Annotated in this window: 43 protein-coding genes (1 of these 43 running past the window's edge); 5 read left to right on the top strand and 38 right to left on the bottom strand. The window is 52.7% G+C overall.

All coding sequences use genetic code 11. From position 1 onward, the window contains the following. Positions 1 to 203, bottom strand: a 203-nt coding sequence (locus tag ACO0LM_RS24365; RefSeq protein WP_423040792.1) for a hypothetical protein, incomplete at its 3' end; no start/stop codon positions are given. 294 nt (positions 204 to 497) lie between these two features. Between ACO0LM_RS24365 and ACO0LM_RS24360 the strand changes: the two genes are divergently transcribed. Next, positions 498 to 1718: a urate hydroxylase PuuD gene (locus ACO0LM_RS24360; RefSeq protein WP_423040790.1), complete on the top strand. Its 1221-nt coding sequence runs from the start codon at positions 498 to 500 to the stop codon at positions 1716 to 1718. Between the two features lie 38 nt (positions 1719 to 1756). Further along, the gene (locus ACO0LM_RS24355) at positions 1757 to 2980 is read left to right on the top strand and encodes a M20 family metallopeptidase (protein WP_423040788.1); all 1224 of its coding nucleotides are present in this window, start codon (positions 1757 to 1759) and stop codon (positions 2978 to 2980) included. An 853-nt stretch (positions 2981 to 3833) separates the two neighbouring features. Here the strand turns inward: ACO0LM_RS24355 and ACO0LM_RS24350 are convergent. The 7 genes from ACO0LM_RS24350 to ACO0LM_RS24320 all read right to left on the bottom strand — a co-directional run bounded on the left by ACO0LM_RS24350 (position 3834) and on the right by ACO0LM_RS24320 (position 13005). Then, a complete protein-coding gene (locus ACO0LM_RS24350) occupies positions 3834 to 4250 on the bottom strand; it encodes a hypothetical protein (protein ID WP_423040786.1) in 417 nt (138 codons plus the stop codon). 97 nt (positions 4251 to 4347) lie between these two features. Beyond that, a complete protein-coding gene (locus tag ACO0LM_RS24345) occupies positions 4348 to 4536 on the bottom strand; it encodes a 4-oxalocrotonate tautomerase (protein ID WP_423040784.1) in 189 nt (62 codons plus the stop codon). A gap of 75 nt (positions 4537 to 4611) precedes the next feature. Beyond that, positions 4612 to 5943, bottom strand: a complete 1332-nt coding sequence (gene guaD, locus ACO0LM_RS24340) for a guanine deaminase (RefSeq protein WP_423040782.1) — start codon at positions 5941 to 5943, stop codon at positions 4612 to 4614. Between the two features lie 93 nt (positions 5944 to 6036). Further along, complete coding sequence (gene xdhC / locus ACO0LM_RS24335) at positions 6037 to 7125, bottom strand: xanthine dehydrogenase accessory protein XdhC (RefSeq protein ID WP_423040780.1); 1089 nt, start codon at positions 7123 to 7125, stop codon at positions 6037 to 6039. 201 nt (positions 7126 to 7326) lie between these two features. Next, positions 7327 to 9708 carry a xanthine dehydrogenase molybdopterin binding subunit gene (gene xdhB, locus ACO0LM_RS24330; protein ID WP_423040778.1) on the bottom strand — a complete coding sequence of 794 codons (2382 nt, stop codon included), beginning with the start codon at positions 9706 to 9708 and terminating at the stop codon, positions 7327 to 7329. 14 nt (positions 9709 to 9722) lie between these two features. Then, positions 9723 to 11198 (bottom strand): xanthine dehydrogenase small subunit, encoded by a 1476-nt coding sequence (xdhA, locus tag ACO0LM_RS24325; protein ID WP_423040776.1) that lies wholly within the window; start codon positions 11196 to 11198, stop codon positions 9723 to 9725. A 253-nt stretch (positions 11199 to 11451) separates the two neighbouring features. Continuing rightward, positions 11452 to 13005: a S41 family peptidase gene (locus ACO0LM_RS24320; protein WP_423040774.1), complete on the bottom strand. Its 1554-nt coding sequence runs from the start codon at positions 13003 to 13005 to the stop codon at positions 11452 to 11454. 144 nt (positions 13006 to 13149) lie between these two features. On the opposite strand from ACO0LM_RS24320, the gene ACO0LM_RS24315 reads away from it, so the two are divergent. Then, on the top strand, positions 13150 to 13908 hold the full coding sequence (locus ACO0LM_RS24315) for a helix-turn-helix transcriptional regulator (RefSeq protein ID WP_423040772.1): 759 nt from the start codon (positions 13150 to 13152) through the stop codon (positions 13906 to 13908). A 43-nt stretch (positions 13909 to 13951) separates the two neighbouring features. Here the strand turns inward: ACO0LM_RS24315 and ACO0LM_RS24310 are convergent, their stop codons facing one another. From ACO0LM_RS24310 to ACO0LM_RS24250, 13 genes are all read right to left on the bottom strand, one after another. Beyond that, complete coding sequence (locus ACO0LM_RS24310; protein WP_423040770.1) at positions 13952 to 14350, bottom strand: hypothetical protein; 399 nt, start codon at positions 14348 to 14350, stop codon at positions 13952 to 13954. A 12-nt stretch (positions 14351 to 14362) separates the two neighbouring features. Then, positions 14363 to 16834 carry a protein kinase domain-containing protein gene (locus tag ACO0LM_RS24305; protein WP_423040768.1) on the bottom strand — a complete coding sequence of 824 codons (2472 nt, stop codon included), beginning with the start codon at positions 16832 to 16834 and terminating at the stop codon, positions 14363 to 14365. Continuing rightward, the gene (locus tag ACO0LM_RS24300; RefSeq protein WP_423040766.1) at positions 16835 to 17491 is read right to left on the bottom strand and encodes a 4Fe-4S single cluster domain-containing protein; all 657 of its coding nucleotides are present in this window, start codon (positions 17489 to 17491) and stop codon (positions 16835 to 16837) included. After that, on the bottom strand, positions 17488 to 19416 hold the full coding sequence (locus ACO0LM_RS24295; protein ID WP_423040764.1) for an AAA family ATPase: 1929 nt from the start codon (positions 19414 to 19416) through the stop codon (positions 17488 to 17490). The genes ACO0LM_RS24300 and ACO0LM_RS24295 overlap by 4 nt, the downstream gene beginning before the upstream one ends. After that, entirely contained in the window at positions 19413 to 20483 is a 1071-nt protein-coding gene (locus ACO0LM_RS24290; protein WP_423040762.1) for a hypothetical protein, read from the bottom strand. Before ACO0LM_RS24290 ends, ACO0LM_RS24295 begins: the two co-directional genes overlap by 4 nt. An 81-nt stretch (positions 20484 to 20564) precedes the next feature. After that, positions 20565 to 21146, bottom strand: a complete 582-nt coding sequence (locus ACO0LM_RS24285) for a hypothetical protein (protein ID WP_423040760.1) — start codon at positions 21144 to 21146, stop codon at positions 20565 to 20567. Next, complete coding sequence (locus ACO0LM_RS24280) at positions 21143 to 21850, bottom strand: HAD-IA family hydrolase (protein WP_423040758.1); 708 nt, start codon at positions 21848 to 21850, stop codon at positions 21143 to 21145. The genes ACO0LM_RS24285 and ACO0LM_RS24280 overlap by 4 nt, the downstream gene beginning before the upstream one ends. Continuing rightward, positions 21811 to 22155, bottom strand: a complete 345-nt coding sequence (locus tag ACO0LM_RS24275) for an antibiotic biosynthesis monooxygenase family protein (protein ID WP_423040798.1) — start codon at positions 22153 to 22155, stop codon at positions 21811 to 21813. The genes ACO0LM_RS24280 and ACO0LM_RS24275 overlap by 40 nt, the downstream gene beginning before the upstream one ends. 110 nt (positions 22156 to 22265) lie before the next feature. Then, positions 22266 to 22604, bottom strand: a complete 339-nt coding sequence (locus ACO0LM_RS24270; protein WP_423040756.1) for a YkvA family protein — start codon at positions 22602 to 22604, stop codon at positions 22266 to 22268. A gap of 60 nt (positions 22605 to 22664) precedes the next feature. Then, positions 22665 to 23318 (bottom strand): LysE family translocator, encoded by a 654-nt coding sequence (locus tag ACO0LM_RS24265; RefSeq protein WP_423040754.1) that lies wholly within the window; start codon positions 23316 to 23318, stop codon positions 22665 to 22667. Between the two features lie 92 nt (positions 23319 to 23410). Continuing rightward, a complete protein-coding gene (locus tag ACO0LM_RS24260; protein WP_423040752.1) occupies positions 23411 to 24295 on the bottom strand; it encodes a L,D-transpeptidase in 885 nt (294 codons plus the stop codon). 317 nt (positions 24296 to 24612) lie between these two features. Next, the gene (locus ACO0LM_RS24255; protein WP_423040750.1) at positions 24613 to 25569 is read right to left on the bottom strand and encodes a DUF1566 domain-containing protein; all 957 of its coding nucleotides are present in this window, start codon (positions 25567 to 25569) and stop codon (positions 24613 to 24615) included. Then, positions 25566 to 26300, bottom strand: a complete 735-nt coding sequence (locus ACO0LM_RS24250) for a hypothetical protein (RefSeq protein WP_423040748.1) — start codon at positions 26298 to 26300, stop codon at positions 25566 to 25568. Before ACO0LM_RS24250 ends, ACO0LM_RS24255 begins: the two co-directional genes overlap by 4 nt. Positions 26301 to 26544: 244 nt before the next feature. On the opposite strand from ACO0LM_RS24250, the gene ACO0LM_RS24245 reads away from it, so the two are divergent. Next, positions 26545 to 27054: a site-specific integrase gene (locus tag ACO0LM_RS24245; protein WP_423040746.1), complete on the top strand. Its 510-nt coding sequence runs from the start codon at positions 26545 to 26547 to the stop codon at positions 27052 to 27054. A gap of 63 nt (positions 27055 to 27117) precedes the next feature. Here the strand turns inward: ACO0LM_RS24245 and ACO0LM_RS24240 are convergent, their stop codons facing one another. The 5 genes from ACO0LM_RS24240 to ACO0LM_RS24220 form a co-directional block, all read right to left on the bottom strand. Then, complete coding sequence (locus ACO0LM_RS24240; protein ID WP_423040744.1) at positions 27118 to 27567, bottom strand: GNAT family N-acetyltransferase; 450 nt, start codon at positions 27565 to 27567, stop codon at positions 27118 to 27120. A gap of 78 nt (positions 27568 to 27645) precedes the next feature. Next, the gene (locus ACO0LM_RS24235; RefSeq protein ID WP_423040742.1) at positions 27646 to 28188 is read right to left on the bottom strand and encodes a gamma carbonic anhydrase family protein; all 543 of its coding nucleotides are present in this window, start codon (positions 28186 to 28188) and stop codon (positions 27646 to 27648) included. 25 nt (positions 28189 to 28213) lie between these two features. Next, positions 28214 to 30274: a primosomal protein N' gene (locus ACO0LM_RS24230; RefSeq protein WP_423040740.1), complete on the bottom strand. Its 2061-nt coding sequence runs from the start codon at positions 30272 to 30274 to the stop codon at positions 28214 to 28216. Positions 30275 to 30748: 474 nt separating this feature from the next. Further along, positions 30749 to 31837 carry a uroporphyrinogen decarboxylase gene (hemE, locus tag ACO0LM_RS24225; protein WP_423040738.1) on the bottom strand — a complete coding sequence of 363 codons (1089 nt, stop codon included), beginning with the start codon at positions 31835 to 31837 and terminating at the stop codon, positions 30749 to 30751. Positions 31838 to 32448: 611 nt separating this feature from the next. Further along, positions 32449 to 33273, bottom strand: a complete 825-nt coding sequence (locus tag ACO0LM_RS24220) for a PPK2 family polyphosphate kinase (RefSeq protein WP_423040736.1) — start codon at positions 33271 to 33273, stop codon at positions 32449 to 32451. A gap of 349 nt (positions 33274 to 33622) precedes the next feature. Between ACO0LM_RS24220 and ACO0LM_RS24215 the strand changes: the two genes are divergently transcribed. After that, positions 33623 to 34324: a tetratricopeptide repeat protein gene (locus tag ACO0LM_RS24215; RefSeq protein ID WP_423040735.1), complete on the top strand. Its 702-nt coding sequence runs from the start codon at positions 33623 to 33625 to the stop codon at positions 34322 to 34324. On the opposite strand, the gene ACO0LM_RS24210 is transcribed toward ACO0LM_RS24215, so the two are convergent. From ACO0LM_RS24210 to ACO0LM_RS24155, 12 genes are all read right to left on the bottom strand, one after another. Beyond that, complete coding sequence (locus ACO0LM_RS24210; RefSeq protein WP_423040733.1) at positions 34312 to 34728, bottom strand: CoA-binding protein; 417 nt, start codon at positions 34726 to 34728, stop codon at positions 34312 to 34314. The two genes, ACO0LM_RS24215 and ACO0LM_RS24210, sit on opposite strands and share 13 nt — an antisense overlap. 97 nt (positions 34729 to 34825) lie before the next feature. Next, positions 34826 to 35248 (bottom strand): F0F1 ATP synthase subunit epsilon, encoded by a 423-nt coding sequence (locus ACO0LM_RS24205; protein WP_422990107.1) that lies wholly within the window; start codon positions 35246 to 35248, stop codon positions 34826 to 34828. 76 nt (positions 35249 to 35324) lie between these two features. Further along, on the bottom strand, positions 35325 to 36731 hold the full coding sequence (atpD, locus tag ACO0LM_RS24200; protein ID WP_422951669.1) for a F0F1 ATP synthase subunit beta: 1407 nt from the start codon (positions 36729 to 36731) through the stop codon (positions 35325 to 35327). Between the two features lie 29 nt (positions 36732 to 36760). Further along, positions 36761 to 37630 (bottom strand): F0F1 ATP synthase subunit gamma, encoded by an 870-nt coding sequence (gene atpG, locus ACO0LM_RS24195; RefSeq protein ID WP_422990105.1) that lies wholly within the window; start codon positions 37628 to 37630, stop codon positions 36761 to 36763. Between the two features lie 29 nt (positions 37631 to 37659). Continuing rightward, positions 37660 to 39201: a F0F1 ATP synthase subunit alpha gene (gene atpA / locus ACO0LM_RS24190; protein WP_162044016.1), complete on the bottom strand. Its 1542-nt coding sequence runs from the start codon at positions 39199 to 39201 to the stop codon at positions 37660 to 37662. A 26-nt stretch (positions 39202 to 39227) separates the two neighbouring features. Further along, positions 39228 to 39761, bottom strand: coding sequence for a F0F1 ATP synthase subunit delta (locus tag ACO0LM_RS24185; RefSeq protein ID WP_423040731.1), 534 nt, complete (start codon positions 39759 to 39761; stop codon positions 39228 to 39230). A 2-nt stretch (positions 39762 to 39763) separates the two neighbouring features. Beyond that, complete coding sequence (locus ACO0LM_RS24180; protein WP_423040729.1) at positions 39764 to 40234, bottom strand: F0F1 ATP synthase subunit B; 471 nt, start codon at positions 40232 to 40234, stop codon at positions 39764 to 39766. Positions 40235 to 40299: 65 nt separating this feature from the next. Continuing rightward, positions 40300 to 40542 (bottom strand): F0F1 ATP synthase subunit C, encoded by a 243-nt coding sequence (atpE, locus tag ACO0LM_RS24175; RefSeq protein ID WP_110254369.1) that lies wholly within the window; start codon positions 40540 to 40542, stop codon positions 40300 to 40302. A 71-nt stretch (positions 40543 to 40613) separates the two neighbouring features. Continuing rightward, a complete protein-coding gene (gene atpB, locus ACO0LM_RS24170) occupies positions 40614 to 41444 on the bottom strand; it encodes a F0F1 ATP synthase subunit A (RefSeq protein WP_423040727.1) in 831 nt (276 codons plus the stop codon). Positions 41445 to 41446: 2 nt separating this feature from the next. Then, complete coding sequence (locus ACO0LM_RS24165; RefSeq protein WP_186945792.1) at positions 41447 to 41785, bottom strand: ATP synthase subunit I; 339 nt, start codon at positions 41783 to 41785, stop codon at positions 41447 to 41449. Positions 41786 to 42084: 299 nt separating this feature from the next. Then, positions 42085 to 42645: an RBBP9/YdeN family alpha/beta hydrolase gene (locus tag ACO0LM_RS24160; protein WP_423040725.1), complete on the bottom strand. Its 561-nt coding sequence runs from the start codon at positions 42643 to 42645 to the stop codon at positions 42085 to 42087. A 14-nt stretch (positions 42646 to 42659) separates the two neighbouring features. After that, on the bottom strand, positions 42660 to 42953 hold the 3' portion of the coding sequence (locus ACO0LM_RS24155; protein WP_423040723.1) for a ParB/RepB/Spo0J family partition protein. 600 nt of this gene lie beyond the right edge of the window; the window shows 294 of its 894 coding nt (coding positions 601–894); its start codon lies off the right edge, out of view; the stop codon is at positions 42660 to 42662.

The raw sequence follows: 42953 nt of genomic DNA, 5'->3' as shown, positions 1-42953 counted from the left end.
CGAATTCCATAGGGGCCAGCGGCATTTGTCGCAATAACAGGCCGGATGTAAGCGTGCAATCTATTCCTGTAAATCATGATGCGTTTTTTACTTGGCAAATGGCGGCGTCCATGTAAGGTTCTTAGGGCATGTTGACCGAATTGATTGTGCAATAAAGTCTTGTCTATATCGAAATCCGTATTTTTACTATACTGTGTTTTCAATACTGTTTGCCGGGAAAAAGTTTATCGTTGATAAACATCCTCAGGTTTTTTTCCTATCGCCCTTGCCGACCACAAGTCGGCAGGCGGCAATAGTGGCGATCTGCTGCAAATAAAGAACAACTAAAGAGCAACTGTGGTTTTTCGGTGTTAAATTCGTAAACAAAAATGACATTTCTGAAAGTCATTGTCCTGGTCGCAGCGGAGCTGTCATGGTTCGCGACCACTTTGGGATTTTTTGCCCCTCTCGTCTGAAGAGCCCGCGGAGGCAGACGAGCTTCAAACATGAGAGAACACATGGAAGCTTTTTTACTTGCGTATGGCACTGAGTGGCTGAACCTGATCGTCCGCTGGCTGCACCTGATCACCGGCATCGCCTGGATAGGCGCCTCCTTCTACTTCGTCTGGTTGGATAACACGATACGCCCACCCAAACCCGGTTCTGATCTGGCCAACAAGGGCGTATCCGGCGAACTGTGGGCGGTGCACGGAGGCGGCTTTTACAACCCGCAAAAATACCTGGTCTCCCCCAAGGAATTACCGGAAGAACTGCACTGGTTCAAATGGGAAGCCTATTCCACCTGGCTATCAGGCTTCGCGATGCTGTTTATCGTGTATTACTTTAATGCGTCGGCGATGATGATAGACAAGTCCGTCGCCGACCTGACGAACTGGCAAGCCATAGGTATAGGCTTGGGTACCCTGCTGGTGGGCTGGACCGTGTATGACTTGCTGTGTCGCTCGCCTTTGGGCAAGCGCGATGGCCTGCTTGGCATCATCATGTTTGTATTTATTGTTGCCGTGGCTTATGTCCTGTCTAAATTGCTCAGTGGCCGTGCTGCCTATATCCACGTCGGTGCCATGATGGGTACGATGATGGTCGGCAATGTGTTGATGCTGATCATCCCCGGCCAGCGCAAGCTGGTCGAAGCCATGCAGCAAGGCAAATCGCCAGACCCGATACACGGCCAAAAAGGCAAGCAACGCAGCGTCCACAATAATTATTTCACCCTGCCGGTGCTGTTCATCATGATCAGCAACCACTATGCGATGACGTATAACCATGCCTATAACTGGCTGGTACTGGCCGTCATCATGGCTGCTGGCGTATCCATCCGCCATTTCTTCAACCTGCGTCACAAGGGCATTACCAATTGGGCTTACCCTGCCGTTGGCATGCTTTTGTTGCTGGCAGTCGCCATCGCCATCGCGCCCAAACCGCCAGTAGCTGCTGCTGTAGCCGCTGGCCCGGATGCCGCCGCAGTCCAGTTTGCCAAAGTGCAAACCATCATCCATCAGCGGTGCGTCGCCTGCCACGCGGCAGTACCTACCCAGCCCGGCTTTGCTGCCGCACCGGCTGGTATCAGGCTGGATACCGCTGAACTGATACACCAGAACGCCGTCAAAGTGAATATGCAGGCAGTGCAGTTGAAAGCCATGCCTATCGCGAATTTGACGCAAATGACGGAAGACGAACGCGCCGTCATCGGCGCCTGGTTTCAGGCTGGAGCCAAGTAGGCCCGGCAATACGTCAGCACAAAAGAAAGAACTCACCCATGAACCACTACCAACAACTCGACGCCTGGATCGACAGCCACTTTGATGAACAGGTCAGCTTCCTTCAAGAACTGGTACGCGTCCCTACCGATACCCCACCCGGCAACAATGCCCCGCATGCAGACCGCACTGCTGATCTGTTGCAGCACATGGGTATCACTGTAGAAAAACACGCCGTCCCCGACAATGAAGTCCAAGCCGCCGGCCTGCAAAGCATCACCAACCTGCTGGTACGCCGTGTGTATGGCCCCGGCAAGACTATCTTACTGAATGCCCATGGTGATGTCGTGCCCCCCGGTGAAGGCTGGACCAAGGCCCCGTATGGTGGTGAAATAGAAAACGGTAATATCTATGGCCGTGCCACGGCGGTCAGCAAATCTGACTTTTCTACCTACACCTTTGCCCTGCGTGCACTGGAAGCCATCGCCAAGCCTAAAACTGGCACGCTGGAATTGTTATTTACTTATGATGAAGAATTTGGTGGCGAAGTCGGCCCCGGCTGGATGTTGAAGCACAATCTGATCAAGCCAGACCTGATGATTGCCGCTGGTTTCTCTTACCAGGTCATCACCGCCCATAACGGTTGCCTGCAGATGGAAGTGACAGTGCATGGCAAGATGGCACATGCGGCCATCCCCGATTCTGGCGTGGATGCCCTGCAGGCTACCGTCAAGATCCTGAATGCCCTGTATGCGCAAAACACGCTGTACAAGCAAGTGACATCAAAAGTGGAAGGCATTACCCACCCTTACCTGAATGTCGGCACAATAGAAGGCGGCACCAATACCAATGTCATCCCTGGGCGTGTCACTTTCAAGCTGGACCGCCGCATGATCCCGGAAGAAAATCCGGCAGAAGTCGAAGCCACGCTACGCAAAATCATCAATGACACTGCCGCCAGCCTGCCCGGCATCAGCGTCGATATCAAACGCCTGCTGCTGGCCAATTCCATGCGCCCCCTGCCAGGTAATACACCTTTGGTGGATGCCTTACAAAAGCATGGTGAAACCGTATTTGGCGAAGCGATACTGGCATTGGGCACGCCTTTGTATACCGATGTGCGGCTGTTTTCGGAAGTGGGTATTCCTGGTGTGATCTATGGCGCGGGGCCACGCACGGTGCTGGAATCGCATGCCAAGCGGGCTGATGAAAGATTGAACCTGGAGGATTTGAGGAAGGCGACCAAGGTGGTGGCGCGCAGTTTGGTGGATTTGTTGGGGTAAGGTAGGGATAGGACTATTGATCAACGGTAGTCATGTGTAGCTGTAGGTTGGGCCGGGCCTCGCTAGGCTACGCTTTATCAGTCCAACATAGGGCCTTTGAATAACGTATTCGCTAATTAACGTCGAACCCAAGACCTCTCACCACAGAGACACGGAGACACAGAGGAAAAACGGAGAAGTGCCAGTCGATGAACTGACAATCATAATATCGTCCTTCCTGCGAAGGCAGGAATCTACCGGGCTAGCGCTCTAGTGTCTGTCGTTGTATGCCGTACTTTGATTAAAACGATTGCCCTTCGTAGGTACAAGCCGGGCCGAGACCCGGCCTGGTTCCACGAAGGGCAATCGTTTCAATTAACGACAACTATATGCAACGAACGCCGCTGGAGCGCCAGCCCGTACGCGGGAGAGACGAAATGACGAATACGTGTTTGATAAGCACAGTGTTGGGCTGATAAAACGTAGCCCAACCTACAACTGGCCGGGGATAGCCCGGCGGCTACTCACTTTTCTTTTCTTGCAAAGAAAAGTAAGCAAAAGAATGCGCCCGCGGCGTCGCATTCCACTGCGCCGCTTGCAAGCGGCTTAGATGTTAGCAGCGCAAAGCATGCTTTGCGAAACCCTGCCAACATCCCCTTCGGGGTCCCCGTTTGTGCGGTACAAAAAATGGGAAGGTCCGAAACTCGCTTCGCTCAGACACCGGCCCTTCTCTTTCCATTTTCTGTACCGCACAAACGGCATCGCCACAGCGGAACTGCAAAGATCAAAAGCAACTGCAACATCAAAAGCAGCCCCAACGTCAAAAACAACGACAATCCCAAAACCAAGGTTGATTGACGGTATTCAGTTCAATTTAAATTCCGGCTGCATTGACGTTGCTGTTGATGTTGCTTTTGACGCTGTCTTTGACTTTAATCCGCTTGGGACAATGTAATTTGTGCGTCACAGAAAATGGAATCAGAAGAGCCGATGTTTGAGCGCAGCGAGTTGCGGATCTTCCCATTTTTTGTGATGCACAAATTATGCTGAAGCGCAGCGTAAGCACCCGAAGGGCGAGTCTGCGGTCGCCTTTCTTTGATTCCGTTCTTTGGCGAAGCAAAGAAAGGAATTCGGCCGCCGGGCCGAGACCCGGCTTGTGTCCACAAAGGGCGATCGCTTCAATCAAAGTACGGCACAAAAACAGCGCCGCTGGAGAGGCAAAATGACGAATACGTGTTTGATAAGCACGGGGTTGGGCTGATAAAGCGTAGCCTAGCGAGGCCCGGCCCAACCTATAACTCCTGGATTCCTGCCTTCGCAGGAATGACGATATTATGATTGCTGCGACTCAAAAACAAGCGCCTCGGGCCAAGGAAAAGAAACGCTCCTTACTTCTTATCAGACCACAAAGTCCCCCCTGACGCCCAATCCTCCCGCTTCACCTCCTGGATAATAATATCCACTACCTCTGCCGAACAGCCCAGTGTCTGGCAACTAACTTCGGTCACTGCTTTGACAAAGGCACGTTTTTGTTCCAGCGTGCGGCCTTCAAACATTTGTACATTGATGGTAGGCATGGTGTGTCCTTATGAAAATACGGGCGGTTCAAATTGATGGAGTAGCCAGCATCATAAGTCAGTTATTGCAGAATTTCACGTCTGGCGTTGATGCACGCATTTGCCGGCCGCATAGGTTGCCGCCACAGTGCGGTCGTCGCCCAGCAAGGCCAGTGCAAACAATAATTCATCCAGGCTTTCTGTGTGACTGGTACGGCGTGCCAGCAAGGGAGTGGCTTGCGGGTCGAGTACGATGAAATCGGCTTCGGCATCCATGACGAAATTGCCTATCGTACCTTCCAGCTGCATGCTGCGTGCGCCACCCAGGGTGGCCAGATAAAACATGCGGAAGGCGGGCAAGTAGGTGCCGCCCAGGCGTGCCATTTTGTAGGCTTCATTCATGGTGCGCAACATCGAGAATGAAGTGCCGCCGCCGACATCTGTTGCCAGTGACAGGCTGACCTGCTGGGCATCGGCACGCTCGAAATTGAACAGCCCACTGCCAAGAAAAAGATTCGAGGTCGGGCACAGGGCTGCTGCAGACTGGGTTTCTGCCATGCGCGCGCGATCTGCATCATCGAGCCAGATGCAATGCCCGTACATGGCGCGCGGACGCAGCATGCCGTATTGGTCATACACATCCAGGTAACTGCGGGCCTTGGGGTATAGCGCTTTGACCCAGGCCACTTCATCCGTATTTTCTGCCACATGGGTCTGCAAGTACGTGTCGGGATAGGCTTGCGCCAGTTCACCGGCCAGCTGCATTTGTGCATCGCTGGAAGTCGGTGCAAAGCGCGGCGTAATGGCATACAGCTGGCGGCCACGCTTATGCCATTTCCTGATCAATGTCTCGCTGTCGCGTATGCCGCCCTCTGCGGTATCGCGCAAAAACTCGGGGCAGTTCCTGTCCATCAAGACCTTGCCGGCCACCATGCGCAGATTGCGTGCTTCACTTTCGGTGAAGAAGGCTTCTACCGATTCGGGATGCACGGTGCAATACACCATGGCTGTCGTCGTGCCGCAACGCAGCAGTTCATCAATGAAGAAAGCTGCCACATCAGCACTGTGATGGATGTCGGCAAACTGACGCTCGGTCGGGAAGGTATAGGTCTCCAGCCACGGCAGCAAACCCGGCGCTGGCGAGGCGATCATGTCGGTTTGTGGATAATGGATATGGGTATCGATAAAACCCGGCAGTATCAGTTTGCCACGGTAATCGATGACTTCTGTCCCGGCTGGCAGGCTGGTATGCAATTGCGCATAGTCGCCGGCTGCCTGAATTTTTCCCTCATTCACGATTAACAGGCCATCTTCATGCCAGGCATAGGCCTGATCATGAAAAGCCGGGTCGTGTTTGAAATGCAGCACACTGGCGCGATAAGCCTGCAAGCCAGTTTGGTTCAAATTGCCTGATGAAATGGCAGTCATACTAGGGGTCTTTCGTGAAAGTCTGTCTTGCGGGCGCAAGCAAACCGGAAAAGTTTAACGCTTAGCCAGCGAGTGGCACGCATCTAAGGCCTGTTATTCTGTATTGCTTACAGACTGATGCTGACCTGCCGGTGCCCCTATCCTGGCAAGCACGCGCGCAAGTTGCTTTTGCTGATGCAGTTCATGCTCTTCCCATACCTGCAAGAGTTGCGCAACAACGGATGCCGCAATCACGGCCGGTTGTTTGCCATTGATACCGGCTAAGCCTATGGGGCACACCATGTCATGCAAGCGCGTGGCTGGTATGCCACGTTCACACAAACGGCGTTCAAACTGCGCACGCTTGGTTTGTGAGCCGATGAGGCCAAACCAGCACACATCATGGCGTCGCAGAATATGTTCGGACAGATTCTGGTCGAGTGCATGACTATGCGTCATCACCAGAAAGGAAGTATTCGGCGCCGCAGTATCAATCAGGGCCTCTGGGCTATCGGTAGCTTCCACTGTGACATTTTCCGCCAGTCCGGTCGGGAACATGTCTTCACGCTCATCCACCCAGGTAATGCGGCAAGGCAAATCAGCCAAGGCGTGCACGATGGCAGCACCGACATGGCCAGCGCCAAACAACATCAGGTGGGCACGATAAGCGAGGCAAGCCTCAAGCAACCAGCGCCGCCCTATCGTATCTGTCAGTACCTGACAGGGATTTTGTGTGTCTATCTGCATGGGCAATGTGACTGGCCAGGCCGAACCACTCAGATACCGGCCATCGACATCGCACAAGGTCGGTGTGCGCACACTATCCAGTGCCAGTAAGCGCCAACTATCCTGGCCTGCACGCCAACGCTGGTTCAAGTGATGGAAGGCCGCGGCGTCTGGTTGCACCCGTTCAAACACCAGGTGCACGACGCCGCCGCAGCACTGACCCAGGCTGGGGCCTAGCGGGAAGCGTTCACGCCTGCGTTGGGCGGCAAGTTCTGCTTCCGGCATGGCCAGCATGCTGCGGGCGATCTCTATCGCCTTCATTTCAAGGTGGCCGCCACCTATGGTATCGAATAACTCATCTGCCGTGACCAGCATCTTGGCACCCGGTTCACGCGGGCCTGAACCCAATACCGTCGCAACCGTCACCAGGATCTTTGGTGCCGGGTGGCTGACGACAGCGTTTAACCAAAGCTTCATGACAGGTTCACTTAGTTGATCAGGGGGCAGTACCAGTGGACTGTAACAATTGAAAACAAAGTGCCTTCCGCTTGCGCGACGACCATGGCTGCGTTGCAAATGCTCGCGATAGTTCACTATCGCTCCGCTTTGCGCCTTGCCCTGATCGCCGGGCAAGCGTCTTTCACTTCTGTTTCAACTGTTACAATCCACTGAGGGCTGTTACAGTCCACTGGCAATATCGGCAGCAGCCAGGTCTTCCACTGCATTGATGGCCAACAAAATCGCTTCGCTGGTTGCAGGGGCGTTCAGTGGCGGATTGTAACGATAATCGCCGACACTGGCAATGGCATCCCTTATCGCAAAGAAAACCGAGAATGGCAACAGCAAAGGTGGTTCACCAACCGCCTTGGACCTGTGTATGCTGTCCTGCACATTGCTATTCTGGTACAGGCTGACGCGAAAATCTTCAGGACAATCCGATATCGCCGGTATCTTGTAAGTCGAAGGTGCATGCGTCATCAGCTTGCCACCCTTGTTCCACCACAATTCTTCGGTTGTCAGCCAGCCCATGCCCTGGATGAAGGCACCTTCGACCTGGCCGATATCAATCGCCGGATTGAGCGAATTACCGGCATCGTACAGGGCATCGGCACGCAAGAGTTTCCATTCACCGGTCAGGGTATCGACAATCACTTCAGATACCGAAGCCCCATAGGCGAAATAAGAAAACGGATTACCACTCATGGTCTTTGGATCCCAATGCAGGCCGGGCGTCGCATAAAAACCATCGGACCATAATTGCACCCTGGCCAGGTAGGCTTTTTGCACCAGCGCTTCAAACGGGATATCCAGGCCATTGATGCTGACCAGGCCCGCCGCAAAGCGCACTGCTGCCTGTTCACCACCATAGGTCTTTACTGCAAATTCTGCCAAACGCTGGCGCAGGGTATGCGCGGCATTTTGCGCCGCCTTGCCGTTCAAATCAGCGCCGGTGGAGGCTGCGGTGGCCGAGGTATTTGCGACCTTGCTGGTATCGGTGGCGGTGGTGCGCACCTGGTCCAGGTTCAGGCCCAGTTCATGCGCCACTACCTGGCAAACCTTGGTATTCACGCCCTGCCCCATTTCACAACCGCCGTGATTCACCAGCACCGAACCATCGGTGTAGATATGCACCAGTGCACCCGCCTGGTTCAGATGGGTGACGTTAAAGGCAATACCAAACTTCACCGGCGTAAAAGCCAGGCCTTTCTTCAATACCGGGCTATGGGCATTGAAGGTTTTGATGTCAGCCCGGCGTTGCTGGTAATCGCTGCTGACTTCCAGCTCGGCCACCAGTTCATGAATAATGTTATCGACGACTTTCTGGCCATACTGGGTGATATTGCGGCCTTCGGCATCGTTGCGGCCATAGAAATTGATTTTGCGTATATCCAGTGCATCCCGATTCAGGTTACGGGCGATTTCATCAATGATGTATTCAATCGCAATCGCACCTTGCGGGCCGCCAAAGCCACGGAAAGCTGTATTCGACTGGGTATTGGTCTTGCCGCACATGGCCAGAATATCGACATCACCAAGGTAGTAAGTATTGTCGAAATGGCAGACCGCACGGGTTGCTACCGGGGCCGACAAATCGGCAGAAAAACCGGCACGCGACACCATCTCAACTTTGGCGGCAATGATGCGGCCCTGGTCGTCATGGCCGACTTCATATTCATAGTGGAAGCAATGGCGCTTGCCGGTAACCATCATGTCGTCATCCCGGTCGGCACGCAGTTTGACTGGCCGCTTCAGGTGGGCGGCAGAAATTGCCGCCGCCGCTGCCCACAATGCAGACTGTGATTCCTTGCCGCCAAAACCACCACCCATGCGACGGCATTCCACCACAATGTTGTGGCTGTGCACGCCCAATGCATGGGCAACCACGTGCTGCATTTCGCTGGGGTGCTGGGTAGAACACAAGACCAGCATGCCGCGGTCTTCTTTGGGAATGGCGTAGGAAATCTGGCCTTCGAGATAAAACTGTTCTTGTCCGCCCACATACAGTTCACCTTTGACGCGGTGCGCTGATCTTTCAAACGCCAGTTGCGCATCGCCACGTTGCAAATGCATGGGCGGCACGACGAAAGACTGGGCTTGTCGGGCTTCTTGCGGCGTCAGTATCGCCGGCAATTCTTCATAGACGATCTCGGCCTTGCGTACAGCGCGACGGGCATTGTCATGGGTATCGGCCACCACGATGAAAATGGGCTGCCCTACATATTCCACCAGCCCTGCGGACAAAATCGGGTCATCATGAATGATGGGGCCACAATCATTGGTGCCGGGTATATCTTTGGCGGTGTACACCGCGACCACGCCGCGTGCGTTTTTTACTGCATCAAAATTCATGGACAGGATATGTGCATGTGCCTTCGATGACAGCCCCAATGCGGCATGCAGCGTACCTTGCAGTTCAGGAATGTCATCGGTATACCGCGCTTCACCGAGTACATGCAAAATTGCCGATTCATGCGGATGTGATTTGCCAACTTCGGCCCAGCCTGCTTCCGTCTGGGCCGGGTTTTTATCTGTCAGAAAAGCTTCAGTTTGGGTGTTCATGTTTTCTCCTGAGCTTATGCCGTGACAGATGCAAACACGTTCACGGCCTGCAATGTCAAAGGGGCCGTGGTCCGAGTTTCCAGCCAGAAGCGACGCAAGAGATTTTGTGCCGTCTGCATGCGATAGGTATTGCTGGCGCGCATATCGGTTAGCGGTGTGTAATCCTGTGCCAGCAAGGCCATGGCCTGCTTCAAACTGGCTTCATTCCAGACCTGGCCATTCAATGCCGCTTCTGCCAGTGGTGCGCGGCGTGACGTCGCGGCCATGCCACCAAAAGCAATATGCGCATTGCGCACGATGTCGCCATCCAGCGTGATGGCAAACGCAGCACAGACGGCAGAAATATCCTGGTCATAACGTTTCGCCAGTTTATACGTGCGGAATTGCTGTCCGGCTTTTGGCAGGGGAATATGCAGGGCTTCGACAAACTCGCCTGGCTGCATATCCTTTTTCATGTAGTCGAGATAAAAATTTTCCAGCAAAAGCACACGCTGGCCATGCACACTGCGCAAGACAATTTCTGACCCCAGGGCTATCATCCACGGTGCCGAATCACCGATAGGTGAACCATTTGCGACGCTGCCGCCCAGGGTACCGGTATTGCGTATCGGTTGTGAGGCAAAACGCTGCCACATCTCGGTCAGCTCGTCCGGATAATGCTGGCAGGCTGCTGTATAAGCGTCATTCAGCGATACGGCCGCACCGATCTCCAGCTTGCCATCCCTTACGCTGATGTGCAGTAAGTCGTCCACTTCACGCACATAAATGATATCGCCCAGATCGCGCATTTGCTTGGTGACCCACAGGCCAACGTCGGTGGAACCTGCCAGTATAGTCGCCTGTGGATGGTCGGCGCGCACCTGCGCCAGTTGTTGCAGCGTGCGTGGTGCATAGAAAGTCTGGCCATCTGCGCTGTAGGTGAACATCTCGCCACGTTGCAGACCTTGCAGGCTGTTGCTGACAGCGGCGCGATCAAATCCAGCCGCGGGCAATTCACCCATGCGTTTGGCGGCGTCAATGATGGGGCGGTAGCCGGTGCAACGACACAGGTTACCGGACAGGGTTTCGTCGATTTCCTTGCGGCAGGGGGGCGTGGTCTTATCTTCTTTTTTCAGGTACAGACTCCACAGCGACATGGCAAACCCGGGCGTGCAAAAGCCGCATTGCGAGCCGTGGCATTCGACCAGGGCTTGCTGAACCGGATGTAGATCACCGTTTTTTTGCTGCAAGTCTTCGACGGTAAACACAGCCTTGCCATCCAGCGTGGGCAAGAATTGTATGCAGGAATTGACGGACTGCAATTCCAGCTTGCCCTGTTTCAATTCACCGATGACCACAGTACAGGCACCGCAATCCCCTTCGGCACAACCTTCCTTGGTGCCGGTGCAATGTCGGTCTTCGCGCAAATGCTGCAAGAGCGTGCGCGTTGGTGCCGCATCCTCAACCTGCTGGATTTGGCCCTGAAAATAAAAACGGATGGGGTCAGACATGAATGCTCCAGAATGAAATTCTTATGCAATGAGGTTAGCATCCGTGGTGCTGAATCCTATACGTACAGCATGATGTTGACTATCCACGCCCAAAAATATGAGCGCAGAGCCGGGGGAGTGCAGTTGTAACTCAGTTACTACTCAGTTATTAGTATAGGCAGTTTGCCGGTCTTCGTCCAAAAGCGGCATTGTTTTCATTTCAACAAGTCCGCGCACCCCTCCCCATTCTGGAGCAGCTACAGCATGCCTGTATTCAATGTGCAAGAACAGTGCCGGATAGTTCCCTTTCCACGGTTTTGATGACACGGGCGGCACGAGCGCGTTCGCTTTCACCAGTGACGACGTCGACCGGTAAATCCGGCGTAATACCCATGACTTCATCGCTGCCATCGGCGCGCAGGCGTACACAGTCTGGAGCCTGGAAACTCAGTTTTGAATGCGGTAACACAATCGCCCTGATGGCTTGCATATTGCCGCAGCCAGACCCACCGGTGATGGTACCCAGGGTTTTTACCACGGCGTTGTCTTTCAGGATGGCAACAAAAGCTTCGGCAGCCGAACCGACACCACGGTCGGTCAGTACATACACGGGGCCGGTCCAGCTACCCCTGTACTTGTCCACATTGGCGGCCCAGTACATGCGGCTAGCGTAGCTGGTTTCTGCATCCGGCGACACTGGCAGGTAAGCATAGGGGCCGCTGGCAAAGCCGACTTGCGCCAGATTGGAGCATCCACCGGCATGCCACGGTCTTTGCTCTTGCCATACCCAGGACAGGTCACAAGACCTGGCAGACATAGCTGCCCGGGCCTGTTCAAACATGGCAATGGCAGCCTGCATCATGCTGCGCTGTGTGGTATTGGCAAAGTTGGGGTCGTCATACGCCTTGCGCATGCTTTGTAATTCTTCTTCCAGATACGCCTGCGCAATCGGGCCTGCTGCCATCCACAAGGGGGCTGAATGCACGGCACGGGCTGTCAACAGCCTTGCGCTCCAGTCGCCGAAATCATTGCCGCCGCCATTCCCACCGACATCGATTAGCAGCGCCTGCGCGCCAGCCGCTTTGATGCGGAGCAGATGTGCAGCCAGGACTTCAAACCAGGCATCTGCCATCGCGTTTCTGAGCTGCTTTGCATTGATGCCGTGTTTGGCGGATGTCAGCGTCTCCCAGGCCTGCGTGCACAAGCCCGGATATTCTGCTTCACGAAAACGTGGAATGCGTACTATGCCCAGTTTGTTCCCCTGCTCAGTGCGGATGATCCCTGCCCGGAATGCCTGCGTCACCCCATCCGACAACAGGGTAAAACCGGGCAGGCTTTCAAACGGCAATGAAAATGGCACGCGACTGCTGGAGCCGACACCGATGGCGGCACAGGCGTTTTCCATGTCCATGTTTTCAATCGCGACGGCGGGCGGCTCACTTTCAGTCGTGCCAGGTGGAGTCAGTGCCGTATTCGGACGGGCGATCAGGCGCAAATGCCCGTCATGAAACGCATCGATAAAATTGCGCAGCACCGCTTTCGCCTGTTCATCGTTTTCTGCCAGTGCCAGGGCCTTGCGTGTATACGCATCCAGTTGAGGCAGATTAATTTTTCCCTGCGGGCTGGCAAACCATGCCAGGTTTGCATACTGCGTTTGCAATTGCTGTTTTAGAAACGCATAGTCAGCCTGCCATGCATGGGCATCAAAAGCCGTCACCAAAGGCGGTGCAACTGTTGTTGCCATGACTTCGGCAGCAGGTGCAAGGGAACAGCCAGCAGCCACCAGGGCCACAGCCAGAACCAGCTTGCAGGTCTCGTCACTCTTCATAAAAATACTTATCCACATGGCGCTCGTCTCATCAAAAACCCTTCATAGGGTAAAGGAACTTTAAAGCTAAAATGCCTGTCTGTCTTTCCTGCAATGAGCGTTTTTCCTTGGCTTAGCGTCTATACTCTTTTTGCGAGACCTGATATGCACACCGGGCTTAATCTCCATCTTTCCAATTACCAGGCTGGTCTCTGTCTGAAAGAGCACGTACACGACGAAACCCTGTTTTGTCTGGTCATAGGTGGAAGCTATCAGGAAACCATACGTTCCCGGGTTTCTGAACATGGACAGGGCGACTTGCTGGTATGCCCGCATGCCACACCGCACGCGCAACAGATTGGCAACAAGGGTGCCCGCAAATTGATTTTTGCACCTGCCCAGATGTCCCTCGATTACCTGGCCGGACATGGCATACGACTGGACCAGGCCCCTTTTTCACGCGCCGGGCATTTTTTGCAACTGGGTACCAGGCTCATGCATGAATTGCAGAATGACGACCCTTACACCAACCTGGCCAGGGAAGGTCTGGTGCTTGAGCTGATTGCCACGTTTGCGCGTGCGCATGAAACCCGCCTGCAGCCAGATGTGCCGCCATGGCTGAACACTGTTCGCGACTATATCCATGCCCACTATGCGCAAAGCATCACGCTGGAACAACTGGCGCAGGAAGTAAGACACCATCCGGTGCACCTGGCGCGAGAATTCAAACGGTATTACGGCTTGACCATAGGTGAGTATCAGCGACGAGCAAGGGTGGACCTGGTAGCACGCCTGCTCAGGGAAGGCAGACTGCCACTCTCGGAAATTGCATTGAGCTGTGGTTTTGCCAGCCATGCCAATCTGTGCCGCACTTTCAAGGCCGCGTATGCGATGACGCCATCAGCCTATCGCCTGCTATTCTGACAATCTAACAGCTTGATATTCTGACCGTGCATACGTGGTAACTTCAGGCCTTGATATAGTCCACGTGGCGAAAGCGCAAAGCTGACCAGTCTTCATCAATGGCCACCATGCGCACAGAATCAAAGCCGGCGGCACGCAAGACATCCCAGCCGGTGTCGCGGTTAAATTCACATTGATAAAGTTTGGAGGTCTTTTTGGGATAGGCAAACCACAACAGGGCATCGTCCTTGGCGAGCTGGCTCAGCTTCAGCGACAGCTCGTCCAGTTCTTTTTGCTTGCTGACAAAGGCCAGCGAAAATTCACACTGCTTGGCGGACGACAGCTTCCTCAGTACCTTGACACCGGTCAGGGCGGCAATTTCAGGCTCAAACGAATCCGGTGCCTGCAACACCAGGATTTCGCTTTGTGTCTTCAGATTGAGTTTTTGAAAGATGACTGACATGCAGTTGCCCTCCTACATTGATAGTTGCTGGCCCAGAATGCGGATTTCTTTCATCATCAGATAATTCGGCAAAAACCGCCAGGCCGCAAGTCCGGCGATTACCGGCAACATCCAGTACACAATCGCAAAACGGAAAAATAGTGGAATACCTATCGCTGCGATACCAATCAATACCTGCATTTCAGTACCGGTCCAGCCTTCATTTTCAACCCGCCTGACCGTCAAAGTATCTACCAACATGCTCAATTTGGCAACGTTGCGTTCTACCCTGGTAGCAGCTTTCTTTGCTTCCTGCCATGGTAGTTCGGTGCTGGCAGAGGCGTGCAATCTTTCCAGCAACGCTTCATAGCGCTCAATCGCCGCCCGCAAATCGGTGGCTGCAGTATCTAACCACAGGTTGCCGGTAGCCGCAGACCTTATTGCCCTGATGCTGGCCTGCACTTCCTGCCGTATGGCCTCGGCCTCTTCATGATCTGCGGTGCGCTGCCAGGCTTCGGCCTTTTGTTGCCGCTCCACCGCTTTCTGTGCATCCGGCAACATGGCTTCCAGCACCAGTAAGGATGCCACCGGCATCTGTTCTATCTCTCCCAGCACGGATAACCACGGGCAATAGGCCTGCATGCCGGCATAGGCAACCATCAGACGCTTGCGCAGGCGTTCCGGCCAGCGTGCATCATAGGCCAGCGCCAGCACGCGCGCATGCAGCTTGTAGAGCGGGGCATTGTCGTTGGTTTCCAGACCGTACAAGAGTTTGTCTATGTTTGAATATTCACCGGGCAAATGCTTGCTGGCATGTTCTTTCATCAGCTTGTGGGCATCGTGCCAGGCATGCTGAATCTGCCTGCAGCAATCCTGCCATTTCTGCACGATGCTGGCGACTTCCTTGTTACCGGCATCGGCATAGGCTTCCAGCACGCTGTATGAATAAATCTGGTGCAACCGTTTACCGGCCTCTTCGTCTCCCTTCAGGGACTTGTTGGCATACGTCAGGATACCTGGCAATTCTATGGTTTCGCCGCGCCAGACTGGTGGTATGCCGGGTGCCAGGTGCAAAATCAGGCGCAGCAATTGCACGTCGACCGAGAGCTTTTTGTCTTCACGCAAAGCCAGCAAGATCCGCACGGCATTCTGGTCTTTTTGCACATCGCGGAACCAGGCCAGCAATTGCGCGTTTGAGATATCCCTGACGCCATCGTCCCAGTTACGGGCCAGCCCGACTGCCAGTTGTTCCTTGGAATGGCAGATATCACGGCCTATGTGATACGGTTCGCGAAAACCGCCCATGGCTATGGTTTCTACCGCATCCGGCAGGCTGCGGTCACGTGCCAGCCAGCGCAGGATATGTGTTTCATCCCACCTGGCCTTGGGGTCGCGCAACAGCAGGCCACGCAAGAGCTTGCGCAGATAAGGGTCGCTCACCGCGTGCAATTCGATCTCACGCGTGGTCAGGTGATGCAGGATGACGGCTTCTGACAAATCGGCAAATGGATGCTGACCCAGGGCCAGTTCCAGCAAGATCATGCCCAGCGCCCAGTAATCGGCCTTGACATCGATCATGCCGGACAGGCTTTCTGGCGAGGCATACGGCAGGGTGCGCGCCATGCCGGTCAGTCTTTGGGTGGCGTCCAGCACGGATGAAATACCAAAGTCGGTGAGTATCAGGTCCAGCGGTTCTTGCGTGCGTATCAGGATATTTTCTGGCTTCAGGTCACGATGGATCAAGCCCGCCGCATGCACGCTGGCAATTGCCGTTGCCAGCTCACGCACTATGCTTTCCAGCACGGCAGGCGTGGGCTTAGCCTTTTGTGCCAGTTGCCGCAATGAACCCAGTTCGCAATATTCCATGAGTTCATACGCATGACCTTCAGACACGCCTGCTTCCAGCACAATCACACAATGCTCTGGCGGGATGGCTTTCAGTCTTTCCCTGACTGCTGATTTGGCGTAGATGCCGTGACGATAAATTTTCGCCACATGCAGCAAGTCACTGGCCCGTTCTTGTACCAGCAAGAGTTCTGCCTCTGCCCCCTGGGTAGGCAAAGGGCGCACGATCTGGTAACGCTCACGCAGGGCTACAGGCAGGGCAACCAGGCTTTGGATTTGCCCGGCATCGACTGCCTTTGGCGGGTTTTGTGTATTTTGTTTACCTTGTACCGCCATCAGTGGCCGGTTGCAATACAGGCATAGTGTACTAGCCGGCGGATTGCTTTGCGCGCAATCTTCATAGCCACAGATGAGATCGACAGATGGCTCAGTTGCCACCTCAGTTGCTGCATTCTTTGCTGCATTCTTTGCTGCATTCTTTGCTGCATTCGCCGCTGCCTCTGAACCAGTGCTGGCCTGCGCTATATTGATCTCCACAGGTGCAGATTTTTTCTCCATCAAATCGATGCCGGACAACAAAGTACCGCATGCGCAGCGCATGACTTCTGGTGCATTCTCGGTTTCGCATGCTGGGCAGCGGCGTACATACACAGGATTCACTCAGGGCCTCCAGCTGACACTGTCCAGTTTCAGGCCACGCTCGGCACAACGCTGCTCCAGGGCTTGCATGTCGCCACGCGCCGGTATGCCGACATACCAGACCCGCTGGCCGTCTATCATGGTTTGTATGCGTTTGTCCTGTTCATCAATAGGCGCATCGACATAGGCCTGCATGCGCGCCCTGCCACGGTCAGACAATAACACCAGCGGCTGGTTGGATGAGCCACGCCATGCCTGGGTCAGTGGTTTGTTGTCGATAAAGGGTTCGGGGATCAGGGCATCGAGTTTTTGCAACAAAGCAGCCTGCTTTTTTTGCAGCGTCGCCAGTGGATAACCACTATAACAAAGGATGTCTAAATCCTGTGCCGTGCTGGCACGCCATTGCTGCAAGCCATCCAGCAAGGCGTGCAATGCCTGCGGCTGGTCAAACGGTTCGCCACCAGAAATGGTAATGCCATCGACCTGTCCGGCGCTGACTTCGCGGCACCAGTTGAGCAGGCTGGCGACGCTCATTTCCTTGCCGGAATCCGTCGCCCAGGTATCTTGCGACACACAGCCCTTGCAGCCTATGCCACAGCCTTGCAGCCAGATTCCTATGCGTCGTCCCGGCCCCAGTACGGTGACCGGGAAGTGCGCTTTGTTGATGGCTATCTTCATGCTAATTGCAGGGTCAGGCTGATGACTTTATCGGTTTCGCTGATGGCGGTGACGGTGACGCGCTGCTTACCTTCCAGCTCTTGCTCAAACAGGGCGCGCGACAGCGGGTTGATGAAATTCGATTCCAGTTGATTGCCAACCCCGCGTCCGCCATTGCTCAAATCCCGCGTACAACGCAGCAATAGTTCATCACGCACGCTGGCGGGCATGGCCAGTTGCAGGTTCAATTCTTCCTGCAGGCGGCGCGCCACATTGCGCAACATGCCATCAAAAATCTTGCCTGCGACTTCGGCAGAGATAAAATTGAAGACGACAATATTGTCACCGATGCGATTCAATAATTCTGGCCGCGACAGCTTGAACTTGAAGTAATTGCCTATGGCCTCACGCACCTTGAATTCCACCGTCTCATAGCTATCACCGGGCTTTACGTTCTGGCTGCGCTGGCCCTGTGCATCTTCGACATAAATACCCAGGTTTGAAGTAAAAATCAGTATGGTTTCAGAAAAATAGGCGGTGTCACCGCGCCCATCGGTCAGGCGACCATCTTCGAGTATCTGCAAGAATTTATCGAGTATGCGCGGATGAGCTTTTTCGATTTCATCAAACAAGACCACGGAAAACGGTTTTTGCCTTACCGCGTTGGTCAGCTCGCCACCGGCATCAAAGCCGACATAACCTGGCGGTGCGCCGAGCAATCTGGCGCTGGTATGTTCTTCGGCAAATTCACTCATGTCAAAACGCAGATAGGCGCGCTCATCACCAAACACCAGTTGCGTAAGCGTCTTGGCGAGTTCAGTTTTACCCACACCAGTGGGGCCGGCAAAGAACAGAACGCCACGCGGACGGCTGCCGCCTGAATGCGCCTGCGCACCGGTCATGCTCATGACAGAGCGCTTCAGAATATCCAGGGTCTTGACGACTGCCGGATGCTGGCCCTTGACCCGCTCTTCAATAAAGACATGGGCATCACGAATTTTTTTACGCAAATAATCCTTGCGCCATGGATTGTCCAGCGCACCGACCTTATAGCAGCGCACGGCATCTTCTATATCGGCAATACCAAGTTTTTGCCGGTCTGCCAATTCGGTGATATCCGACAAGGCAGACAGGGACATGCCTTCGGTGCCTTCGGTAAAACTTTTGACAAACTGGGTGCGTACAGCGGCATCGGCCTTGTCATACCCAAGAAACAAGGGTGCCAGTTGCAAGGCTGCCGCCTGGCGCATTTCAAAATCTGGTTTGCTGACAACCAGGCTGGCAACACGGTCACTATCGAGCGTAAACCAGGAAGGTAAATCCTGCGCCCGGTTCACCAGCCACAAGACCGGATTGTATTGTGGCGCACCACCCGTCTCGCGCGGCACGATTGCACTGGCAGTCAGGGAAATTTTTTCGGCAGCGACAAAAAAGCGATGTTCCGCATCACTCAACTGTTCTGCCTTGCGTGGAATGCGCGAGGCAAAATCGATCACCAGCGCACAACGCGCTTCCCGTTCTGCACTGAGCTTCTTCATCAGCTTGCTCAGGCTTTCCAGGCTGATTTGCTGACAGCCATCGGCCAGCTTCAAATCAAACAGGCGCGTGGCCAGGTCCCGTTGTGCAGGCTCGTCGGGATAAACACGCAAGCCATCCACCGGGTCGTACAGTAGCAGGAAGCGATAGTCATTGCGCTTCATGGATTCCCACAAGGCGCGGTTCAGGGGCACCAGGGTTGCACTGGTGGTCGTGGTGGTTGTCGTGGCGGTGGTAGTAGTGCTGGCTGTGGCACTGCTGCCATTGCCTGCACTGCCTGCCATGTTGATGATGATGGCATCCAGCGCGACCAGGAAACTGTCACGTATGCTGCCGGAAATCACAAAATGTGAGCGTATCGGCAACAGCCTTTGCAGGTCTAGCAACCAGCGGGTTTCGGGTACATTCATGGCAATTTTCTCGACATTAGTCGGCTTTGATTTTCCACTTGCTCTTCTTCGATAAATTGCGGCAACTTGTCTTCATGCACCAGTTGCACAGGCAATTCACCGGCTTCCAGCCTGCGTGTGACCTGCATGTGGATGCCGCGTGCCTCCAATGCTGCAAGCAAGGTCGGGAATTCGCTGCACCAGCGGTCTTCTGCCAGATGATCGAGCACGCTGCGCTCGTTCTCGCCTTCTTTGACGGCGCGTACCACATTGAAATTGGCTTGCCCGGTCTTGGCATCCATGCGCATGCGCACCATGTATTTGTCCCAACCGGCGCGGCGGAAATGCACCACACCACCATCCACAAACAGGGTATGAGTCACTTCTTCGACCTGGTAACCCAGGTCTTGCAATGTCTGTTCCAGTATCAGGGCCTGGGCTTCTTCGACCTGGCGTTTTTTCTCAGCATCCAGCAGGGCTTGAATTTGCAGGCGCAATTCGGCAGCAAGTAAATCAGCGCGTTCACCCGGCAGGGATTTTTCCAGTTCTTTCGCCAATTGCGCAATGTGTTCTGGCAGTTGTGTCAGATGCACCAGGCGTTTCAGCAGTCGTGCCAGGCGGTCTTGTGGCAAGGCAGCCGCACTGGCAGCCTGCAAGTCCACATCGGTTTTATCGAACAGCGCATCGGCCCGTCTGGTCGATTCCTGCAACAAGACCGGGCGCATTTCGTGGATCAGCAATTGCAGCGAACGACAATATTCAATGATGTCTTGTTCATCACTACTTGCAGGCACGGCAGGTCTTACGGCAGTCACTTGCGCAGTGCAACCGATTTTTTCAGCCAGCAGCAGCAACTGGGCAAAGTCTTGTTCTGCAATGCGTACCTGTTCCTGCAAAGCCTGACGGCCCTCGGTCAGCGCATTTTGCAGGCGATCCAGCAAGGCTGCATGTTGCTCAGTCTGGTATTGGCGCAAGGCATTCGCCTGCTGATGCGCATCCACCACGGCCCGGGCAGCACGAATTGCTGCTGCCGACAAGAGGATCAGGAAGACATCGCCATTAATCAGGACAGTGGTAGGACCGCTCATAAGCCAAACTCAGGTGATTGAGGGATTAAGTTGAAGTAATATAGCATGCCAGAGCAAGGCCCAAACCACGGGCCAGATGTCTTACTGGAACACACAATAGCCGGTAATCATCCACTGCTTATTGATCCTGGCAAAGTGGAACCCGGTTTCCCACTGATACGGCGACACCACCACGATGCTGGCTTTATCGCCATCCAGTTTAACGGTCTTGGCCTTCATTTTGCTGATGAAGGATTTTTTGTATTCATATTCCTGCGCGCAAAAGAAGATATCCATGTCTTCTGACTCCATCAACGGGCCACGGCCATCCTTGGTCATTTGCGCAAATTCTGCCGGGGTATAGGCGGCAAACTGCTGTTGGTATTTATCGTAGTAATGTTCAATCGCCGTGATGAATTCTGGGGCAAAAAAGCCTGAAGCCATGAACTTGCCGCTGAAAGCCTGGATATTTTTGGTATCGAGCTGGAATGTATTGCTGCCGGGGATATCCCTGACGGCAGGCTGAAGCTTGCTTACCTGCGTGCCATTCTTCAAGACCCAGCCATAAAAACCCTGCACACGCGCCATCAACGCCTGTTCATCTGTGGTACTGGCAGATACCGGTGCGGCATTTAGACTTAGCGCCAGCGCAATCATGCTGCCTGTCAGCCAGATGGTCTTCATTTTTGTTCCCTTTGTTGCAGGAATGAGGGCAGTTCTCGCATATCGGTAAAAACCTGCACGTCAAGGGTGGCGTTTGCCTGTGCATCTGGACAAAACCACAAGGCGGACATACCTGCCCTTTTTGCCGCCTCTATACCGACTTCGCTGTCTTCTATCACTATGCATTGATGCGGTAAGAAATCCATCTGCCGGGCAGCATATAGAAACAAATCCGGCTCTGGCTTCCATGACTGAATATCATAAGAGCTATAAATCCGGTCTTCAAAGAATTCGCTCAAGCCCGTCAAGCTGAGTGCCCTTTTGATTTTCCCCCTGGGTGCGGCAGAAGCTACACAAACCGGTAGCCTCAGTTTGCTCAAAGTATCAACCACGCCAGGAAACGCCTCTAAATGACTTTCAAAAAGCTTATCTACGGTTTGCCTGTAACGGCTAATGAAATCCGGATTAAAAGTCAGACCATGTTGCATCTCCAGGTTGCGGCAGATATCTGCCAATTTCCAACCACGGAAACGCATGGTCAATGTCACAGTATCTTCTTCGATACCGTAGGACAACAGCTCTGTTTGCAAACCCAGATTACATAACTCCTCACTATCAACCAAGGTACCGTCGCAGTCAAATATCAGGCAAAGCTTCATGTTTGATGGTGCGCTAATAGCCATTTTCACTTGGTAGTTGTCGCCATAGGCTGAAATTCCGTACAAGGATGCGCCAGCTTGCCATCGCCATAACTGCGCAAGACCTGGGCGACCACCACCTGATAACCATCCAGCCAGTTGGCCTGAGCGGCCTTGGCTTGCTGGTGTACGGGATTGACCATCAAAGCCTGCAGGGCTTCCAGGCTGTCCCAATAATAGACGTTGGAGATCAGGCCTGTATCAGCGTTTTCCCAGCTTTCTTCTCCCATATAACCGGGGATGGCTTTCGCCAGGCTGGCGATCTGTTCATCCAGCGCATAAAACGCGGCATCGTATTGCTTTTTCTGGAAGGTAAAAGTCGAGGTGTACATGGTCGTGCCTGTCTGATCAAACAAGCCACAGATCATACCGAAATAATGCGTCTGGCGGATGGTAATACATGATGATTTTTACCATTGAGCACTCTGCCCCGGACATGGGTTTATTTCAGTTTGCTACCAAACCAGGATTGCATTTTCTGTTGCGCCAACTGTTTGACTTCATCGGTGATATACAGGCTGACGGTGGCGACTGCCGCTGCCAGCGTAGCCATGTCATCGGTGTAGCCCAGAACAGGCACCGCATCAGGAATGACATCCAGCGGGAAGATGAAATAACCCAGCGCGCCGAAAATAACGGCCTTGGCCCAGGCCGGGGTTTCTGGCCTTTGCGCCGCGTAATACAGCCACAAAGCTTTTTCGACGACATTGCTGCCAGCAGCCAGGGCAAAGTGCTTGAGCTTGTCCCAAAAACCGCTTTCGCTATAGTGGGTTTCTGTCATCACTGTTCCTCAGTCTGAACCTGGTGCTGCGATAGTATGGGATCGAATAAGCTCAGCTTATCAATCGGCGTTGGCACGTTTGACCGTCGCCAGCAGCATGGCGGCAACAACAAAGATGCCACCGGATAGCTGGTTAAACATCCTGGCCTTGCCTTTGGAACGCAGCCACGGCCCCATGCGTTCTGCAAAGGTGGCATACAACATCAGGACGCTGAATTCAAAAAACACAAAGGTGACACCCAGTACCAGAAATTGTGGCAATTTGGCAGCAGCCGGGTTGATGAATTGTGGGAAAAACGCGGTAAAGAATAACAGCGCCTTGGGATTGCTGGCACCAACCAGCATGCCTTTGACATACAGGCGCAGACGGGTGCCATTGGTATGGCTGGTATTGCTGTTATTACCATCGGTCGGCATTTCAAAATCACTGGCTTTCGAGCGCAGACTGGAAATACCCAGGTACAGCAAGTACAGCACACCCAGGTATTTGATGACGGTAAACACCATGGCCGAACTGGCCAGTACGGCACCGATGCCGATTGCCGAACAACTCATGATGGCGATCAGTGACGTGATGTTTCCCAAGGCCGGGTACAGGGTCATGCGGGCGCTGGAATTGATGCTGTTGGTCACACACATCAACACCGCAGGGCCAGGCGTGATCGTCAACACCAGGACGGCAAGCACATACAATAACCATGTATCCATCGACATGAACCACTCCCGGGGAAAATAAACAAGCTCAAAATACTTTATTGCATGGTATTACATTTTCCGGCTCTACGTCGCTATGCAATTACCACAGCCTACTGCACTTTCCCCTGCTTGCGGATGGCCATGCTTGCCCATTCCGGTTTTTCTTGCCGTTCACTATCGATGACGACCATATAACGCCCGGCCCAGGCATTGTCTTGCCTGTTCTTGTCCAGTACCCAGAATTTGCGACCGCTCGCCAGGGCTGCATCATAGTCGGCATCCAGCACGCCATAATGGTCGAATAGCACGTTCAGGCTTGCCGGTATACGCACACAGCCTTTCGATTGCACTGTACCCAGACGTTTTTCCAGGGAATTGGGATCCGTCGCATGCATTTGCAAACGCATGTCGGCAATCTGGCGGTCGCCCCAGCCTTTTTTAGCTTTTTGCCAGCCAAAATCAAACACCCGGCGGCCCTTGGCACCATAGCCACGTATGCCCTTGCTGTTTTTGCTGCCTTCGGCGCGGTAATCAAGATTGGTAATGGAATGTATGAAGACACCCGTCGGTGTTTCAAAATGCTCGAAGCCGATGGCGCGTCCGGTCGATACCGGCGACGCGCCGATGAACTGATACTGTCCTTCTTCATCAATCCAGAACAACATGGCGGCCTGGATTTTGGGATTGCGGTCCACCAGCAAGATGAATTGCGAAGGTAAATTGGCAGTACCCGCATTGTTCAGGGCATCACTCAACTGGTCTATATAGGCTTGCAACTCTTCTGAGGGTGGGGCCAGTTGTTGTTCCACGGTAGTTTCATAAATCTCTTTCATCTTCATTGCCGATTCCAGCGCCTGGGCCGGCATAGCAATAACAAGGGCTGCGAAGATGAACAACGGGTACTGCAAGAAAACGCTGGCAGAACATTGCCTGGCCAGTTGGGTAGGCATACGCATGGAATCAAAATGTGAGTTGATGGTCAAAGTCTGGTACATCTTCAATATGCCGCAACACCTTCCATGCAGACAAGCGCTAAGCGCAAGGAAACTGGATAAATGTTGCAATTTTGATTCAAGTCAACCTCCTGGCGTGGCTGACTACTATATTGAAGACCTTGTATGCCTCACGGCCCCGTGCTGCGAGCCAGTGGTCGTACTCGTCGAAAAATAGATAGCCAACTCTCTCGAGAAACGCCGGGCATTCGCGTGCCTCCTCAGGCGCGTTGCAGACGATGCCATCCAGCGAAGAGAACACAAGCGCTCAGCGCACTGAATCCTCACTTCGAAAATGTACTTTGTGGCGCCAGGAATCACTACGGTGCTGCCTTAACCATGCGGACGAAATTTTCCGTATAGCGGACGACATTGCCGGAATCGTAGCCGTTGCCGAAATCGACAGCCCAGGCTGCGCCGGGATTCGTATAGCTAAGCGTCGACGACCAAAACTCGGATGGTTCGGTATTTGGGAAGAACTTCTCATTGATGGCCGTCCATCCTGAAGTGTTCAATTCGATTAGGCTTTTCAACTCGCCCTTTGAAGGCCAGCGCCATCCATCGGCGCTTTCTTTCTTTGAAAAGTACCAATTGAATTTAGTTGCCGTGCCTTCGCATGAACCGCCTTTCAGGCGTTTTCCTTCCTGGCAGCGCTTCCACATAAGCCCCGTCCTTCGGTCAATAACTACTTCATCGTTGACATTTAATACATAGCGTGTCCTGGCTTGTGGACTATGTGCGGGCGACGGCTTCTTTGCCAGCGCTGGAAGACGAAAATCCAGCAGACCCTCTGTTCGGACCAGTCGCACATGGCTTCTGTAAGTGCGATTGACGCCATGAAATGCAAATCCTTTTCTGAAGTTGAAATCCCAAGCAGCTCCTGCGATGGTGTCGTTCAGGGTAGAAGACCAGAATGTCTCGGGGTCCGTGTCAGGAAAAAAGTCGGCATCGATCCAGATGCCATCCTTGTTCGGAGGCGTGGACAAACTTTTAAGTTCACTGATGGTTGGCAGACGCCATCCATCGGTGGCGTAACGCATGGCATCGTCCCAACTCATTTCCCTTGCTATGCCTTTACAAAACGCGCCTTCGAAGTGTTTGCCCTCTTCGCAACGCCTCCAGATGAGATGCGTACTCTTGTCTAAAACTGCGGCACCGTTGTCAATCAAGTCATATCGTGACGCTGATTGGCTTGGCTGTGGGGATTGTGGATTGGCCTGACTGTGAAATGCCAAGTTGATGCAACTCGCCAGTATCAAAGTCAAAGGGATGGTCATGCCTTGCCACAGCCCTTTATAGCCGCCTCGTCGATACTCAGGAAGACTGCCTCACCGGTGACACTCGTAAGAATTCGATGATCCATAGATGATTGCTTCTTGAGCACGATTGAGGTGTTAGCATTGCAGGTAACGATGGCTGCTTTGCTGCCGTTAGCGCCATCTCTCCAATCCTGGCTCATGAACCAGCCCTTCCCGGCCGGCAGCCCCTGCCTTGCAGCAGCTTCAATACGTTTGCCGTGAGTTTTTTCCCTGTCGCCCATCGCATCTTTCATCCGATCGCAGGCGTTGTTGTCTCCACCAATACATGACAGCGTTGCACATGCACCTTCCCGATTGTCGTTCTTGCAAGAACTGACCAGTTCCCTAAACTTGTTTCGATCGGCTCCATACGCCTCGCAATCGGAATACCGGGTTCCTTCTTTGCTCTGTGATTTGCACCTTTTATCCAGCATCTCTTTAGTGAAGCAGGCGACCTCTTTTCCTTGATCGCATGCATACAGTGTTTTCATGTTTTGCGAGATGGCCGTGCCGGCATGTTTGGTGGAATCAGGGCTCGCAACACCAGCAGAGACATTCACGTTGGAAGCAGTAGCGGCGGCAACACATTCCCGGTCGGTATACGTGACCTTACCGTCGGCGGAGGTGCACTTTTTCAGGCTTTGTGCGCCGGCCGCCATGGAAATCAGCACTGCGAAGAACGCAACTGGCAGAACGATTTTTAGTTTCATAGTGATCCTTTGTATTTGGAGCGATTCTCGCGATGCGGGCAGATTAGACAGTTAACGTGCGTGAACCCCGCGGGGGAGGTGTGCACGAAGCGAAGCGACGACCCGGAAGCCCTTGGGCGTCGGCGTGGACTAGCGTGTTGGACGAAGCCGCTACGCGGAGAAACGAAATCACACTGCGGCTCCTGCATAAAAATTAGAATTCATTCTACCTCACTGTGAGGTGTTTACAACAAGTAAAGGATGAATGATGAAACCCATGCTCGCCAGTGAATTTACCCCTGAGTTTGATCGATGCTATCAAACCCATCTCAAGCGTCTCAAACTAGCCGGTTTGCGCCCCAAAACAATCGAGGCCTACTCGCAAGGTCTGCGGCGAGCGGCGGCATATTTTGACTGTCAAATCGATGCGTTGAGCGAAGCACAATTGACCGATTATTTCGCCCAATTGTTGACGACCCATTCGTGGAGCACGCTCAAACATGATCTGTATGGCCTCAAGTTTTATTACGACAAAATACTTCATCGCCCTTGGCCTGCACCCAATCTTGTCAAAGCACCGCACTCACAACGCTTGCCCGACATTGTCACCGTCGCGCAGATGCAGCAGATCATCGTCGTCGCTGTAGGTGCAGTCGGGGTTTCAGGCAACATGTTGCCTGCCGACGTAACGAACCTCCCCTGCAAGGGAGGTTTCCTAGAAGCGATAGCCTTGCCAGGACGACTTTGCGTAAGTCCTAATGATGTTATATTTTGACGTGTCCAATACCGAAAAATAGGCAGGTGGTTTGCCTGCCCTTTGTCTTCAGGAATGGTGGTTTTATCCTTCGAGGTAGATTTTAGGTCTATAGACTTCCATGAAGGATTCTGGCTTGCTCAAGGGGGTAAAGCCAAATTTTTCGTACAAGCCGTGGGCGCTTGAAGTTGCCAGCGTGAAGCGGCGGAATTTTTTGACTGCCGGGTGCGCCATGACGGCATCCATCAGCAAACGCGAGATACCTTTGCCACGCATGTCGGGCACCACGAAGACATCGACCAGATAGCCAAAGGTGGCCATATCGGTGACCAGGCGGCAAAAACCAACCATGCGGTCTTGCTGGAAAATACTGAAGCACAGGGAATGACGCAGGGATTCTTCTACCAATTCACGCGAGATGCCGGTGGCCCAACCGCTTTGGGTGGATAGGAAATGATGCACGACATCCACGTCCACCTCGCTGGCATCGGTACTGATACGGTATTCGCTGTGTTTCGCCTGCCTGTCTTCCATGCTGTTGTTCCCCTCTGTGCTTGCTTGGTTGCTTTCAGTTAGTTGGTCTGACACTGTGTGCCGGCATGAGTTCAGATTTCAGTTCTGTGCCGGTGTTTGCTGATAATTATTCTTGATGCGTACATAATGCTCTGCCGAGTAACGCAGGTGGCTGATTTCTTCCGGCGTCAGCGGGCGTACGGCTATCGCTGGCCGACCCAGATATAAATAGCCACTTTCCAGCACCTTGCCCGGTGGCACCAGGCTGCCCGCACCCAGCATGACCTGGGACTGGATGACGACATCATCCATGACGATACTGCCCATGCCTATCAGGCATTCATCGCCGATCTGGCAGCCATGCAAGATCACGGCATGGGCGATGGTGACGTAATTGCCTATGATCAGGGGCGAACCGTTTGGTTTGGCGGCATTTTTATGCGAGACATGGCACATCGCCAGATCCTGGACATTGCTGCTATGTCCGATGTCTATATGGTTAACATCCCCGCGCAGTACGGCATTGCACCAGACAGAACTATCCTTGCCTATGTGCACATCACCGATAATCTGGGCGCTGGGATGGATATAGACGGTGTCTGCAATCAGGGGGAAAGTGTTCAGGTAAGGGCTAAGGGACATAGATTTCAGGATGTAATTGTTAGACTCAGATATCCACAGGATCAATCTCTATCGACCATTTGACCCGGCTTTTCATGGCGCGCAAATCGGCGATCCAGGCTTTGACGAAAACCTGCAAGGCCGGGCGCGATACCGATTCCACCAATAATTGCGCCCTGTCCACATTCGCCACCCGCGTCATGGTCATGGGGATGGGGTCATTGATCATGATGCCCTGGTGTTCGGTACAGGTCGCGGCTTCTTTCAAAAAGGCTATTGCTATTTCCAGCTCTTTGGCTTCTGCCCGCAATAAAGCCTGGTACATGAAGGGGGGCATATGGGCTTGCTGGCGTTCATCCAGCAAGTCTTTGGCAAAGTCGGGGTAATTGTGCGCCATCAGGGCATGGTAGAGCGGATGGTCAGGGTAACGCGTCTGCACCAGCACTTCAGAAAGATTGCCGCCCTCTTTTTGCGCCGCCCGTCCGGCACGGCCTGCCACCTGCATCAACTGGGCGAACAGGCGTTCGCTGGCGCGATAATCCTGGGAAAACAGGGCCGCATCCGGATTCAGTGCTGCCACCAGGGTCAGATATTTAAAGTCATGGCCCTTGGCCACCATTTGCGTACCGATCAAAATATCCACTTCACCAGCATGCACGCGTTCAAAGGCGGCGGCGGCGCTGCCTTTCAGGCGGGTGGAATCGGCATCGATGCGAAACACTCTTGCTTCAGGGAAAATGGTTGCCAGACTTTCTTCCAGCCTTTGCGTGCCACGGCCCAGTGGTTGCAGGTCGATATTGCCGCAAGTAGGGCAAGAACGCGGTATCCGTTGTTCCAGTCCACAATGATGGCAGCGCAGGCGGTGGTCGCCCTTGTGCAACACCAGATGCGCGGTACAGCGCGTGCAATTGCTGATCCAGCCACAGGCATCGCAAGCCAACACAGGTGCATAACCACGCCGGTTCAAAAATAATAGTGATTGCTCACCCTTTTCAAGACGCAGCTTGATGGCGGCAATCAATCTTTGCGTCAAGCCTTCGCTGGGTTTTTCTCGTTCCAGGTTGATCAGTTTAATGACCGGCAACACCGCCAGTTTCACCGCCCGTTCACGCAATTCCAGCAAGCGGTAGCGACCGGTCTGTGCGCCTTGCCAGCTTTCCAGCGAAGGGGTGGCGGAACCCAGCAAGACCGGGATGGACAATTGCCAGCCCCGCCAGACCGCCAGGTCACGTGCGGAATAGCGCAAGCCTTCCTGCTGCTTGTAGGAAGGGTCATGCTCTTCGTCGACGATCAGCAATTTCAGTTTGGGCAGGGACGCCAGCATCGCCAGCCGCGTGCCCAGGACGATGCGGGCACGCCCGGTATGTGCTGCCAACCAGTGAAGCAAGCGCTCACCTTCCGCCATACCGCTGTGCAAAGTCGACAGCATCAGGCCAGGGAAACGGGCGCGGATATGGGCTTCGAGCTGTGGTGTCAGATTGATTTCCGGCACCAGTATCAAGACCTGGGCATCTGCCGATTGCGCCAGTATCCGGGCCGCTGTCTGCAAATAGACTTCGGTCTTGCCGCTACCTGTCACCCCAAATAAGAGATGCGGGGCAAAGCCTTGGGACTGGACCACGGCATCCACCGCTGCCTGTTGTTCAGCATTTAATATTGGTTCATCGCTTGGACTGACATCAGCCTGTTGCGGCAATTTGTCGAGTTTCTTGATGGTGCGCTGCAAAGAAACGGTTTTGATAGCCTTGAGGTTTTTCGGCAAGGCGGGCAAGGCCACCTCGCCCAGGGGACGCTGATAATATTCGGCGGCGAACTGGCACAGGGCCAGCCATTCCTTGTTCAGCGGCGGCAAGTCATGCCTGACGGCCAGTACATCGCGCAGCTTGGCCTGGGGCACATCGGTTTCGGTCAAAATTTCAAGAATCAGGCCCACCACTTCTTGCCGGCCAAAGGGCAAGGCGACCAGTTGCCCAACCTGGGGCATGGCTGCCAGATCGGCTCCCGAATCGGCCCCCGGATCGGCTCCCACTTCGTGTTCTGGCCATCGATAATCGAAGCTGGTGTCAAGTGGCGTATCGAGCGCAACGCGTAGATAAATTTGTGTCACGATCTAATGTAAGGCCTGAAGTTTAACGCTAACTATTGATTTCATAAGGCTTTTTGACATATCCACAGATCCTGTGGATAACTTTGTGGAGAAAGGTCTCTTGACAACGGTCTGCGCTAGCGTTTACGCGGGTTTCAGCCAAATACCTGTTCTGACAGCATAGAATTTAATCCTTTAAAATCAATGACTTAGAAAAAATGCTCAACGACAAAAAAATATTTTTCAAATTATTTTTTGTTGCCCCGATTTTGTGCATAAGTGACAGAAAACGTGCATGAAAATGCAAAAAATGGCATGCGGCTAATCCATTCATTTTCCACAGCTTTTTGGCCGGAGAACCGCAGCAATTCTACGTTTTGCATAGCAACATGACGACCTGGCAGGCATGCCAGGGCCTAGTTGCAATGGGTCAATGATTTATTATTTTACCAGCGCCCGATTTTCATTGTCTGCAAGCAATTTCCAGCGCCAATTTCAGCCTGCCTGACGTTGTGTCCGGCTGTATTCATGCACCGTTTCGACCAGCACGCTGACCGATTCTACAGGCGTGAATTGCGAAATACCGTGGCCCAGGTTAAATACATGGCCATGCCCGGCCGCTGGCTTGCCATAACTGTCAAGCGCAGCGATGACTTGCTTGCGGATTTGCTCAGGTTCGGCAAACAGCACGGCCGGATCGAGATTCCCCTGCAAGGCGACCTTGTTGCCGACTTTGGCGCGAGCCTGGCCCAGGTTCATGGTCCAGTCCAGGCCAAGAGCATCGGCACCGATGTCGGCAAGCTGTTCCAGCCACAGGCCACCGCCTTTGGTAAAGACGATGGCAGGAATACGCTTGCCATCTTTTTCTCTTTGCAACTGACTGACGATATCGCGCATATATGACAGCGAAAATTCTTGATAAGCCCCGTCTGCCAGCGCCCCACCCCAGCTATCAAAAATCATCACAGCCTGGGCACCGGCATCAATTTGCGCATTTAAATAGGCAGCAACCGCATCGGCATTGGTGCGCAGGATGTGATGCATGAGGTCCGGGCGCTTGTACATCATGGTCTTGACGGTATGGAATTCACGCGAGCCCTGGCCTTCGACCATATAACAGGCCAGTGTCCACGGACTGCCGGAAAAACCGATCAGCGGTACACGGCCATCCAGCGCGGTGCGGATCTGGGTAACGGCGTCAAATACATATTGCAGGCTGCCTGCTTGCGGCACTTTCAGTGCCAGGATGTCTTTTTCTTCTTTCAGCGGGCGCTCAAACTTCGGGCCTTCGCCTTCTTCAAAATACAGGCCCAGGCCCATGGCATCTGGTACCGTTAAAATATCCGAGAACAGGATAGCCGCATCCAGGCCATAGCGGTCTATCGGTTGCAATGTCACTTCGGTAGCAAAACCAGGGTTTTTGGCCAGACTCATGAACGACCCCGCGCCTTTACGGGTGGCGCGGTACTCCGGCAAATAACGGCCCGCCTGGCGCATCAACCATAAGGGGGTGTAATCGGTTTCCTGGCGCAGCAAGGCTTTGAGAAAGGTGTCGTTCTTGAGTGGGGCAAAATTCGTGGACATAAATGCTTTCAGTAATACCATGCCGCGCAAACCATCTTTCGGCACAGCCAATTTCTATTCAGGCGTCATTATCGCCTATGCAGGCGAGATCGGCATCTGATCTGAAACAAAGGACATATTTTCAGCAAAATTTTCCTTTGATAAACTGTGGATAACTTTGTGGATAGAAATGACAGAATGCTGGTTTACTGATTATTTTTAAATTCGGTTAACAGGAATGTTGCGTAAGTCATTGATTTTATTGGTTTGAAAGCGTGATTTCTTAAAATAATCGGTTTTTGTGGATAAATAGGGTAAAGCCCAAATTGTGCATAAGTAGCAGACCAGTACTATTTTTCATGAGGATTTTCAATAATTATTTTTGCTCATTCTTTGACCCAAATACTGACGCCAAGTGCTGACGGATAGTAGCCATCTTCGGCTATCAGGCGTTCATCTTCGAAATTCCCGACCAGGGGGAACATGCGGGACATAGGCCCTGGATACCGCGATCTGCGCCTGGATCTGATCCGGGACACGCGCTTTCACGTCTAATACCAGTTGCAGAGGCTGAGCCCAAACCAGTAAGGGGTACAGCGCAGATGCCAGCAGTTCCGCCACATAAACGATCTTCATTCCACCTTGAGCTTGGTGTAATCGGGATTGCCCGGCGGGTATTTGAGTTTCATTGCCAGCATTTTTTCCCGCACGATACTGGCGATCACCAGGTTGCGCTGGGTCTTGGAATCTGCCGGGACAGCATACCAGGGGGCATGATCGGCATCGGTAGCCAGCAAGGCATTTCCATATGCCTGTTGATAGGCATCCCAGTATTTACGCTCTACCAAGTCCTGGGGATCGAATTTCCAATGCTTCTCTGGGTCGGCCAGGCGCTCTTCCAGCCTTAGCTTTTGTTCGGCCTTGGAAATATGCAGGAAAAACTTCATGATCACCGTGCCGGTTTCGGCCAGCATGCGTTCAAAGTCACGAATCTGTGCATAGCGGCGCTTGCATTCAGCGGCGTCGATCCAGTCATGCACACGGGTAATCAGCACGTCTTCATAATGGCTGCGATTGAAGATCGTGATTTCGCCCTTGCCCGGCACTTGATTGTGCACACGCCACAGGTAATCATGGTTTTTCTCTTCCACACTGGGGGCTTTGAAGGCCACCGTGCGCGCGCCCAGCGGGTTGATTTGCCCGAACACACCTTTCACCGTACCATCCTTGCCGGCAGTATCCATACCCTGCAAAATGATCAACAGCTTGCGGTCATGCCCTGCATATAAGAGGTTTTGCAGGTCAGAAATTTCTTCTGCCAGCTTCAGCGTCGTCAATCTGTCGGCCGCTTTGTCGGCGTTCTTTTCAGTAGCGGCAGTACCCAGGCGTTTATCGTTGGCATCTGCATCCCTGACCTGATACGCCTTGGTTATACGAAACATGTCCGCAACTGTCATTCAAGTCTCCCATCAATATAGTTTGGTTAATAAAGCAAGGGTCGCGTGGATAAGATCTCATATTTTGATGATAGTATGGAAAGTGCTTTATCTCATAGCAAGTATGCAAACTAATTCGTAACCCGTGCAATGATGGGAAAAATTATAGCGCCCATTTATAGGACTTACGCAAAACTGTCCCAGTAAGGCGTAGCGACGAAGACAGTACGTACCAGTACGGCTAGGAGCTGCAACGCAGCTGGGGCGGTTTTGCGTAAGTCCTAATTTATAAAGTGAGTGCTGGCCGAGCTTGAATAGATGTCCAATTCCAACCTGGGGGATTATGGTGCGCAGATTTTCCGCAATCGTTTTGGCGACCTTATGTAGCGTTTCTGCTTTCGCTGAAGAACCGACTATTACCGTGATCAGTAATGTCAAACTGGCGGTTGCCCATGCCAAGGGAGTGGAATTTTCTGCTGATTCTGAGGCCTTGCACCAGTTCATCAATACCAGGCAGTTTGAAGAAGCAGATAAAAGGGCAAAGCTAAACTGTGCTTCTTACGAATCTATTTTTGACCGCAGCAAAAAACAGTTTTCATTCCAGTCTGACGAAGAGTTTCGAGAATTCAATAAAGCCAACCAGCTGGATTTTGAGTGGATAGACTGGGGCTATAAAACCTGTCTGCAAACGCAGGCTTTTGTCGCCGTTGAGAACAGGGATTTAGAGCGCGCATTGACGATGCTCAGAAGAGTGGAAGCGCTGGCCCCTGTATCAGCCGGCACCTCGACTGAAATTGGCTATATCCTGAATCAGCAGGGTAAGCCAGCTTCTGCTTTGCAGGCCTATCGGCACGCCCAGGAACTGAGCACACGCTATCTGTCACAGCGGCCCTACCTTGCAATTGCGCTGCGTGGCATAGGTTTTTCGCTGATAGAACTCAAGCAACTGGATGAGGCGGAGAAGGCCTTCCAGGAATCATTGCAAATCGAACCTGGTAATAAGCTTGCGACCAGTGAGCTGAGCTACATTCAGGGATTAAGAGAACAAAGACAGAAGACTCAGCTTCGGTAGCCGTGCTCAATCTTGATACATCTGTCCATCACCACCTTGATACCAGCCTGCCTGGCGCGCTGTGCGGCTTCTTGATTGACGATACCGGATTGCATCCACAGGTAAGGGGCACGAATGGCGATGGCCTGCTCGACTATCGGGGGAATGTCTACAGCATTGCGAAAACAGTCAACAATATCAATCTGATGATGCGCCGCAGCCTGCAACAAATCGGGATAGCAGATCTCGCCTAATATCGTGGCCCCTGCCTCACGCGGATTGACCGGGATGATGCGATAGCCACTCGCCTGCATGTAGGCCGCAACGCCATGGCTGGGACGTGAAGCTTTTGAAGAAAGGCCGACGACAGCGATGGTTTTACTTTCGCTTAGTATTTCGGCAATCAGGTCTTGTTCCGTTAGCATCGGCAGCTCGGCAATTTCAGTCGTGGGAAAACAAAAAGGCAGCCTGAGCTGCCTTTCCATTGTACTGCTTTCGTCGCGAAAAATTTTCGTAGCGAAATTAACGCTTATGACGCAATCTTTGTATCGCTGCCAATTGGGCGATCGCGGAAGCCAATTCTGCCTGTGCTTGCGCATAGTCAATTTTGGAATCACGATTAACCAAAGCCTGCTCTGCCAGTTTCTTGGCTTCATTGGCTTTGGCTTCGTCCAGATCTTGACCGCGAATCGCGGTATCGGCCAAAACTGTCACTGCATTCGGTTGCACTTCAAGCAGGCCACCGGCGACGAATACGAATTCGTCTTCGGCCTTGCCTGGAACCTTGATGCGCACCGCACCCGGCTTGATGCGGGTAATCAGTGGTGTATGTTTCGGATAGATACCCAATTCACCAGCCTCACCCGGCAACGCGACGAATTCGGCTTCACCGGAGAAGATCAGCTCTTCTGCGGAAACCACGTCAACGTGAATAGTGTGTGCCATGTTGGACCCTTTGTATTCGCTCAAAAAAGCTATGGTGCGACCAGTTCAGCCGCACCGCCAGTGCGCTTAATTAATATTAAGCAGCAGCCAGTTTTTTCGCTTTTTCGATTGCTTCGTCGATAGTACCTACCATGTAGAACGCTTGTTCTGGCAGGTGATCGAGTTCGCCGGAAGCGATCATTTTGAAACCACGGATCGTTTCTTTCAAGGAAACGTATTTACCAGGAGCACCGGTAAACACTTCAGCAACGTGGAAAGGCTGAGACAGGAAACGCTGCATCTTACGTGCACGTGCGACCAGCAGTTTGTCTTCAGGAGCCAATTCATCCATACCCAGAATCGCGATAATGTCGCGCAATTCTTTGTAGCGCTGCAAAGTACCTTGAACAGCGCGGGCTGTTTCATAATGCTCTACACCAACCACTTGTGGGTCCAGCTGACGGGATGTCGAATCCAGTGGATCAACCGCAGGGTAGATACCCAGGGAAGCGATGTCACGGGACAGAACAACGGTGGAATCCAAGTGAGCAAATGTGGTTGCTGGAGATGGATCGGTCAAGTCATCCGCTGGAACATACACGGCCTGGATCGATGTGATCGAACCAGTTTTAGTGGAGGTAATACGCTCTTGCAGGCGGCCCATTTCTTCAGCCAGCGTAGGTTGATAACCCACGGCGGAAGGCATACGACCCAGCAAAGCGGATACTTCCGTACCGGCCAGTGTGTAACGATAGATGTTATCCACGAAGAACAAAACGTCTTTGCCTTCGTCACGGAAACCTTCAGCAATCGTCAAACCCGTCAGCGCAACGCGCAGACGGTTACCTGGTGGTTCATTCATCTGACCGTACACCATCGCCACTTTGGAGTTTTCTGGATTTTCCAGATCAACCACTTTGGCGTCAGCCATTTCGTGGTAGAAGTCATTACCCTCACGAGTACGCTCACCCACACCGGCAAACACGGACAAACCGCTGTGTGCCTTGGCGATGTTGTTAATCAGTTCCATCATGTTGACGGTCTTGCCCACACCCGCACCACCGAACAGACCGACCTTACCACCTTTAGCGAATGGGCAAACCAGATCAATAACTTTGATACCGGTTTCCAGCAATTCCTGGGATGGGGACAGTTCGTCGTAGGCAGGAGCCTTACGGTGGATGGATGCTGTCTGCTCACGGCTGACAGGACCACATTCATCGATAGGGTTACCCAGTACGTCCATGATGCGACCCAGCGTTGCTTTGCCGGTTGGTACCATGATAGGTTTGCCAGTGTTGGAAATAATCATGCCGCGACGCAGACCATCCGAAGTACCCAGCGCAATGGTACGGACAATGCCGTCACCCAATTGCTGCTGAACTTCCAATGTCAGTTCGGAGCCTTCCATTTTCAAGGCGTCATAAATCTTAGGCATCGCGTCGCGTGGAAATTCAACGTCCACAACAGCGCCGATACACTGAACGATTTTGCCATTAGCCATGTTCGTTCCTTCAGTAATTTAAATTCAGTTTAGACCGCTGCCGCGCCGGCGACGATCTCGGAGAGCTCTTTGGTAATGGCAGCTTGACGGGTTTTGTTATAAACCAGTTTCAGTTCGCCAATCACGTTACCTGCGTTATCAGTTGCTGATTTCATCGCCACCATACGGGCCGACTGTTCAGAAGCCATGTTTTCCGCAACAGCCTGGAAAATCAATGCCTCTACATAACGAATCAACAATTCATCAATCACGGTAGCTGCATCTGGTTCGTACAGATAATCCCAGGAATGGGCATGCTTATCTGTCGCCAGTTTGTCCGCTGTCAGGGGCAATAACTGCTCCATCACCGGCTCTTGCTTCATGGTGTTGATGAACCTGGTATAACTCAGGTAAACCGCGTCCAGCTTGCCTTCCTGATACGCATCCAGCAAAACTTTGACTGGACCTATCAGTTTGTCGAGGTGAGGTGTATCGCCCAATTGAGTTACATGCGATACGACTTTTGCACCTACGCGATTCAGGAAGCCGAGACCTTTATTACCAATTGCGACCGCTTCTATCTTTGAACCCTTGCCCTCGAATTCACGCATTTTGCTGGTGACCAAACGCAACACGTTGGTGTTGAGGCCGCCACACAAACCTTTATCTGTCGTTACAACGATCACGCCAATTTTCTTGGACAGATCTTGTTGCACCATAAAAGGATGCGTGTACTCTGGGTTGGCCTGTGACAAGTTAGCCGTAATCGTACGAATCTTTTCACTGTACGGACGAGCCGCACGCATCCGGTCTTGCGCCTTACGCATTTTGGATGCGGCGACCATTTCCATCGCCTTCGTGATCTTCTTCGTATTTTCTACGCTTTTGATCTTGCCACGTATCTCTTTGCCTGCAGCCATGAGTATTGACTCCTTCTAGCTACAGTAAATTAATAGGCGCCGGATTTTTTGAAATCAGCAATTGCGGCAGCCATGGCAGCTTCGCCATCTTTGTCCAGTTGCTTGGTTTCTTCGATCTTCTGCAGCAATGCTGCATGGCTCGTTTTCATGAAATTGTGTACGCCTGCTTCGAATGCCAGCACTTGCTTGACCGGCACATCATCCAGGAAGCCTTTGTTCACGGAGAACAAGGTAACGGCCATCAGGGAGATAGACAGTGGAGCATATTGAGCTTGCTTCAACAATTCAGTAACGCGGGCACCACGATCGAGCTGCTTGCGGGTTACTTCGTCGAGGTCAGAAGCGAACTGGGCAAACGCTGCCAATTCACGATACTGCGCCAAGTCATTACGGATACCGCCGGACAAATTTTTGATGACTTTAGTCTGCGCTGCACCACCAACGCGGGACACCGAGATACCAGCATTAATCGCTGGACGGATACCTGCATTGAACAAGGATGTTTCCAGGAAGATCTGACCGTCAGTAATCGAAATTACGTTGGTAGGAACGAAAGCGGAAACGTCACCAGCCTGGGTTTCAATGATAGGCAATGCTGTCAAAGAACCTGTTTTACCTTTCACTTCACCTTTGGTGAAAGCTTCAACGTAGTCTGGGTTAACGCGTGCTGCACGTTCCAGCAAACGGCTGTGCAAATAGAATACGTCACCTGGGTAAGCTTCGCGGCCTGGTGGGCGGCGCAGCAACAGGGATACCTGACGGTAAGCCACAGCTTGTTTGGACAGATCATCATAAATGATCAGTGCATCTTGACCGCGGTCACGGAAGTATTCACCCATCGCGCAACCGGAGTAAGCGGATACGTATTGCATCGCTGCAGATTCAGCAGCAGTTGCAGCAACAACGATGGTGTATTCCATGGCGCCGTGGGCTTCGAGAGCGCGCACAACGTTTTTAACGGAAGACGCTTTTTGACCAATCGCTACATAGATACAGGTAACGTTTTGACCTTTTTGATTGATCACGGCATCGATCGCAACAGCTGTTTTACCAGTTTGACGATCGCCAATGATCAATTCGCGCTGACCACGACCAACCGGAACCATGGAGTCGATAGACTTAAGGCCAGTTTGCATAGGTTCAGAAACGGATTGACGTGCAATAACGCCAGGCGCGATTTTTTCGATCGGCGCGGACAGTTTTGCATTGATAGGACCTTTGCCATCGATAGGCTGACCCAGCGCGTTAACCACACGACCACGCAGTTCAGGACCGATAGGCACTTCCAGAATACGGCCGGTACATTTGACTGTATCGCCTTCGGAAATGTGTTCGTAGTCACCCAGGATAACGGCGCCAACGGAATCACGTTCCAGATTCAATGCCAGACCAAATGTGTTGCCTGGGAATTCCAGCATCTCGCCTTGCATCGCGTCAGACAGACCGTGAATGCGGCAGATACCGTCGGTAACGGAGATAACCGTACCTTGATTGCGAATCTCAGCAGTGTCGCCAAGGCCTTGAATCCGGCTCTTGATCAGCTCGCTGATTTCAGATGGGTTGAGTTGCATACTAACTCCTAATATTTATTACGTTCTTACGCGGTCAGGGCGACGTGCATTTTCTGCAGCTTCGCGCGTACCGACGTGTCGAGCACCTGATCACCAACCACGATGCGTACACCACCGATCAGAGTGGAATCCACTTTGACTGTAGGGTGCAACTTGCGGCCAAATTTCTTTTCCAAGAGCACTGAGAGCTCGCTCAACTGAGCTGCCGACATATCAAATGCGCTAGTCACTTCTGCATCTGCAGCACCTTCGTGGGCGTTTTTCAGAGCATGAAACTGGAAAGCGATTTCAGGCAACAAAGTCAAACGGTCATAGTCAGCAAGTGTGTTGATGAAGTTTTTCGCTTCAGCAGTCACTGGAGATTTGATCGCAGACAAGAAAATCTCAGCTTTTTTATCAGCCGAGACTTTGGGGTTGTGTGCAAGAGCTTGTACATCGGGATGCGCACCTACCTGTGCCATTTCGGCAACCAGTTCCGACCAGGCGGACAGGTTACCGGATTGGGCAACACGAAACAGCGCTTCTGCGTAAGGACGAGCGATCGTTGCGAGTTCGGCCATGATTACAGCTCGGTTTTCAGTTGGGTCAACAGATCAGCGTGAGCAGATGCGTTAACTTCACGTTTCAGAATTTGTTCTGCGCCTTTGACTGCCAGCGTGGCAACCTGGTCGCGCAATTCTTCGCGTGCTTTAGTCACTTGATTATCAGCATCCGCTTTTGCAGCAGCGATGATACGGGCAGCTTCAGCAGCAGCAGTGTTGCGGGCTTCTTCAATGATCAGAGCAGCGCGTTTTTCTGCGTTGATGATATGTGTTTTGCCTTCTTCACCAGCAGCAGCCAGTTGAGCTTGCACGCGCTTTTCAGCGGCAATCATTTCTGCCTTGCCTTTGTCAGCCGCAGCCAAACCGTCTGCAATGCGCTTCATGCGCTCATCGATCGCACCAATCACTGGTGGCCAGATGAATTTCGCAGTCACCAAAGCCAGGATGAAAAACACCCCAGCCTGGTACCACATGGATAGATTCAGATTCACTTTAGTTTCCTTATCAAATTAATCGTTCCGCAGGCCAGAGACCTGCGGTAGAAAAAGGAAAGCTATTAGCCTTTGAATGGATTTGCAGTTGCGAAGAACATGGCGATACCAACACCGATAATGAACGCAGCATCGATCAGACCAGCCAACAACAACATTTTACCTTGCAGTTTTTCCATCAATTCTGGTTGACGAGCAGACGCTTCCAGATATTTACCACCCATCATAGCGATACCGATACAAGCACCCAAAGCGCCCAAACCGATGATCAAACCACAAGCCAATGCAACGAAAGCGACGTTAGTCATGAGAAAACTCCTTGAAAGTTAAAATTAAAATACCAAAACCAAAAACTAAAACCAAAAAACCAAACTTAAAATTAATGCGCTTCGTGAGCCTGACCCATGTACACCAGAGTCAACATCATGAAAATGAACGCTTGCAGAGGCACGATCAGGATATGGAAGATGGACCAGGCAGAACCCAGGACCAGATGACCAATACCGCCAAAGATAGAATCGGAAGCACCCAGCAAAGCAGCGATCAGCAAGAACAACAATTCACCGGCAAACATATTGCCGAACAGTCGCATACCGAGCGAGAAAGTTTTCGCTGCGTATTCAACTACGTTCAACAAAAAATTGAACGGGAACATCATTGGGCCAAACGGTGCGCTGAACAATTCCTTGATGAAGCCGCCCACACCTTTGATCTTGAAGCTGTAATACATCATCAGGCCGAAAATACCAATGGAGATGCCCAGAGTACCGTTCAAGTCTGCCGTAGGCACGACACGGTGTGGCATTTCATGATCCAGGCCAAGCACTGGGAACAACCATTGAGAGAACAAATCAACTGGCAGGAAATCCAGGGAGTTCATCAATACTACCCATACAAATACCGCCAAAGCCATAGGGGCGATGAAGCTGGTGTTGCCGTGAACTATGCTTTTTGCGTTGTTGTCCACCATTTCGATGAGCATTTCAACAGCGCACTGGAAACGGCCAGGTACGCCAGATGTTGCCTTGCGTGCTGCCATATACATAATGATGGTGCCCAGCAAGCCGCAAACGACGGACCAGATAACCGTATCAATATTGACATACGACATGTCCCACAAGGACGTTTGTGCATGGTGGCCGTGGTTAGTCAAATGCCCAAGGTGATGGGCTATATATTCTGACGGAGTGACTTGTTCAGCTGAGCTCATGATCAGTGCCTAAAGAGTAAAATGAAATAGCTTTTCAGTACGACGATGAAGGCGATCAAAAAGGCCGGCCAGTTGACATCGGGGTACCAGAAGACAACCGCTGCCATCAGCGCGACTGTCGATATAACTTTGAAAAATTCCCCGATGAAAAAACTCATCGGATTTGCTCCTCCGGGCCTCCGGGCGCTCATGGTCAGGCGCAACGCGAACAAGGCATTTGGAATCGCACAAGACAATCCACCAAACAGGGCAGACAATCCGTAAGAAATATTGCCAAAAATTCCAGCCAGCAAGCCCGCGACCAGCGCTGCCACCAACTGCAGCAGTATGATGCGTGTCATGCTTCCCTCATTTATCCGGGACTGACGCAAAACCTCTCCGGCAGCTATCAAGCCACAGGCCCGACTTAGCTACAGTCGCCTTTGTCTGGCCTTGCGGGGGACAATTTTGCGTAAATCCTACTATTTACCAAGATGGCTGTTGAATTTGTCTGGCTTGCCACGATATAACCGGGCAGCGCAAATCCTCGCCGATCAAAACCCCGGAATTATACGTGGTAGTGCGTTATAACGTCAAACGTTTGATGCATAAGCTCAAATGTTTGGTGCGTCGCGTCAAAATGCATTATTTTGGTGCTTTTTTATTGTTGTACTGTTTTTGCCGCTTTTGCAACTAATGTGTTGAGCCAGTCCTGGCCTTGCTTCCAGCTACCCAGACCAGACTCGCCATTGATATGTCCCTTCGCACCAATCAGGTGCAACTCTGCACCCCAGGTTCTTGCCAGGTCTTGTGCAACTGACAAATCGCACCACGGATCATCGCTGGATGCCACCACCGCGACAGGGCAAGGAAAACGGATTAGTGGCATGGGACTAAAGCTGGCCGCAGGAAAATCTGCCCGGCCCACATCTGGTGGTGCCACCAGCAACGCAGCCCTGACCTTGCTTTTATCCAACACCCCCGGCATGCCGGAAGCCAGCCACCAGGCGGTCAGGGCGCAACCCAGGCTATGGGCGACCAGCACCACCTCGTCAGTGACTGCATTCACGGCAACTGACAAAGTGGCAACCCATGCATCCTTGACCGGATGCTCCCAGTCTTGTTGTTCTACTCTTTTTACATGCGGTAATTCAGCTTCCCAGCGCGTTTGCCAATGGCCGGGACCGGAGTTATACAGGCCAGGTAAAGTCAGTATCTGCATGGGTTCCAAGCTTTTTACTGTCCGCGTATTTTCAGGATGATGCCGTCAAGACTATCCAGATCGGCAAAATCGATCAGCATCTGTCCCCTGCCCTTGCTACCCAACTTCAGGCTGACCTGGGTGGCCAGCAAATCGGACAACTCTTCTTCCAGGCGGGTGATGTCGCGTGATTTTTCTGCCTTGTCGCGCGGTTTGCCGGTGGCACTCATTTCTGCCGTGGTTTTTGCCACCAGCTTTTCTGCTTCACGCACCGACATGCGCCTGGCAACGATCTGGTTGGCCAGTTGTATCTGGGTGGCAGCATCTGT

The sequence above is a fragment of the Undibacterium sp. Di26W genome, assembly GCF_049340265.1.
Lineage (GTDB): Bacteria > Pseudomonadota > Gammaproteobacteria > Burkholderiales > Burkholderiaceae_D > Undibacterium.
Note: the sequence above shows the minus strand (reverse complement) of the source record. Positions and strands in the feature narration are given on the sequence as shown.

What these genes read in the sequence shown, in the direction of transcription:
- ACO0LM_RS24360 (WP_423040790.1), top strand. Translation starts at nt 498, where the DNA reads ATGGAAGCTTTTTTACTTGCGTATGGCACTGAGTGGCTGAACCTGATC.
- ACO0LM_RS24355 (WP_423040788.1), top strand. Translation starts at nt 1,757, where the DNA reads ATGAACCACTACCAACAACTCGACGCCTGGATCGACAGCCACTTTGAT.
- ACO0LM_RS24345 (WP_423040784.1), bottom strand. Translation starts at nt 4,536, where the DNA reads ATGCCTACCATCAATGTACAAATGTTTGAAGGCCGCACGCTGGAACAA.
- guaD (WP_423040782.1), bottom strand. Translation starts at nt 5,943, where the DNA reads ATGACTGCCATTTCATCAGGCAATTTGAACCAAACTGGCTTGCAGGCT.
- xdhC (WP_423040780.1), bottom strand. Translation starts at nt 7,125, where the DNA reads ATGAAGCTTTGGTTAAACGCTGTCGTCAGCCACCCGGCACCAAAGATC.
- xdhB (WP_423040778.1), bottom strand. Translation starts at nt 9,708, where the DNA reads ATGAACACCCAAACTGAAGCTTTTCTGACAGATAAAAACCCGGCCCAG.
- xdhA (WP_423040776.1), bottom strand. Translation starts at nt 11,198, where the DNA reads ATGTCTGACCCCATCCGTTTTTATTTTCAGGGCCAAATCCAGCAGGTT.
- ACO0LM_RS24320 (WP_423040774.1), bottom strand. Translation starts at nt 13,005, where the DNA reads ATGAAGAGTGACGAGACCTGCAAGCTGGTTCTGGCTGTGGCCCTGGTG.
- ACO0LM_RS24315 (WP_423040772.1), top strand. Translation starts at nt 13,150, where the DNA reads ATGCACACCGGGCTTAATCTCCATCTTTCCAATTACCAGGCTGGTCTC.
- ACO0LM_RS24310 (WP_423040770.1), bottom strand. Translation starts at nt 14,350, where the DNA reads ATGTCAGTCATCTTTCAAAAACTCAATCTGAAGACACAAAGCGAAATC.
- ACO0LM_RS24300 (WP_423040766.1), bottom strand. Translation starts at nt 17,491, where the DNA reads ATGAAGATAGCCATCAACAAAGCGCACTTCCCGGTCACCGTACTGGGG.
- ACO0LM_RS24295 (WP_423040764.1), bottom strand. Translation starts at nt 19,416, where the DNA reads ATGAATGTACCCGAAACCCGCTGGTTGCTAGACCTGCAAAGGCTGTTG.
- ACO0LM_RS24290 (WP_423040762.1), bottom strand. Translation starts at nt 20,483, where the DNA reads ATGAGCGGTCCTACCACTGTCCTGATTAATGGCGATGTCTTCCTGATC.
- ACO0LM_RS24285 (WP_423040760.1), bottom strand. Translation starts at nt 21,146, where the DNA reads ATGAAGACCATCTGGCTGACAGGCAGCATGATTGCGCTGGCGCTAAGT.
- ACO0LM_RS24275 (WP_423040798.1), bottom strand. Translation starts at nt 22,155, where the DNA reads ATGTACACCTCGACTTTTACCTTCCAGAAAAAGCAATACGATGCCGCG.
- ACO0LM_RS24270 (WP_423040756.1), bottom strand. Translation starts at nt 22,604, where the DNA reads ATGACAGAAACCCACTATAGCGAAAGCGGTTTTTGGGACAAGCTCAAG.
- ACO0LM_RS24265 (WP_423040754.1), bottom strand. Translation starts at nt 23,318, where the DNA reads ATGTCGATGGATACATGGTTATTGTATGTGCTTGCCGTCCTGGTGTTG.
- ACO0LM_RS24260 (WP_423040752.1), bottom strand. Translation starts at nt 24,295, where the DNA reads ATGTACCAGACTTTGACCATCAACTCACATTTTGATTCCATGCGTATG.
- ACO0LM_RS24255 (WP_423040750.1), bottom strand. Translation starts at nt 25,569, where the DNA reads ATGACCATCCCTTTGACTTTGATACTGGCGAGTTGCATCAACTTGGCA.
- ACO0LM_RS24250 (WP_423040748.1), bottom strand. Translation starts at nt 26,300, where the DNA reads ATGAAACTAAAAATCGTTCTGCCAGTTGCGTTCTTCGCAGTGCTGATT.
- ACO0LM_RS24245 (WP_423040746.1), top strand. Translation starts at nt 26,545, where the DNA reads ATGATGAAACCCATGCTCGCCAGTGAATTTACCCCTGAGTTTGATCGA.
- ACO0LM_RS24240 (WP_423040744.1), bottom strand. Translation starts at nt 27,567, where the DNA reads ATGGAAGACAGGCAGGCGAAACACAGCGAATACCGTATCAGTACCGAT.
- ACO0LM_RS24235 (WP_423040742.1), bottom strand. Translation starts at nt 28,188, where the DNA reads ATGTCCCTTAGCCCTTACCTGAACACTTTCCCCCTGATTGCAGACACC.
- hemE (WP_423040738.1), bottom strand. Translation starts at nt 31,837, where the DNA reads ATGTCCACGAATTTTGCCCCACTCAAGAACGACACCTTTCTCAAAGCC.
- ACO0LM_RS24220 (WP_423040736.1), bottom strand. Translation starts at nt 33,273, where the DNA reads ATGACAGTTGCGGACATGTTTCGTATAACCAAGGCGTATCAGGTCAGG.
- ACO0LM_RS24210 (WP_423040733.1), bottom strand. Translation starts at nt 34,728, where the DNA reads ATGCTAACGGAACAAGACCTGATTGCCGAAATACTAAGCGAAAGTAAA.
- ACO0LM_RS24205 (WP_422990107.1), bottom strand. Translation starts at nt 35,248, where the DNA reads ATGGCACACACTATTCACGTTGACGTGGTTTCCGCAGAAGAGCTGATC.
- atpD (WP_422951669.1), bottom strand. Translation starts at nt 36,731, where the DNA reads ATGGCTAATGGCAAAATCGTTCAGTGTATCGGCGCTGTTGTGGACGTT.
- atpG (WP_422990105.1), bottom strand. Translation starts at nt 37,630, where the DNA reads ATGGCTGCAGGCAAAGAGATACGTGGCAAGATCAAAAGCGTAGAAAAT.
- atpA (WP_162044016.1), bottom strand. Translation starts at nt 39,201, where the DNA reads ATGCAACTCAACCCATCTGAAATCAGCGAGCTGATCAAGAGCCGGATT.
- ACO0LM_RS24185 (WP_423040731.1), bottom strand. Translation starts at nt 39,761, where the DNA reads ATGGCCGAACTCGCAACGATCGCTCGTCCTTACGCAGAAGCGCTGTTT.
- atpE (WP_110254369.1), bottom strand. Translation starts at nt 40,542, where the DNA reads ATGACTAACGTCGCTTTCGTTGCATTGGCTTGTGGTTTGATCATCGGT.
- atpB (WP_423040727.1), bottom strand. Translation starts at nt 41,444, where the DNA reads ATGAGCTCAGCTGAACAAGTCACTCCGTCAGAATATATAGCCCATCAC.
- ACO0LM_RS24165 (WP_186945792.1), bottom strand. Translation starts at nt 41,785, where the DNA reads ATGACACGCATCATACTGCTGCAGTTGGTGGCAGCGCTGGTCGCGGGC.
- ACO0LM_RS24160 (WP_423040725.1), bottom strand. Translation starts at nt 42,645, where the DNA reads ATGCAGATACTGACTTTACCTGGCCTGTATAACTCCGGTCCCGGCCAT.